The organism is Streptococcus sp. FSL E2-3488 (assembly GCF_038003585.1).
GTDB lineage: Bacteria > Bacillota > Bacilli > Lactobacillales > Streptococcaceae > Streptococcus > Streptococcus thermophilus.
Map to the genome: position 1 here is coordinate 1 of NZ_JBBOPL010000001.1, position 57,671 is coordinate 57,671.

Annotated in this window: 55 protein-coding genes, 12 tRNA genes and 10 pseudogenes (1 of these 77 running past the window's edge); 67 read left to right on the forward strand and 10 right to left on the reverse strand. The window is 35.1% G+C overall.

The features are described 5' to 3' along the window. Window positions 1-5 precede the first annotated feature (5 nt). The 17 genes and pseudogenes from MHH90_RS00005 (at window position 6) to MHH90_RS00085 (ending at window position 8,322) form a co-directional block, all read left to right on the forward strand. Window positions 6-78: transfer RNA gene (locus tag MHH90_RS00005), tRNA-Val, on the forward strand. Window positions 79-82: 4 nt separating this feature from the next. Then, a tRNA-Gly gene (locus MHH90_RS00010) sits at window positions 83-153 on the forward strand. A 33-nt stretch (window positions 154-186) separates the two neighbouring features. Beyond that, window positions 187-260: transfer RNA gene (locus MHH90_RS00015), tRNA-Ile, on the forward strand. A 6-nt stretch (window positions 261-266) separates the two neighbouring features. After that, window positions 267-338: transfer RNA gene (locus MHH90_RS00020), tRNA-Glu, on the forward strand. 8 nt (window positions 339-346) lie between these two features. Further along, a tRNA-Ser gene (locus tag MHH90_RS00025) sits at window positions 347-436 on the forward strand. A 9-nt stretch (window positions 437-445) separates the two neighbouring features. Further along, a tRNA-Met gene (locus MHH90_RS00030) sits at window positions 446-519 on the forward strand. Window positions 520-522: 3 nt separating this feature from the next. Then, window positions 523-595, forward strand: a tRNA-Phe gene (locus MHH90_RS00035). 14 nt (window positions 596-609) lie between these two features. After that, window positions 610-690 (forward strand) — tRNA-Tyr (locus MHH90_RS00040). 5 nt (window positions 691-695) lie between these two features. Continuing rightward, window positions 696-766: transfer RNA gene (locus tag MHH90_RS00045), tRNA-Trp, on the forward strand. Window positions 767-777: 11 nt separating this feature from the next. Next, window positions 778-850, forward strand: a tRNA-His gene (locus MHH90_RS00050). A gap of 6 nt (window positions 851-856) precedes the next feature. Beyond that, window positions 857-928, forward strand: a tRNA-Gln gene (locus MHH90_RS00055). 9 nt (window positions 929-937) lie between these two features. After that, a tRNA-Leu gene (locus MHH90_RS00060) sits at window positions 938-1,021 on the forward strand. 50 nt (window positions 1,022-1,071) lie between these two features. Then, window positions 1,072-5,466, forward strand: coding sequence for a PolC-type DNA polymerase III (locus MHH90_RS00065; protein ID WP_340725719.1), 4,395 nt, complete (start codon window positions 1,072-1,074; stop codon window positions 5,464-5,466). Between the two features lie 163 nt (window positions 5,467-5,629). Further along, a complete protein-coding gene (locus MHH90_RS00070) occupies window positions 5,630-6,871 on the forward strand; it encodes an aminopeptidase (RefSeq protein WP_014727288.1) in 1,242 nt (413 codons plus the stop codon). Window positions 6,872-6,890: 19 nt separating this feature from the next. Further along, complete coding sequence (locus MHH90_RS00075; protein ID WP_002886331.1) at window positions 6,891-7,121, forward strand: GlsB/YeaQ/YmgE family stress response membrane protein; 231 nt, start codon at window positions 6,891-6,893, stop codon at window positions 7,119-7,121. 132 nt (window positions 7,122-7,253) lie between these two features. Further along, window positions 7,254-7,682: pseudogene (locus MHH90_RS00080) on the forward strand (MarR family winged helix-turn-helix transcriptional regulator). An 88-nt stretch (window positions 7,683-7,770) separates the two neighbouring features. Continuing rightward, window positions 7,771-8,322, forward strand: coding sequence for an NAD(P)H-dependent oxidoreductase (locus MHH90_RS00085; RefSeq protein ID WP_011225289.1), 552 nt, complete (start codon window positions 7,771-7,773; stop codon window positions 8,320-8,322). A 49-nt stretch (window positions 8,323-8,371) separates the two neighbouring features. Here MHH90_RS00085 and MHH90_RS00090 read toward each other — a convergent pair. The 3 genes and pseudogenes from MHH90_RS00090 to MHH90_RS00100 form a co-directional block, all read right to left on the reverse strand. After that, a pseudogene (locus MHH90_RS00090) lies at window positions 8,372-9,164 on the reverse strand (IS3 family transposase); the annotation flags it as partial. A gap of 99 nt (window positions 9,165-9,263) precedes the next feature. Next, window positions 9,264-9,536, reverse strand: a complete 273-nt coding sequence (locus MHH90_RS00095) for a hypothetical protein (protein ID WP_100273665.1) — start codon at window positions 9,534-9,536, stop codon at window positions 9,264-9,266. A gap of 214 nt (window positions 9,537-9,750) precedes the next feature. After that, window positions 9,751-10,706 (reverse strand): annotated as a pseudogene (locus tag MHH90_RS00100) (S66 family peptidase). Window positions 10,707-10,896: 190 nt separating this feature from the next. Here MHH90_RS00100 and MHH90_RS00105 point away from each other — a divergent pair. The 41 genes and pseudogenes from MHH90_RS00105 to MHH90_RS00305 form a co-directional block, all read left to right on the forward strand. After that, a complete protein-coding gene (locus MHH90_RS00105) occupies window positions 10,897-11,058 on the forward strand; it encodes a hypothetical protein (protein ID WP_006531779.1) in 162 nt (53 codons plus the stop codon). 4 nt (window positions 11,059-11,062) lie between these two features. Further along, window positions 11,063-11,995: a replication initiator protein A gene (locus MHH90_RS00110; protein ID WP_340725720.1), complete on the forward strand. Its 933-nt coding sequence runs from the start codon at window positions 11,063-11,065 to the stop codon at window positions 11,993-11,995. 5 nt (window positions 11,996-12,000) lie between these two features. Then, window positions 12,001-12,159: a hypothetical protein gene (locus tag MHH90_RS00115; RefSeq protein ID WP_194283564.1), complete on the forward strand. Its 159-nt coding sequence runs from the start codon at window positions 12,001-12,003 to the stop codon at window positions 12,157-12,159. Window positions 12,160-12,396: 237 nt separating this feature from the next. After that, a complete protein-coding gene (locus MHH90_RS00120; RefSeq protein WP_017649342.1) occupies window positions 12,397-12,723 on the forward strand; it encodes a hypothetical protein in 327 nt (108 codons plus the stop codon). A gap of 10 nt (window positions 12,724-12,733) precedes the next feature. Further along, window positions 12,734-13,528, forward strand: a complete 795-nt coding sequence (locus MHH90_RS00125) for an LPXTG cell wall anchor domain-containing protein (RefSeq protein ID WP_340725721.1) — start codon at window positions 12,734-12,736, stop codon at window positions 13,526-13,528. Between the two features lie 23 nt (window positions 13,529-13,551). Then, the gene (locus tag MHH90_RS00130; protein ID WP_340725722.1) at window positions 13,552-16,947 is read left to right on the forward strand and encodes an SspB-related isopeptide-forming adhesin; all 3,396 of its coding nucleotides are present in this window, start codon (window positions 13,552-13,554) and stop codon (window positions 16,945-16,947) included. Window positions 16,948-17,134: 187 nt separating this feature from the next. Continuing rightward, on the forward strand, window positions 17,135-17,362 hold the full coding sequence (locus MHH90_RS00135; RefSeq protein WP_000379152.1) for a hypothetical protein: 228 nt from the start codon (window positions 17,135-17,137) through the stop codon (window positions 17,360-17,362). Window positions 17,363-17,442: 80 nt separating this feature from the next. Beyond that, the gene (locus MHH90_RS00140; RefSeq protein WP_017649339.1) at window positions 17,443-18,000 is read left to right on the forward strand and encodes a hypothetical protein; all 558 of its coding nucleotides are present in this window, start codon (window positions 17,443-17,445) and stop codon (window positions 17,998-18,000) included. Window positions 18,001-18,052: 52 nt separating this feature from the next. Continuing rightward, window positions 18,053-18,802, forward strand: coding sequence for a hypothetical protein (locus MHH90_RS00145; RefSeq protein WP_340725723.1), 750 nt, complete (start codon window positions 18,053-18,055; stop codon window positions 18,800-18,802). 56 nt (window positions 18,803-18,858) lie between these two features. Continuing rightward, entirely contained in the window at window positions 18,859-19,215 is a 357-nt protein-coding gene (locus MHH90_RS00150; RefSeq protein ID WP_014295375.1) for a PrgI family mobile element protein, read from the forward strand. After that, window positions 19,190-21,556: a VirB4-like conjugal transfer ATPase, CD1110 family gene (locus MHH90_RS00155; protein ID WP_014295374.1), complete on the forward strand. Its 2,367-nt coding sequence runs from the start codon at window positions 19,190-19,192 to the stop codon at window positions 21,554-21,556. The genes MHH90_RS00150 and MHH90_RS00155 overlap by 26 nt, the downstream gene beginning before the upstream one ends. A gap of 2 nt (window positions 21,557-21,558) precedes the next feature. Beyond that, window positions 21,559-21,732 (forward strand): hypothetical protein, encoded by a 174-nt coding sequence (locus tag MHH90_RS00160; RefSeq protein ID WP_158309482.1) that lies wholly within the window; start codon window positions 21,559-21,561, stop codon window positions 21,730-21,732. A 13-nt stretch (window positions 21,733-21,745) separates the two neighbouring features. Next, the gene (locus MHH90_RS00165; protein ID WP_014295373.1) at window positions 21,746-22,000 is read left to right on the forward strand and encodes a hypothetical protein; all 255 of its coding nucleotides are present in this window, start codon (window positions 21,746-21,748) and stop codon (window positions 21,998-22,000) included. A gap of 85 nt (window positions 22,001-22,085) precedes the next feature. Beyond that, window positions 22,086-24,749: a phage tail tip lysozyme gene (locus tag MHH90_RS00170; RefSeq protein WP_014295372.1), complete on the forward strand. Its 2,664-nt coding sequence runs from the start codon at window positions 22,086-22,088 to the stop codon at window positions 24,747-24,749. Between the two features lie 21 nt (window positions 24,750-24,770). Further along, window positions 24,771-25,376 (forward strand): hypothetical protein, encoded by a 606-nt coding sequence (locus MHH90_RS00175; protein WP_014295371.1) that lies wholly within the window; start codon window positions 24,771-24,773, stop codon window positions 25,374-25,376. Between the two features lie 12 nt (window positions 25,377-25,388). Beyond that, the gene (locus MHH90_RS00180) at window positions 25,389-25,775 is read left to right on the forward strand and encodes a single-stranded DNA-binding protein (RefSeq protein WP_014295370.1); all 387 of its coding nucleotides are present in this window, start codon (window positions 25,389-25,391) and stop codon (window positions 25,773-25,775) included. A gap of 15 nt (window positions 25,776-25,790) precedes the next feature. Further along, window positions 25,791-26,066: a hypothetical protein gene (locus tag MHH90_RS00185; RefSeq protein WP_014295369.1), complete on the forward strand. Its 276-nt coding sequence runs from the start codon at window positions 25,791-25,793 to the stop codon at window positions 26,064-26,066. Further along, the gene (locus MHH90_RS00190) at window positions 26,066-26,869 is read left to right on the forward strand and encodes a hypothetical protein (RefSeq protein WP_014295368.1); all 804 of its coding nucleotides are present in this window, start codon (window positions 26,066-26,068) and stop codon (window positions 26,867-26,869) included. Before MHH90_RS00185 ends, MHH90_RS00190 begins: the two co-directional genes overlap by 1 nt. Window positions 26,870-26,886: 17 nt before the next feature. Further along, window positions 26,887-27,378: a DUF3801 domain-containing protein gene (locus MHH90_RS00195; RefSeq protein WP_014295367.1), complete on the forward strand. Its 492-nt coding sequence runs from the start codon at window positions 26,887-26,889 to the stop codon at window positions 27,376-27,378. Then, window positions 27,378-29,444: a VirD4-like conjugal transfer protein, CD1115 family gene (locus MHH90_RS00200; RefSeq protein WP_014295366.1), complete on the forward strand. Its 2,067-nt coding sequence runs from the start codon at window positions 27,378-27,380 to the stop codon at window positions 29,442-29,444. Before MHH90_RS00195 ends, MHH90_RS00200 begins: the two co-directional genes overlap by 1 nt. Window positions 29,445-29,479: 35 nt before the next feature. After that, entirely contained in the window at window positions 29,480-29,617 is a 138-nt protein-coding gene (locus MHH90_RS00205; RefSeq protein WP_014295365.1) for a hypothetical protein, read from the forward strand. A gap of 81 nt (window positions 29,618-29,698) precedes the next feature. Further along, window positions 29,699-30,019: a hypothetical protein gene (locus tag MHH90_RS00210; RefSeq protein WP_157795596.1), complete on the forward strand. Its 321-nt coding sequence runs from the start codon at window positions 29,699-29,701 to the stop codon at window positions 30,017-30,019. Between the two features lie 591 nt (window positions 30,020-30,610). After that, the gene (locus tag MHH90_RS00215) at window positions 30,611-32,347 is read left to right on the forward strand and encodes a DNA topoisomerase (RefSeq protein ID WP_340725724.1); all 1,737 of its coding nucleotides are present in this window, start codon (window positions 30,611-30,613) and stop codon (window positions 32,345-32,347) included. A 48-nt stretch (window positions 32,348-32,395) separates the two neighbouring features. Further along, entirely contained in the window at window positions 32,396-32,752 is a 357-nt protein-coding gene (locus MHH90_RS00220) for a hypothetical protein (protein WP_228475785.1), read from the forward strand. Window positions 32,753-32,765: 13 nt separating this feature from the next. Beyond that, a complete protein-coding gene (locus tag MHH90_RS00225) occupies window positions 32,766-37,085 on the forward strand; it encodes a PBECR4 domain-containing protein (protein WP_340725725.1) in 4,320 nt (1,439 codons plus the stop codon). Window positions 37,086-37,142: 57 nt separating this feature from the next. After that, a complete protein-coding gene (locus MHH90_RS00230) occupies window positions 37,143-37,442 on the forward strand; it encodes a hypothetical protein (RefSeq protein WP_099390508.1) in 300 nt (99 codons plus the stop codon). 307 nt (window positions 37,443-37,749) lie between these two features. Continuing rightward, a complete protein-coding gene (locus MHH90_RS00235; RefSeq protein ID WP_340725726.1) occupies window positions 37,750-38,124 on the forward strand; it encodes a plasmid mobilization protein in 375 nt (124 codons plus the stop codon). Next, window positions 38,096-39,724, forward strand: a complete 1,629-nt coding sequence (locus tag MHH90_RS00240) for a helical hairpin domain-containing protein (protein WP_340725727.1) — start codon at window positions 38,096-38,098, stop codon at window positions 39,722-39,724. Before MHH90_RS00235 ends, MHH90_RS00240 begins: the two co-directional genes overlap by 29 nt. Before the next feature lie 35 nt (window positions 39,725-39,759). Beyond that, window positions 39,760-40,557 carry a hypothetical protein gene (locus MHH90_RS00245; RefSeq protein ID WP_000791270.1) on the forward strand — a complete coding sequence of 266 codons (798 nt, stop codon included), beginning with the start codon at window positions 39,760-39,762 and terminating at the stop codon, window positions 40,555-40,557. A 104-nt stretch (window positions 40,558-40,661) separates the two neighbouring features. Continuing rightward, window positions 40,662-41,327, forward strand: coding sequence for a recombinase family protein (locus MHH90_RS00250; RefSeq protein ID WP_340725728.1), 666 nt, complete (start codon window positions 40,662-40,664; stop codon window positions 41,325-41,327). A gap of 9 nt (window positions 41,328-41,336) precedes the next feature. Continuing rightward, window positions 41,337-41,585 carry a hypothetical protein gene (locus MHH90_RS00255; RefSeq protein WP_003045903.1) on the forward strand — a complete coding sequence of 83 codons (249 nt, stop codon included), beginning with the start codon at window positions 41,337-41,339 and terminating at the stop codon, window positions 41,583-41,585. 194 nt (window positions 41,586-41,779) lie between these two features. Then, entirely contained in the window at window positions 41,780-42,145 is a 366-nt protein-coding gene (locus MHH90_RS00260) for a hypothetical protein (RefSeq protein ID WP_017649322.1), read from the forward strand. Between the two features lie 3 nt (window positions 42,146-42,148). Then, window positions 42,149-42,460: a hypothetical protein gene (locus tag MHH90_RS00265; protein ID WP_205399807.1), complete on the forward strand. Its 312-nt coding sequence runs from the start codon at window positions 42,149-42,151 to the stop codon at window positions 42,458-42,460. Between the two features lie 35 nt (window positions 42,461-42,495). After that, a complete protein-coding gene (locus MHH90_RS00270) occupies window positions 42,496-42,945 on the forward strand; it encodes a hypothetical protein (protein ID WP_340725729.1) in 450 nt (149 codons plus the stop codon). A gap of 65 nt (window positions 42,946-43,010) precedes the next feature. Next, entirely contained in the window at window positions 43,011-43,808 is a 798-nt protein-coding gene (locus MHH90_RS00275) for a ParA family protein (RefSeq protein ID WP_340725730.1), read from the forward strand. 68 nt (window positions 43,809-43,876) lie between these two features. Beyond that, window positions 43,877-44,101, forward strand: coding sequence for a hypothetical protein (locus MHH90_RS00280; protein WP_017649316.1), 225 nt, complete (start codon window positions 43,877-43,879; stop codon window positions 44,099-44,101). Between the two features lie 118 nt (window positions 44,102-44,219). After that, window positions 44,220-45,044, forward strand: a complete 825-nt coding sequence (locus tag MHH90_RS00285; RefSeq protein WP_340725731.1) for a Fic family protein — start codon at window positions 44,220-44,222, stop codon at window positions 45,042-45,044. A 317-nt stretch (window positions 45,045-45,361) separates the two neighbouring features. Then, entirely contained in the window at window positions 45,362-46,537 is a 1,176-nt protein-coding gene (locus MHH90_RS00290; RefSeq protein WP_340725732.1) for an IS256-like element IS1191 family transposase, read from the forward strand. Between the two features lie 57 nt (window positions 46,538-46,594). Then, window positions 46,595-46,720 (forward strand): annotated as a pseudogene (locus MHH90_RS00295) (DNA-binding protein); the annotation flags it as partial. Further along, window positions 46,713-47,012, forward strand: a pseudogene (locus MHH90_RS00300) (DUF5960 family protein). The pseudogenes MHH90_RS00295 and MHH90_RS00300, both read left to right, overlap by 8 nt. Window positions 47,013-47,226: 214 nt before the next feature. Continuing rightward, window positions 47,227-47,493 (forward strand): annotated as a pseudogene (locus tag MHH90_RS00305) (IS5/IS1182 family transposase); the annotation flags it as partial. A 296-nt stretch (window positions 47,494-47,789) separates the two neighbouring features. On the opposite strand, the gene MHH90_RS00310 reads toward MHH90_RS00305, so the two are convergent. From MHH90_RS00310 to MHH90_RS00330, 5 genes are all read right to left on the reverse strand, one after another. Continuing rightward, a complete protein-coding gene (locus MHH90_RS00310; protein ID WP_002948045.1) occupies window positions 47,790-47,993 on the reverse strand; it encodes a CsbD family protein in 204 nt (67 codons plus the stop codon). Between the two features lie 72 nt (window positions 47,994-48,065). Continuing rightward, on the reverse strand, window positions 48,066-48,623 hold the full coding sequence (locus MHH90_RS00315) for an Asp23/Gls24 family envelope stress response protein (protein WP_014727756.1): 558 nt from the start codon (window positions 48,621-48,623) through the stop codon (window positions 48,066-48,068). A gap of 14 nt (window positions 48,624-48,637) precedes the next feature. Further along, window positions 48,638-48,808, reverse strand: coding sequence for a DUF2273 domain-containing protein (locus tag MHH90_RS00320; protein WP_002952225.1), 171 nt, complete (start codon window positions 48,806-48,808; stop codon window positions 48,638-48,640). Window positions 48,809-48,820: 12 nt separating this feature from the next. Then, window positions 48,821-49,387 carry an alkaline shock response membrane anchor protein AmaP gene (amaP, locus tag MHH90_RS00325; RefSeq protein WP_011681745.1) on the reverse strand — a complete coding sequence of 189 codons (567 nt, stop codon included), beginning with the start codon at window positions 49,385-49,387 and terminating at the stop codon, window positions 48,821-48,823. A 62-nt stretch (window positions 49,388-49,449) separates the two neighbouring features. Next, window positions 49,450-49,689, reverse strand: a complete 240-nt coding sequence (locus tag MHH90_RS00330; protein ID WP_002952222.1) for a GlsB/YeaQ/YmgE family stress response membrane protein — start codon at window positions 49,687-49,689, stop codon at window positions 49,450-49,452. A 589-nt stretch (window positions 49,690-50,278) separates the two neighbouring features. On the opposite strand from MHH90_RS00330, the pseudogene MHH90_RS00335 reads away from it, so the two are divergent. The 7 genes and pseudogenes from MHH90_RS00335 to MHH90_RS00365 all read left to right on the forward strand — a co-directional run. After that, window positions 50,279-50,554, forward strand: a pseudogene (locus MHH90_RS00335) (hypothetical protein); the annotation flags it as partial. Window positions 50,555-50,872: 318 nt separating this feature from the next. After that, entirely contained in the window at window positions 50,873-51,394 is a 522-nt protein-coding gene (locus MHH90_RS00340) for an HXXEE domain-containing protein (protein WP_084826197.1), read from the forward strand. Between the two features lie 71 nt (window positions 51,395-51,465). Next, window positions 51,466-51,624, forward strand: a pseudogene (locus MHH90_RS00345) (replication initiation factor domain-containing protein); the annotation flags it as partial. Between the two features lie 171 nt (window positions 51,625-51,795). Continuing rightward, a pseudogene (locus tag MHH90_RS00350) lies at window positions 51,796-52,481 on the forward strand (DUF389 domain-containing protein); the annotation flags it as partial. A gap of 261 nt (window positions 52,482-52,742) precedes the next feature. Next, a complete protein-coding gene (locus tag MHH90_RS00355) occupies window positions 52,743-53,624 on the forward strand; it encodes a diacylglycerol/lipid kinase family protein (RefSeq protein ID WP_084826195.1) in 882 nt (293 codons plus the stop codon). Window positions 53,625-53,991: 367 nt separating this feature from the next. Further along, the gene (locus MHH90_RS00360; protein ID WP_011681261.1) at window positions 53,992-54,996 is read left to right on the forward strand and encodes an IS5-like element ISSth7 family transposase; all 1,005 of its coding nucleotides are present in this window, start codon (window positions 53,992-53,994) and stop codon (window positions 54,994-54,996) included. A 160-nt stretch (window positions 54,997-55,156) separates the two neighbouring features. Further along, a complete protein-coding gene (locus tag MHH90_RS00365; protein ID WP_167401607.1) occupies window positions 55,157-55,426 on the forward strand; it encodes a hypothetical protein in 270 nt (89 codons plus the stop codon). A 186-nt stretch (window positions 55,427-55,612) separates the two neighbouring features. On the opposite strand, the gene rpmG is transcribed toward MHH90_RS00365, so the two are convergent. After that, entirely contained in the window at window positions 55,613-55,762 is a 150-nt protein-coding gene (gene rpmG, locus MHH90_RS00370) for a 50S ribosomal protein L33 (protein WP_002262412.1), read from the reverse strand. A gap of 15 nt (window positions 55,763-55,777) precedes the next feature. Continuing rightward, window positions 55,778-55,960 (reverse strand): 50S ribosomal protein L32, encoded by a 183-nt coding sequence (gene rpmF / locus MHH90_RS00375; protein ID WP_002952208.1) that lies wholly within the window; start codon window positions 55,958-55,960, stop codon window positions 55,778-55,780. A 229-nt stretch (window positions 55,961-56,189) separates the two neighbouring features. Between rpmF and MHH90_RS00380 the strand changes: the two are divergent. After that, a pseudogene (locus MHH90_RS00380) lies at window positions 56,190-57,302 on the forward strand (vitamin B12 independent methionine synthase). Window positions 57,303-57,611: 309 nt separating this feature from the next. After that, window positions 57,612-57,671, forward strand: partial view of a histidine--tRNA ligase gene (gene hisS / locus MHH90_RS00385; protein WP_011681741.1) — the 5' end (the start) only. It continues 1,221 nt past the right edge of the window; the window shows 60 of its 1,281 coding nt (coding positions 1-60); it begins with the start codon at window positions 57,612-57,614; the stop codon falls past the right edge of the window.

Sequence of the window (57,671 nt, forward strand, 5' to 3'; positions counted from 1 at the left end):
AAATAGGGAGTTTAGCTCAGCTGGGAGAGCATCTGCCTTACAAGCAGAGGGTCAGCGGTTCGATCCCGTTAACTCCCATTTAGCGGGTGTAGTTTAGTGGTAAAACTACAGCCTTCCAAGCTGTTGTCGCGAGTTCGATTCTCGTCACCCGCTTTATTTGGAAACAAATATCCAAGCATTTAGCTTGGGCGCGTAGCTCAGATGGTTAGAGCGCACGCCTGATAAGCGTGAGGTCGGTGGTTCGATTCCACTCGTGCCCATTATATGGTCCGTTGGTCAAGGGGTTAAGACACCGCCTTTTCACGGCGGTAACACGGGTTCGAATCCCGTACGGACTATATTTTATGGAGGATTACCCAAGTCCGGCTGAAGGGAACGGTCTTGAAAACCGTCAGGCGTGTAAAAGCGTGCGTGGGTTCGAATCCCACATCCTCCTTATAATTAACGCGGGATGGAGCAGCTAGGTAGCTCGTCGGGCTCATAACCCGAAGGTCGTAGGTTCAAATCCTGCTCCCGCAATATGGCTCGGTAGCTCAGTTGGTAGAGCAATGGATTGAAGCTCCATGTGTCGGCGGTTCGATTCCGTCTCGCGCCATTTATTTATATTTTGGAAGGGTAGCGAAGAGGCTAAACGCGGCGGACTGTAAATCCGCTCCTTCGGGTTCGGGGGTTCGAATCCCTCCCCTTCCATAGTTACGGGCATAGTTTAAAGGTAGAACTAAGGTCTCCAAAACCTTCAGTGTGGGTTCAATTCCTACTGCCCGTGTTAATAAGGTGGCGAATGTGGTGAAGTGGTTAACACATCAGATTGTGGCTCTGACATTCGGGGGTTCGATTCCCCTCATTCGCCTATTTTTGGGGTATAGCCAAGCGGTAAGGCAAGGGACTTTGACTCCCTCATGCGTTGGTTCGAATCCAGCTACCCCAGTAAAACTTTGCCGGCGTGGCGGAATTGGCAGACGCGCTGGACTCAAAATCCAGTGTCCGCAAGGACGTGCCGGTTCGACCCCGGCCGCCGGTATAAGTTGCACTCCATAAGGAGTGTTTTTTTGTATATAGGAGTTATTTTTTATGTCTGATAAATTTAAGCTTCTTTTAAAACAAATTCATTTTCCACAGCATGAGGAAGCTTATAATGAAATTAAAAGTGGTTCTATTGAATCAGTAAAGCTATTTAAATCAAAACGTCAGTGGTTTTTTGTTTTTTCTTTCAGAAATCTACTGTCATATGAGACTTTCACTCTTTTTGATAATCTGCTTCATTCTTCTTTTGATTCTTTAGGGGCTAAAGTTTCATATATGATTAATGTAGAAGATATTTCTTGTGATCAATCTTTACTTGAAGCTTATTTTTCATATGCTTTAGATATTTTAAAATCATCACACTTTTCAATCTATTCCCTATTCTCCAATTTGGGGATTGAGATTTCTAATAATAGTATTTCTGTTAAGGCTCCTGCGCATATCCTTAGAGAGAATTTACATGAGAGATTTATAGCCCTGATTGCTGATGTTCTTTCGAATGTTGGTTTATCTAATGTTTCTATTTCGGTTCTTGAGGATAAAGAAGCTTCATCCTCTCTTGAAGAGGCTTACGAGACAAATAAGATCTCCTTACAAGAAGAGGCAGAATCTCAAGCTAGACAAGCACTTCAATCAATTGTTCAAAGTTCGCCGGTACCACCACCTCAGAAGCATCAGGCCCAAAATTTTGCTGAGAAACAAAGTCAACGAGTTGCAAGCTTTGATAAGGCTGAGATTACTCCAATGATTGAAGTCAATTCTGAAGAAAATAGGATTGTTTTTGAAGGATATATTTTTGATGTAGAGCAACGTGAAACGAAAACAGGTAGGATTATAATAAATTTTAAGGTAACTGATTATACCTCTAGTTTTGCTATGCAACGTTGGGTGAAGGATAGCGAAGAACTTGTTAAGTTCGGTATGATTAAAAAAGGAAACTGGGTAAGAGTTCGAGGTCGTATTGAGAATAATCCTTTTACACATAGTTTGACTATGAACGTACAAGATATTAAGGAAATTTCTCATACTCCTCGTAAGGATTTGATGCCCGAGGGACAGAAGCGAGTTGAATTTCATGCTCATACTAACATGTCAACTATGGATGCTATACCAACAGTTGAAGAGCTCATCGATACAGCGGCTTTTTGGGGACATCCAGCAGTTGCGATAACAGATCATGCAAATGTTCAAAGTTTTCCTCATGGCTACCATAAAGCTAAGAAAGCTGGAATTAAGGCGATTTTTGGTCTTGAAGCCAATCTTGTTGAGGACAAAGTTCCTATTGTTTATAATTCCGAAAATTTGGAATTAAAAGAAGCAACTTATGTTGTATTCGACGTAGAAACAACAGGTTTGTCTGCTGTTCATAATGATTTGATCCAGATTGCGGCATCAAAAATGCATAAAGGTAATATTGTTGAGCAATTTGATGAATTCATTGATCCTGGGTATCCGCTTTCTGCGTTTACGACTGAATTGACTGGTATTACTGATAATCATGTTAAAGGTGCCAAACCTTTAGTGCAAGTTTTACAGGAGTTTCAAGAATTCTGTAAAGGAGCTGTGCTAGTCGCCCACAATGCGACCTTTGACGTTGGGTTTATGAATGCCAATTATGAAAGACATCAGTTACCGACAATCTCACAACCGGTTATTGATACTTTAGAATTTGCACGGAATCTTTATCCTGAGTATAAACGTCATGGTTTGGGTCCTTTGACAAAGCGTTTTGGCGTTGCCTTGGACCACCACCACATGGCCAACTATGATGCGGAAGCAACAGGTCGTTTGTTGTTTATTTTCATTAAAGATGTATTCGAAAAGCATGGATTGACTAATCTGGAACAGTTGAACACAGAATTGGTCTCTGATGATTCGTATAAGAAGTCTCGTGTCAAACATGCGACACTATATGTTCAGAATCAAACGGGTTTGAAGAATCTCTTTAAATTGGTAAGCCTATCAAATGTATCATATTTTGAGGGAGTAGCCCGTATTCCTCGTAAGGTTTTAGATGAGTATCGTGAGGGAATCATAGTCGGTTCCGCATGTGCAGATGGTGAAGTTTTTGATACTCTCTTGTCTCATGGTATTGATAAGGCAGTTGAAGTTGCTAAATACTATGATTTTATTGAAGTTATGCCACCAGCGATTTATGCGCCATTGATTGCAAAGGATTTAATCAAGGATGAGGGAGCTATAGAACAACTTATTAAAGATTTGATTGAAGTTGCTAATCGTCTTGACAAGCCTGTGCTTGCTACGGGAAATGTACATTATATCAATCCTGAAGATGCCATTTATCGTGAAATCATTGTTCGTGCTTTGGGACAAGGAGCTATGATCAATAGACCAATTGGTAAGGGGGAAAACGCTCAACCTGCTCCTCTACCGGAAGCTCATTTTAGAACAACCAATGAGATGCTAGATGAATTTGCCTTTTTGGGGAAAGACTTAGCCTATGAGATTGTTGTAGCTAATACACAAGCTATGGCAAATCAAATCGAAGAGGTTGAAGTCGTCAAAAAAGACTTGTATACACCTTATATTGATCGTGCAGAAGAACAGGTTGCAGAGATGACTTATGCTAAAGCATTTGAGCTTTATGGTAATCCTTTGCCTGATATTATTGACTTGCGGATTGAGAAAGAGTTGTCCTCAATTCTTGGTAATGGATTTGCCGTAATATATCTAGCATCGCAGATGCTGGTGAACCGTTCAAATGAACGTGGCTACCTGGTTGGCTCTCGGGGGTCTGTTGGCTCTAGTTTTGTTGCAACAATGATTGGAATTACTGAGGTAAATCCTATGCCACCTCATTATTTATGTCCTAAATGCCAACACTCAGAGTTTATCACGGATGGTTCTTATGGCTCTGGCTTTGATTTGCCTGATAAGGAGTGCTCAGAATGTGGAACTGAGTATAAAAAAGATGGTCAGGATATTCCTTTCGAGACCTTCCTCGGTTTTGATGGGGATAAGGTTCCTGATATTGATTTGAACTTCTCAGGAGATGATCAGCCGTCGGCTCACTTGGATGTACGTGATATTTTTGGAGAGCAATATGCCTTCCGTGCTGGAACGGTAGGTACTGTTGCAGATCGGACAGCTTATGGTTTTGTCAAGGGTTACGAACGTGATTACAATAAGTTCTATCGTGATGCTGAGGTTGATCGTTTGGCTATGGGTGTTGCTGGGGTTAAGCGAAATACAGGTCAGCACCCAGGTGGTATCGTTGTTATTCCAAATTATATGGATGTCTATGATTTTACACCTGTTCAATATCCGGCTGATGATGTAACTGCTGCTTGGCAGACAACTCACTTTAACTTCCACGATATCGATGAGAACGTGTTGAAGCTAGATATTCTGGGACATGATGATCCGACTATGATTCGTAAGTTACAGGACCTATCAGGAATTGATCCAAAGGATATTCGAGCAGATGATCCGGATGTGATGAAACTTTTTTCAGGGACTGAGGTTTTAGGGGTAACGCCTGAACAAATTGGGACCTCAACGGGCGTGTTGGGAATCCCTGAGTTTGGGACTAACTTTGTTCGTGGTATGGTCGAAGAGACGCATCCGACGACCTTTGCGGAACTCTTACAGTTATCTGGTTTATCCCATGGTACAGATGTTTGGTTGGGTAATGCACAAAATTTGATTAAGGAAGGTATTGCCACCCTGAAAACAGTTATCGGTTGTCGTGACGATATCATGGTATACCTAATGCATGCAGGGTTAGATCCTAAGATGGCCTTTACCATTATGGAACGTGTGCGTAAGGGAATGTGGTTGAAAATTTCTGAAGAAGAGCGAAATGGTTATATTCAAGCCATGCGTGAAAATAATGTTCCGGACTGGTATATTGAATCTTGTGGTAAAATCAAGTACATGTTCCCTAAAGCCCATGCGGCTGCCTACGTTATGATGGCCCTTCGCGTAGCTTATTTCAAGGTGCACCATCCTATTTATTACTATTGTGCTTACTTCTCGATTCGAGCCAAAGCATTTGAGCTTAAGACGATGTCTGCAGGGCTCGATGCTGTTAAAGCTCGAATGGAAGATATTAAGGAGAAGCGCCAACGAAATGAAGCTACTAATCTTGAAAATGACTTGTTTACAACGCTTGAAATTGTCAATGAAATGTTAGAACGTGGCTTTACTTTTGGCCAGTTAGATCTTTATAAGAGTCAGGCGACTGAATTTTTGATTGAAGGAGATACCTTGATTCCTCCGTTTATCGCACTTGAAGGTTTGGGTGAAAACGTTGCGAAGCAATTGGTTGCTGCGCGTGAAGAAGGGGAATTCCTCTCCAAAACAGAATTGCGTAAACGAGGAGGCCTATCATCAACCTTGGTTGAAAGATTAGATGAAATGGGCATTCTAGGAAATATGCCAGAAGATAATCAGTTAAGTCTTTTTGATGATTTCTTTTAATAGCTAAAGTGAATTGTCATCAACGTTGAGAGAATGGAGTCAGTCTCCGTTCTCTTTTTGTTTGGATATCTGTATGTGATGATAAAAAGCCAAAGCTGATAGAAAACTTTTTTCTTCGTCTTATGGTATACTGATAGAAAATTACAGTTTCAAGGAGTTAATCATGGTTTTACCAAATTTTAAAGAAAATCTTGAGAAATATGCTAAATTATTGGTTACTAATGGGATTAATGTGCAGCCTGGTCACACAGTGGCCTTGAGCATTGATGTAGAACAAGCAGAGCTGGCTCACCTCTTAGTAAAAGAAGCTTATGCTTTAGGAGCAGCTGAGGTAATTGTTCAATGGTCGGATGATACTATTAATCGCGAGCGTTTCTTGCATGCAGAGATGAATCGAATCGAAGAGGTTCCAGCTTATAAAAAAGCGGAGATGGAATATTTGTTAGAAAAGAAAGCAAGTCGTTTAGGAGTCCGTTCTTCTGATCCAGATGCCTTTAATGGTGTAGCTCCTGAACGTCTATCTGCTCATGCTAAGGCTATTGGAGCGGCCTTTAAACCTATGCAGGTAGCAACTCAGTCTAATAAGGTTAGTTGGACAGTAGCTGCAGCAGCAGGTAAAGAATGGGCTAAGAAGGTCTTTCCTAATGCTTCGAGTGATGAGGAAGCCGTAGATTTACTTTGGAACCAAATTTTCAAGACCTGTCGTGTTTACGAAAAGGATCCTGTACGTGCCTGGAAGGAACATGCTGATCGTTTAGATGCTAAAGCACGTATACTCAATGAAGCACAATTCTCAGCCCTTCATTACACAGCACCAGGAACAGATTTGACCCTTGGTTTGCCGAAAAACCACGTTTGGGAGTCTGCAGGTGCAATCAATGCCCAGGGGGAGAGCTTCCTTCCTAATATGCCAACAGAAGAGGTCTTTACGGCACCAGATTTCCGTCGTGCATATGGTTATGTCTCAAGTACAAAACCACTAAGCTATAATGGTAATATTATTGAGGGAATCAAAGTAACATTCAAAGATGGTGAAATTGTAGATATTACAGCAGACCAAGGTGAGAAAGTGATGAAGAATCTCGTCTTCAACAATAATGGGGCGCGTGCTCTAGGTGAATGTGCCTTGGTACCAGATTCAAGCCCTATTTCACAATCTGGGATTACCTTCTTCAATACCCTCTTTGATGAGAATGCATCCAACCACCTAGCTATTGGAGCAGCCTATGCGACCAGTGTTGAGGGAGGAGCAGATATGACAGAAGAGGAACTTAAAGCAGCTGGTCTTAACCGTTCTGATGTACATGTAGATTTTATAATTGGCTCAAATCAAATGAATATTGATGGCATCCACCATGATGGTAGCCGTGTACCAATCTTCCGAAATGGTGATTGGGTGATTTAAGTATTGTGGAGGATTTCTCATGATTGGAAGTATGATAGTTGGTTTTCTAATTGGCCTTATTGCCTCTGCTATTTCGAATAGAGGAGAACATATGGGTTGCATTGGTAAGACCTTTGTAGGATGGCTTGGTGCATTTGTTGGTCAGCTTCTTTTTGGAAATTGGGGACCAATGCTAGCAGATACAGCTATAGTTCCTTCGGTATTAGGTGCTGTTATCTTATTAGCCCTTTTTTGGAATCGTAATAGTTAGAAATGAAAGAGTTCTGAGATATTGGTTAGATATCTCAGAATTCTCTTTTTCTTATTTTTTCATTTTTATATACCACTTTTAGAAAAACTGTGGTAGATTATTAAAAATAGCATCTATTTGGAAAGGGCTAGAATGAGTGATCTAGATAAAAACATGGCTGTAAAAAGTATGGTTGTTATGCGTAAGGCTTTTCGGACCATCGATGCCAAAGGTTTCTGAGACCTTTAAAGAATTTAATTTGACACCAACTCAATTTGGAGTCATGGATATGCTTAATGCCAAGGGGCGTATGAAGATTAGCGAATTAATTGATTGCATGCTTGCCACTTCGGGTAATATGACTGTCGTCATTAAAAACATGGATAAAAAGGGTTGGTTGATACGAAAAGCCTGTCAAACAGATAAGCGTGCTTTTGAGATTGATTTGACGGATGAGGGACGCCGTATTATCCAAGCAGCAATCCCCCACATCAGCGAGCAATTGATGAGACTTTTTCCGTTTTGTCTCCTGACGAACAGTCCCAATTGGTAGAGCTTCTGAAAAAATTTAAGAATGTCTGAGCAGAGATTTCTTTATATTTATACTAAAATCAATTATATTACTACGTAGTAGTAAAAATGATTATTAGAAATACAAAGGAAATTTATCATGAAAAACATTCTATTTATCGTTGGTTCTCTTCGTAAGGGATCATTTAACCACCAATTAGCAGAAGAAGCTGAGAAAATGCTAGCTGGTAAAGCTAATGTTTCTTATCTTGAATATAGTCAAGTACCTGTTTTTAATCAGGATTTAGAAAGTCCAATTCTTCCTGTTTTGACAGAAGTTCGAGAGCAGATCTTGGCTGCTGATGCTATCTGGATTTTCTCACCGGTTTATAATTTTTCAATTCCTGGGCCAGTGAAAAATTTGCTTGACTGGTTGAGTCGTGCCCTTGATCTATCAGATCCTTCAGGACCATCAGCTCTTCAAGATAAGATTGTAACTGTATCATCAGTTGCTAATGGTGGTCACAATCAACTTTTTGATGCCTACAAAGAATTGTTACCATTTATCCGTACCCAAGTAGTTGGTGATTTTACAGCGACACGTGTAAATGATACAGCCTGGGTAGATGGAAAATTCGTAGTAACAGAAGAAGTTCTTGAAAGCCTTCAGAATCAAGCTGAGGCTTTGATTGAAGCGATTAAATCAGAATAATTAATACCCCGAGCCTTCTGTACTGACCCCAAAAAGTTAGACAATTAATTTACACAAAGGATTTAGTTCTGTATTGCACAGGACTGAGTCCTTTTAATTTTACCTTGATTAGTTTGTTATTGTAATAATCAATATAGTCTACAATAGCTTGTTCCAATTGCTCAAGTGAGTGAAACGTCTTCTCGTAACCATAAAATATCTCAGACTTAAGAATGCCAAAGAAGGACTCCATCATACCATTGTCTGGACTATCTCCCTTACGTGACATGGACGGTTGGATCCCTTTATCCTCTAAAAATTGATGATAATACTGATGTTGGTATTGCCATCCCTGGTCACTATGGAGAATTGTATTTTCATAATGCTCCTCTGTGAAGGACTGGTCTAACATAGATTTCACTTGTTCTAAGTTTGGTGAAGTTGAGAGATTATAAGCGATAATTTCGCTGTTGAAACCATCTAAAACAGGCGATAAATACAATTTATGTGTGCTATTTGGAATGGCAAACTCTGTCACATCTGTGTAGCACTTTTCCATTGGGTTGGCTGCTTCAAACTGCCGTTGGATAAGGGTTATCTGCTTTCTTGCCAACTTCTCCTTGGTATGAAGAATATTTGTGTTTACGACGAATTTGGGAACTTAAACCAAGGAGCTTCATCAGACGTTGGACCTTCTTCTGGTTCACTACAAAACCACGATTCCTCAATTCCAGAGTTATTCGGCGATAGCCATAATTTCCTTTATGCTCATAATAAATTTCTTGAATTTCGCCTTTAGTCTCTTTATCTTTGTCGTGCCCATCTAGTTGTTTCAACTGATAATAGTAAGTCGAGCGAGATAAATTGTATTTATCTTTGCCAAATCATAAGAAAAGTGCAAAGCTTGTTTTTCTGAACTTGATTTTGACCCTGATTAGTTATCGTAAAATTTATCAAGCGACTTATTTATTGAATATTTGGAGAAAATCATAACTTATCAAGATATATTTGCGACGATTTGCTTGAATTTCTCGAAAAAAATTATTGCCCATATCGCGAAAGTGGGTTAGATGACCATTCTGATTTGGAGCATTATATTGCTTGCGTCGAAGAAGTTGGCAATCCGACCATTGTTGCTTTTTTAAAGGCAAATCTATCAAGTCTTTTTGACCAAAACTGAACAAATAAAAACCGCCCTTACAGAGATTAGATAAGAGTGGTTCTTTTTGTGTCATGAAAAGAGTTTTGTTTAAAGTTTATTATTAAGGGTTGCTTATTAAATAAGTGGCAAAAGCAAAAAAATAAGAATAGGTAATAAAATAATTAAGCGGTTCAACATAGTAGATTTCCTACTTAGATTATAACCCCATTTTAGCAGAGGAATTGATGAAATCGGTTTATTTGCAAATCTGCAAATGAAAATACTTTAATTATTCTTTTTTAGGTTATTTATTCCTCGATATGAATACTCAAAGTATTAGTGTCAATGCTTGCTTGTGCGCCGATAATGATTGTAAAGAGTGGCTGAGTGTGGGCAAAATCAAGGTCATACATGACAGGAATACTTTTAAGAAGTGGGTGCTTGTCTAGGATATAGGTTAATATTTCGGGTGTCATTTGGCATTCCTTTGGGAAGCGTCCGATAAGCACCGCTTTTGGATTGGGGTAAGCTTGTAAAATGGCTGCTAAATTGCGGTCAAAATCATGATAGTCATCTTCTTCTGCCTCTTCTAAGAAAAGGATATAATCGTTGACTTGAGGGGCGTAAGGTGGTTCCGCGAAGGAGTCCAAAAGTAGATAAATTTCCACCAATAATGGTGCCAGAAGCTTTCCCTGCGTTGTAAATTTTCCATTCTGTTGGCATAAAATGGCGTGGTTGTGTTGGGTCATACCAAGGGTCGCTTGAACCACTCTTGACTTGGAACAAGGTCATAAGCTGATTTTGTCATGGCATTTAACCAAGCCTTGATCTGGTAATCTTGACCTTCTTTCATTTTTAAACTAGAATATGACGGTCCCATGTAAGTGAGGTTTCCAGTTTTAGCAAAAATAGCATTCAAAAAGGCTGTCGAATCCGAATACCCACAAATGATTTTAGGGTGTTTGGCAATTAAGTCGTAGTCAATATAGGGCAACAGTTCGTTAGAATTAAAACCACCAATCGTAGCCAGAATAGCATCAACAGAGTCATCAGCAAAAGCAGCATGCAAATCAGCAACACGGCTCTTGATTGAAGAAGAAGAGAGCATATCAGATTCTAAATAATGTTCTGAAAATGACACACGAAATCCTAGATTTTCTAACGTTTCTTTGGCAGAAAGGTTGGCTTCAAATCCACCCAAGCGAGCAATTGAATCTGACGGACTGAGTACGCGAATGTGACTGTTAGGACTTAGTTTTTTCATAAAACACCTCCAAAGATTTTTAGTATTGTAGCATAAATCCCGTATTTTATAAGGAAATAGAATCGGTAAGATAAGTTCAGAATTTAAGAGTAAGTGTCTAGAGTTTTGAGAATTAATAAAATAAATCTATAAGTCAAGAGAGCAATGAAAATTGTTCTCTTTTTCTGTACTAAAAAGAAAGGATACAAACATGACTTCTAATGAACTACATTCGCGTGAAATACTCATTGAATTTTTGATGTTTGAGTTAAAAATTTCACGTAAAGAAAGTCAAAGTCAACTTGCTGAATTAGAAAAATTTGGTCTTATTGAAATAAAACCAAATGGTCAGCTTTATTTTAAAATGGTATAGATTTATGGTTTTTAATGCAATAACTGTAGAACAGTATGAAACGTCTGAACGATATTTTAAACTTCCAAAACTTTTATTTGAAAGTCCTCGTTATGAAGATATGCGATTAGATTCAAAAGTATCTTATTCAATCTTAAAAGATAGACTAAGCCTTTCCCTAAGAAATAATTGGGTTGATGAAGAGGGGCGAATTTATCTAGTTTATTCAAATACAAGTTTGATGAAAATTCTTAAAGTATCAAAGTCAACTTTGTTAAGGATAAAAAAACAATTAGCTGAATACGATTTAATTAAGGAAGTTCAACAGTCAACTAGTAGTAAAGGAAACCTTGCTAATCGTATTTATCTTGGAAACTTGATTGTTGATGATTTTGACGCTAACGATGATGAATTACCCGGGGTGTCAAATTTAGACCAGGGGGGTGTCAAATTTAGACCAGGGGGGTGTCAAAATAATACGGGGGTGGTGTCAAATTCAGCCCCTAATGAGACTGAATATAACGAGACTAATTATAGTGATCATATTAGTTCTAGAAAGACTGAGAAAAATTCTAATGAATTTTCACAGTCAACTGAAACTAATCAGTCATTATCACAAAATCAATCAACTCCATTCGTTGAACCAAAGTATTATTCTCTCTTGCAAATAATTGCTGATAAATACAATGAGCAAATGTTTGGGTTTCCTGATGTTTTAACAATGACTCATAACCAGAAAATGAAAATCGGACAATATTTAGCAAGTGGCTATGTAACAAGTTCTGAAGTATTAAACATGATTGAACGTATTCCGAAAGATAGCACTTCTCCATTAGCGTATTTGTTGAAATCACTAGAAAACTTAAAACAAGAACGACTGTATGAGCAAAAAAGTATAGCACATTTAAATGCTGAAAATTACTACAGCATGAAACTACAGCATGAAAAAAGAAGATGATGAAAATGATTAATTTGATCTTAGCTTTAATTCCATCAGTTATTGTATTTATCTTTATTTTCTTAGCAGTTGAAATTCATGATGAACCGCTGATGGCTGATGATGAAATGACAGTAATATCATCTCCAAAGCATGATAATCACAAATTACATCACGAAGCCTAATAAAAGTAGTTGACCCGAGCAAGTCACAAAACTACTTGTGACCTTTGATAATTAAATACCAGCACCGACCTGATCAGCGAAGCCTAGGGAATAACAATGTATAAGGAAGGCGGTGTAACAGTCTTTTACGAAAGGCACATCCTGGCTTCAGCTTCAATGAAGAAGTTATGAGTTTAGCTCATGCGTTAAATGCGGATAGGAATTTCCTACACAAGCGAAAAAGAAAAGGAGTTTGTTATGACAAACTTATTAAAAAACTTTGATAGACCAGAAGTGACTCTATCAGATTTACGTCTTCTTGGTTGTCAAGGAGAAGCAATTGCTTACCTTGACGACGGAAGACAAGCACTTATTAAACCTAAATTTGCTATTGTTCAGCATAAAAGAATGGTCAATGGCAACTTGATAGTTATCGGTGAAGATATTCTTCGTTTTCATGAGATATATTCAGCTATCGTATCCATTAAGCGAAAACACTTTAGCGTAGCTGAAAGAACTAAACGAGATGGAGAATATTGCCTCGTTTTAACAGGAAGAGGCTATCACCGACAAAGAAAAGAGTAGAGGAGTAAACATGAAAAAAGTAAAAGCGTTAGCTTTATTTTCAACAGCTATTTTAGCAACAGCATCAACTGGAGTTTATGCGGATGAATTGATTTCAGATGGCACCACTTCTCCCTCAACAGAGCAAGTGACACCATCAACAGCTCCCTCATCAGAGGTTGTTATCCCTGATGAGGGGTCAACCACCCCGTCAACAGACACAGGTTCTACAACGGAACCAACCGTCCCTGTTGATCCAACAAATCCTTCTTCAGACGTTACAGAGGTAACCGATGATAATGGTGTGACAACAGATCACACAGGTGATAGCGATACCCAAACGGAAAGTAATACAGATCCGAGTGAAGCGGTTCCTAATGTGGATGATGCAGGCGGTGTGGCAACAAATCATACCGTTCCAACAACGGATGGTGGGACAGCGACAGTCACTCCAGACACATCTGTACCTACCAACAATCCAAATATCTCAGCTGAAACAGCAGCTAATGCTGGTACAACCTCAACGGTTACAGGCCAAATCGTCCAAGACGTAACGACAGACTCACCAGTCTACACCAACACAGGCGCTACGATTGTGAGCACCCAAAATGGCTCAGTTGTATTGGCTGATGGCACGATTACCAGTCCTGAATCAATCGGAGCAACGACAAACAGTGATGGGACTATCTCAGTCACAACCGCAACTGGTGAAAGCACCACATTACCAATGACAGGTGATGAAAATACAACACTTTTAAGTATCTTAGGAAGCGCCTTAGCCGCTATTGGTGGTTTATTCTTTAAGAAACGCCAATACTTTAATTAAAAAATAGGATAGGATAAAAACAAATGAATCAGAAAGAACAATTACAAGGACATGGTTATTTTCGGAAGAAAAAATGGGCAAAAGGGTTAGCTTCAGGTATTGCCCTAGGAGCTGCTGTCATTACCTTTGCAGGTGCAACAGGTGTTTCTGCCGATGAAACAACAGCGGCTACAGATAACACGACAGAAGTTGTGACGAGTCAACCCGAAAGCATCAATGATAACAATGTTTATGCAGAAAATGCTAATACTTCTGAAGGGACACTAGCAGTAGATATTGATAACAGTAATGTGGAAGCTGCTGCGACAGAAGCTAGCAACGTTGGTGTTGACGTGACAAAAGAAGCTGCTAAAGACTATGGAACAGATACAACAACTGATGGATTAAATGATACAAAATCAGAAATTGCTAACGACCAAGAAAAACAAGTCGACTCACTAGAACAAGCAACAGCAACACAAAACGCTAATAATACAGCGTATGCAGATGCGCAAGCTGCTATTGATGCCAATAACGATTATGTTAATAATGCTAAAGATACTTACGGTTCAGAAACAACTGTAACAGTGACAAATGATCCATCAACAGCTACTGACGGTACAGCTAGTGCCAATAACGAAGCTAAAACAAAAGCTGAACAAACCTTAGCTGATAACAAAGAAGCAGTTGCTGAATATGTAGAAGCTAAAGCTAACTATGATGCCACTGTTTCAAAAGCAGAAGAGCTAAATGCAGCGGTTGAAGCAGCAGCTAACGAATTGAAGAATAAAGGTGTTACGGTAACAACATCAAGTCAAGTTGTCAACTCTGTAGCTGATGTTGAAGCCTTGCAAGCGCAAAATGATGCCACTATTGCCCAAGCCAATAGCGAAAAAGCTGCTGTTGATGCGCTTTTGGCACAATATGCAGCTGATTTAGCTGCATTTAACAATGGGACAAACGTTTCTGTCTCTGCAGGTGTTAAGACACAAGATGTTGATAATTTGACGTATGGTAATTCGTTCATGAATGGTACAATCAACGCTGATGGTACCTTTACTTTCACTCATGATATGAACGATGGCTTGAATGATACTTATGGCACACTTGGTACAGGTACGCTAACAGGAAAACTTAATTACCATGTAGAATCTCAAGGTAATGGTAATATTACCGTCTATTTGGATAGCGTTGAGCTCTATACTTACTCTTATACAGCTTATCGACCAAACTATGCGGTTAATCAAAATCTAAACTTCCATGTTTATACGCTTGGCGGTACTGAAATTTACAGTACTTATCATACTGGTAATGATTCCTTTACAGATACCATTAATCGCTCAACAACTTTAACTTATGAACACGGTGTTTCTGTCGGTGATACCTTGGCTAATGTTGGTTTCTTGAATATTGATGATAACTGGATCTACAACACACATGGTCAAGCCGTTATTAGCTTTACGAATACCAATAAAGCTCCAGATCCTGTAAATCCACCTGAGGTCAAAGCGAATTTGGTAACGGCTGTCAATCCAAAAAAACCAAGTTTGGCATTGACAAGTTTGTCAGACACAACAAATCAAACTATTAAAGCAAGTTACCATGACTACAAGCTTAACTACAGCCCAATGGTTGAAAAAGATCGCGCCAATAGTGATGGTGTTGATATGGATGGTAAGACTGCTGTTAAAGGTGATGTCTTAACAGATACACTTGATATTTCAAATCTCTATGCTAACCTTAACGTTGGTGATACCGTTACGATTATCGATCCACTCGAAGCAGGGGAATACTACAACGTTGATGACAATATTGCTGCAGCAGTTGCGAATGGTTGGGAAGTCAGCTACGATGCTGCAACAGAAACGTTCACTTATAAAACAACTTATACAGGTGAAAAATTAGTTGTGCCAACGGTTGATTGGGCGCCTGCCTATGATGCCGCTTATTACGATAACACTTATAAAATGCTTGTTAATGACAACCTTTATCAAGTTTATTCAAATACAGTAAAAACACCAACGCCAGAAGCACCTCAACCAACGAAGGAAATCACAGATACTTATGGTAACGACATTGATGGGTCAACAACTTTCGATAAAAACGTTGTTTTCCACCTTAATACTGATTACACACCTTATACAGAAGTAACAGCTTCAACAGATGCTATTTCTAAAGGGTTTGCTATCTTAGATGACGTTGAAGATGGCATGTTTACTGTTAACGAAGATGGTATTGTGATTCGTTTGACTGATAATGGCGAAACAACAACGCTTTCTACTGACATTGCAGATGTTACAGAAGCAGGCGGCGTATCAACTAATCATACAGGTGATAACGATAGCGAAGAAACAACTGCTGTTAATAAGTTGAATGACCTCTTTACGATGTATCATGTTCTTGCAGGTGAAACAATTTCAGACGAAGTTCAAGCTATTTTGGATCAATCAGGTTTATCACCAGTTGGTGAGTTCTATCTTTGGGTAGATAAAGACCCTGCAAGTTTCTATACAAACTATGTTAAGGCAGGTAAGAACGTTACCATTGACCTTCCTGCCTATCTCACAGCAGATGCAGGCACTGTTGTTCCTAATGATTTCTATCAAATTGACTTCGGAAATGCTTATCAATCAAATCTAGTCTTTGTTAAAGTTCCAGACGTATCACCAGAAAAACATGCCATTAGTAAAAACGGTACAGTCCTTGACGGTCAAGAAGTTGGGCTTAATCAAGTCTTTAACTATAAACTAGATGGTGTGACTGTTCCAAAAGATCATGATACACTTTGGCAATACGATGGTAAAGATAAGTTAGATATTGAACATGACCGATTCACAGGAAACTGGAAAGCTGTCATTACTGGTACAGAGTATACTGCCAAAGAAGATATGACATTAACATACGATGTTATTACTGATGATGGTACAGTTATTAAAGCAGGCGATACTATCGCAGCTGGAACAAATTATCATTTTATCTTTGAGTTCAATCAAGATACTAATGATGACTTTATTAATAAAATTGTTAAAGTGACTTGGAATGCTCAAGCGGGTGAATGGGCTTACAGCATTAATGAAGACTTCCTTCGCTCACTAGGTATTGAAGGTACTTTTGATGCAGACTTCTGGATTGAAGTAGAACGTATTAAAGATGGTGAAGTTGAAAATACTTTCATCAATACTATCAATGGTCGTGAGTTGGTTGCTAAGGTAACAACTCATACGCCAACACCTGAAACACCAGCAAAACCAGAAGAACCAGTTAAACCAATCAAAGAAGTTCCAGTTAAACCAATCAAAGAAGTTCCAGTTGTTAAAGCTGCAGCGCTTCCGATGACTGGTGAGAAAACAACACCAATGAATGTTTTTGCAACATTCATTGGTCTAATTCTGACTACTGGTGCAGCTTTTGGTCTTCGCAAAAAAGAAAAACATAACTAATTTATATTAAGGACAGGCGGTGCCTGTTCCTAGAAGGATTCTATCTTGCCTAAATAATTGTTACGTCTAAATCTCCTGATAGTATCCTTCTAGGAGCAGGTAACTGCCTTCTTATTTCAGGCTGTAAAAATAATTGATAAGACAATTTACAGTCTTTTTTTATTACACTTAAAAGGAGAAATTTATTATGGATACAGCAGTTCGTGTAGTTACAGCTTTAGGAGCAATTCTTTCAATCGTAGGTCTTGGGTGGGTATTAACAGGAGCCTTTGACTATTTTTCAGGACGTAAAAATGGTAATCCAGCTATGATGGACCAAGGCATGACTTCAATGGTTTCAGGTGGAGCTATTGCAGTTATTTCAGCAGGTGTTGCTGCAGCAATTGTTGCGGCTATGCGCTCAATCTCATTCTAATAACTTACATACATGTAAGATAATCAGTTGAAAAAGTGGTATAATAAAGGTAAGTAAAAGGGTTACAAGGAGAAAAGAAAATGAACAAGGAATTTGATTATGTAGCTTTTGCAAAAAACTTTGAAGCCACTAACGGACGTCCACCAACAGCGGATGAACTTGATAATGCTAAATGGGAACATTTCGGTATTAGATGGCATACACCAGAAGAGTCACAGGCTGAATTAGAACGTATTAATGCATCTTATAAGCCAACTTGGAGCGAACACTTGAAAGATGCTTTAAGTTTTCTAGGACGTGGATTTTTCAAAGCTCTGTTCTTTGTTCTCGTATCTCCAATCTATTTAACAATGTTATTCTTTAATTTAATCAAATCAGCTATTGGTGTGTTCATGGTTTGGTTTGTGTCAAAATTTATGCTTCTTTTTGTTATTGGAATTATTTCTGATATTAAAGGAGAAAGTGAGATCACAGGAATTTCAAAGAGTATATTAAATAGTTTATTTGGTTCAGATTTTATTTCTACTGGCAATCCGAACTTTTTCCCTCATCCTGTATTAGATGCTTGGATTATAGGGGGAGTAATTATTTTACTAGCCCTCGTTGCTACTTTTTCAAAAGTTGAAGAAAACAAATAGTTGTTAAAAGAACCTTTTTAGGTTCTTTTTTATTTTATTAGAAAGGAGAGTTATGGATAAAATTGTTTCAGAATTAACGGAGTCCTTGGGAAACTACAATAAAACAGTTAATTCATCAATTGGAGCTATCAATAAGTCATTGATGGCTATTGGATATATTTTAGTATCGATCTTATTCTTAATTGAAATGCTCTCTTGGTATCGCTTTATTAGAAATCAGGGCGGTGAGATGACATGGAAGCTCTTTCTCGAAGCAGCTGTCAAATATTTTATTGCTTATTTCTTAGTATCTCAATCTGGTGCAGTGTTAAATGCTATTATGTGGTTTGCAAATGGGGTTGCAAAACTAATTGGTGTTGATTTCAAAGGTGCTGGTTTTCAGTATGTTCCAATCAAACACGGAAAATATGGGATTAGATTAATGATTGATGGTATCGGTTTTATTGTTGGTGCCGCTGCAACTCTATCTTTAAGAGTAATTGTTTTGCTACGATTTATTGAACTTTATTTCTTTAAAGCAATAGCGCCAATCATTGTTGCATTTTGGATAGGTGATAATACTCGTCATATTGCTATTAATTTTTTAAAAACGTTTGGTGCCGTTGCCCTTCAAGGTGCAGTAATTATTTTATTACTTGCTATTTGGCAAGGATTTAGAGTTGATACCTTGGTTCAATTAGATAAAGATAGCTGGTTAGGAGCATATGCTTCAGGTTTTAGCTATATAGGTAAATGTGTAGTGTTCTTGATTTTGCTGATTGATTCACAACGTAAAGCCAAACAATTACTTAATGTATCTTAATAAAAAGCATCTCTGATTAAGAGGTGCTTTTTGGGTATTGGGTAGAAAGGAGAAAAATGAACAAACTAGGTTCTGAATTTTTTAAAGCAATTGACCAGTTTGAACGAAGTGTCGTTGGTGGTTTTACTTGGCGTCAGCTTGTCATGCTATTTGGGATTATCTTTGGTGTTGCTTTAGCAACATTGATTTCTTTTTTGAAATTGCCTGACATTTTGTTCTATCTAGCACTAGCTTTAACTGTTCCGCCATCATTTGTTTATGGCATAAAGAAAGATGAACATATTAAAGAAGTTCTAATGTTTAAATTTACAGTACAAGAACGTGCTTATCAAACAGATTTTGAAAGTGAGGATATGAATGGTACGTTTATTCAAGAAAAGGGCGTCCATGAATGGAACGACAACTTTGACTAAAGAAGATAAAGAGCGAGCAAAGCAACTTAAGAAAGCTTTGAAAGCTAGCACTCAAAACACAATTAAATACACGTCTTTATTTGAAGATGGATTAATGCACATTGTTGATGAAGAATACTCTAAGACTTGGGAGTTGGGCGATACTAACTATATCACAGCAGATGAAGATGAAAAGCTTGATATTATTGATTATTATGTTGAAGCTCTGAATGGATTAGACAGTGACAATACTTACCAATTACTTATTATTAATCGGCCAGTTCCATCAACGCTTTTAAATCAAATTACCTATGAACTTGAAAGTGATGATCGTGATGTCTATCGTCAAGAATATAATGATATGATTACGTCACGTTTTGCGACTGACCAAAATAATTTTAAGGTTGAAAAATTTATCACTGTTTCAACGTCTGCACGAGATCGTAAACAAGCTTATCGAAAATTAAATGATGTTGAAAATAACTTTTCAAAACAATTCCAAGTGATTGATATTCCCTTCACACCTTTAACAGGAACAGAACGATTAAATATTTTCGCTGATTTGTTGAGAGGTAACCCATATCTTAACGTTGATTACAAAGATGTTCGGATTAGCGGTTTAACAACAAAATCTTTTGTTGCTCCTGGACGGATTTGGTTCCAACAAGACCAATTTATGATGGATAAAAAGTACTGCAAAGTTCTTTTTGCTAGAAGCTTCCCAGCTTTTCTAAATGACCGTCTTATCAAGTCAATCACAGATATTGGGATTGAATTAGCTATTACTATTCATGCTAAACCGTATGATCCAGCAGACGCTGTTCAGAAAATCAATACAGCTGAAGCAGGGGTAAAAATGGATATGATTAAGTCTCAAAAGGTTGCTGCAGATAAAGGTATCTCAGGAAATTTAGCAGTATCAGGTGTAGCTCAAGCTACTGCAGAAGAAGCCGCTAAATGGAGTACTGAAATTAATGATAATGACCAAAAAATGTTTTCAGGTATTTTTGCAGTCATGCTAAAAGCAGATACACCTGAAGAACTTGCTGATTATACAAACCGTGTCAAACAAGCTGGACGTAAGCATGTGGTTGATTTTGAGGAAACTTACTATCACCAAGAAGAAGCGCTTAATACCATGTTGCCAATCGGAAAAACTTATTTGGATGTTAAACGCCGTTTCATGCGTGATATGACAACAACCAACATTGCCACACAAATTCCGTTTACAAATACTGACTTGCAAAGTAGTAGTCCGATGGCGATTTATTACGGACAAAATCAAATTTCAAACAATATTATTACGCTTGATCGTCAACGTGATTTGAACACGTCTTCTGGTGTTATCCTAGGTTCTTCTGGTTCTGGAAAGTCTGTATTTGTTAAAACGAGTGAAGTTATTCCAACGATTTTAAGGTATCCTGATGACCGTATTATTATTGTTGACCCTGAGGATGAATATTCTGATATTGGACGTGCATTTGATGCCCAACTAATCGATATTTTCCCAGGTTCACAAACCCACTTGAATTTGATGGATTTACCAGATGAAGAAAATCTATCGGCTGAAGATGCTGACCCAATTGGTGAAAAATCATCGCTTATTATGGGACTTTTTGAAAATATTCTTCAAGAAGTTACTGATGAAGATTTTTCGATTATTGACCGTGTCACACGTCTATGTTATGAACGTATCACTGATAGAACACCGACTTTAAAAGATTGGTACAACATTCTGTTGGAACAACCTGAAGATGTAGCTCAAGATTTGGCTTTGAAGTCAGAATCGTATACGAATGGTTCTCAAGATATTTTTGCACATGAGACTAATGTTAACTTGAATAATCAAGTGGTTATTTTCAACTTGAAAAAACTTGATGGTAAATTGAAACCATTTGCCTTAATGGTTGTACAAGATTATATCTGGAACCAAGTCGTTAACAATCAAGGTAAACTAACAACTCGCATTTATTTTGATGAAATGCAAAATCAATTCTTGACAGATAATCAAGCAGAGTTCTTTACAAACCTTTACGCTCGTGTTCGTAAGTATGGTGCTATCCCAACTGGAATTACTCAAAACGTTGAAACACTATTAGCTCGTACTGAAGGACGTAAATTGATTTCAAATAGTGAGTTTATTGTTTTGCTGAAGCAGAAGAAAACAGATTTACAATACTTAACTCAAACTATCAATTTGACAGATGCACTTATTCGTTATGTTGAAAAGCCTAAAGCGAAAGGCACAGGGCTAATCATTGCAGGTCAAACAGCAGTACCATTTGAAAATCCAATTCCTAAGAATACTGAGTTGTTCAGGTTGGTTGCTACTGATGCTTACCGTAAACTTGAGGGAGAATAAAAATGGAAACCATACTTGACTTGCTAGTTGTTATTAGTCCGTTAATCTTTGTTGTTGGACTAATCATGATGTTCAAACAGATTGAATTAGAAATAAAAAACGAAGAAAAGTTTTTTAAAGGAGTGTTAGTTTTAGGGATTGCAATAATGACTATATTTTTCAGTACTATGTTTTAAAAGGAAGCTTGCTATGACTTTAAAAGATTTGGATACTAAACTTCAACAAGAAGCAAAAGCTAGTGAAAAAAGAATTCTGATAGCTTTAGGTGTTATTTTTAGCGTCATAACTATTAAGTTTGTATTTGGCTTAGTTGCTGCTGGTCTTTTGCTGTTGTCGTTTTTAGCAGTACTTGCTTATATTCATCATCGAAAGCATAAGAAATGGCTAGAAGCTGATATAAAAGCGATAGCTGCACAGCGGAAAGCTGAGCAACATAATAACTAGTGGCTGTTGTCATTATCTTTAAAAGTTATCTACTTTTAAAAAATTATTTTTATTAATTTCAACCATTTTTGAGAGGAGGTGAACCATGTCTGACAAAAAAGATTTAAGAAAGCGTGTGGTGAGAAATCGTCACATTAAAGAAAGTGTGCAACGTCATAATCAGTTATCAGCTAAGAAAGCTCAAAACGCTGCTAAAAAGGAGCATCATGAAGCTAAGATTAAGGTGAAACATGCTAGAGCATCTTTAAGGAGAGCTGAGAAAGGCATTGATAAAGATGTTGACGGTGAAAAGATTGTTGACGACCTAGAGAAAGCATTAGCTGAAAAGAAAGCTACCAAGAAAATCAAAAAGAAAGTCAGAAAGACTAATCCAACCATTGGTCAGAAAGCTAGACGAACTGGTAAGAATATAGCTTTAAATGCTAGTCATCAGATTAAAACTACTGCAATGGACCAGGATGATACCTTGTCCGATTTACAAAATTTACAATATCGAACAAGACAGTCAAAAGCAGTTGCTAAACAAGCTGGTAAAGTGACTTGGCGAGGTGCTAAACTAGCCTATCGAAAAAGTAAAGGCATGGTTAAAGTTAGTCGAGGAGCTTATAAAAGCACCAAAGCAGGAACTAAGTTTGCAACTAAAACAACAGCAAAAGCTGCTACAAAAGTAGCACAAGCAACTGCTTCAGCTGTAAAAACGGCAGCAAGTGCAGCAGCAACGTTATTAGCTAACCCCATTACATGGATTGTCAGTGCTGTTCTTGCTTTTATCTTGTTTTTGGTAATCATTGTATCCTCAATTTTTTCAAGTAATGTTATTCAACAAAATGATTTTACACTTAATCAATCCTGGCTTCATATTTCACAAGTTGACCGCCAAAAATCATCTGACCAAGTTGAATATTACACGGATATTGATTCTATCTTGCTTTACATGAACTTTCGCTATGGTGGTGAATGGGAACCAGATGCTAACTGGGATGATGGGACAGGTGGTAAATTAACAGGTGCCCTTGGTTTTAATCATTTTTCAGATGCGCTGGATGATATTTGGAAAGAAGAAAATAGCGATATTGATAACCTAAAAACTATGGCTGAGCTTTATACTAACGGTAAAGCCTGGATGAAACTAGATAAAGCTGATTTAGCTGATTATAAAGAAATTCTTGAGAGTCAATCCGAAACAGGAAAATACTTAGCTACTCAAGAATTGATTAATCCTTTTTATTCTGCGGATGATGCCAAAAGCGATACAGATTATCTAACTGTTTCAAAGCGATATGGATATACGTCTAAAGATAAAATTGATCCAACGACAACGCTTCAGGCTCAATCAGGTCAAAAGCTTTATGCAGTCATGGATGGTAAGGTTACGGTTACAACAAAAGATTTAAAAGGTAACGAAACGAAAACAACTAACTTAATTATTTCAGATAGTGATGCACGTTTCATTTATTATGGTGTTTCAGCTATTCGAGTTAAGACAGGTGATAAAGTTGAAGCAGGAGCCGAGCTTGGGACCGTTTCTGGTGGTTCACAAAAGATTGCCTATGCCAAAAACTATGGTGAAGTCGATGCTAAAGATTCTCAGTGGTTGCAAGACATAAAAAATAAAGATGTTTCATATGGTTATACGGAGCAGACAAAGAAAAATAAGACAAACGTTTGGGTGTTAGTTAATCCTGGTTTTTATTTCCCGTTTGTTAAGTACGCTCAAACAACTGTCATTATGCGAACATCATCTGAATTGAGTGGACGTGCTAAACAATTTTATGACTTAATGAAGAAGTTTTATCCAAGTGCTACTGATAATGGAATTGCTGCTGTTGTTGGTAATTTTGCCGTTGAGTCATCCATTACCCCAAAACGAGCCGAAGGTGATTATCTTAGCCCACCCATCGGAGCATCTGATGGGTGCTGGGATGATGCAAATTGGTTAAACATGGGTGGTACAGCAATCTACGGTGGTGGTTATCCTAATATCCTTCATCGTGGGATCGGACTTGGTCAATGGACGGATACCACCGATGGCGGTACTCGTCATACTATGCTAATCAATTATGCAAATTCTATTGGTAAAAAATGGTATGAGCTAGAAACACAAATTCGCTTTATGTTAGAAGGTGATTCACCTTATTATCAAAACATTTTAAAAAGTGTGTTAAGTTCTAATTCTGATACAGATAGTCTAACCAGAACCTTCTTAACAAAGTGGGAAGGTATCAACAATGGTACACTTTCTCAACGTCAAAGCTATGCTAAACAAACATTGTCTTGGTTCCACCAATCAATCGCAGGTGGTGGAACAATGGCTTCCTCTTGGAATTTCCCTGAGGAGTATCGGGACAAAATTAAGAGCATGCCAACAGGTGTCAGCATGACAACACAACCTGGTAATGGTTATCCTGCAGGTCAATGTACTTGGTATGCTTATAATCGTCTGGTTGAACTAGGTGAAATTACGGATTTATCAGGAAGTTATGGTCACCTTGGTGATGGTAAAAGCTGGGTAGGAAATCTTGTCGCCAAAGGTTGGAAATTTAGTACAATGCCAACGGCAGGAGCTGTTTGTTCAACGGCTGGTGGCTTTGATAGCACCTATCCTCAGTATGGACACGTTATGATTGTTGAAGCGGTCAATGCTGATGGTAGCTTTTTGGTATCTGAATGTAATTATGCAGGTAATCAAAGTCAAATTCACTGGCGTGTTTGTCGTAACGCTCCATACTACACGTTTGCAACACCTTAATAGTAACAGAAAGGAAAGATAATGATAGATGAATTTAAAGTGACCTTTTTTAAACGTGTCATGATGATTGTAGGTATTATCGTTATCTTTCTCATTGGTTTAGGATTTGGATCAATGGGAAAGAAAACAGATAATCAATCTTCAAGTCACACAACTTCAGTGAAGAAAACTAAAGAAGGTCAGCAGTTAACCGAAAGCTGGGTTAAGCAATTTTTAATCGCTTATTACACTAAAAAAGATTTAGAAGAAAATCGTAATCGCTACAAAGAATATATGACTGATGGCATGTTTAATGCTGCTGTATCTGAGGAAGAAACAGCACAAAATCAAGCTTATAAAGGCTTTGTTGTCAATTTTGAATTTAAAGATGCTCAAATTTATATTGATAAAACCAATGATAAAGTTATTTGTTATGTTAATTATACAAACGATTTGCTTCAGAAAAAGAATTCAACAGAAGGTGCCCAACTGAGTGTAGATAATAATACTATTATCCAGTTAACTTACAATGAAATTAATGGGAAATACTTAGTAAATAACATGAGTACACTTTTGATTACAGATTCTCAAAATCCGACAGCTTCACAAGATTCTTATGGAGATGTTGTTGCAAGTAATGATGAATAGGAGAATAAAACGATGTTGAACCAAAGTATTATTACAGGACATCTAACAAAAGATACCGAGCTAAGAAAAGTGACTGACCGTTCTGTGGTCTCTTTTACGCTTGCTTCAAGTAGAGATTATAAAACAGAAGAGGGGGCTTACCCAGCAGACTTTATTGATTGTGTTTTGTGGGGAGCACCAGCTGAGAGTTTCCATACGTTAACAGCTAAAGGCGATACTCTTCAGGTTACAGGGCGTTTGCAGACTAGAACTTATAAAGATAAAAAAGAGGTAACTCATAAAGTTACCGAAGTCCAAGTTGATAAATGGTATATTGTTGCCGTTAATCAAAATCAAGGTGACTATCCTGTTAAAGAAAAAACTATTGTTAACGATAGTTTAGATAATTTATCACTATAGAAGGAGAACTAGACAATGAATGAAACGACTTTTGAAACAAATAATCACACTGCTAAATCAGCACGCCGTCAAAAATCAACAAGTGATCGCTTAAAAGACAAATTGAAACAACTCAATAAAGCAAAAGCATCTCTTGAAGCGGCTCAAAAGAAAATTAAACAACTGGAAGCCGATATTAAAGAACTTGAAGCCAAACGTCAACAAGAAATTCTTAAAGAATATGGCATGAGTTTATCGGACTTAGAAGCCTTTTTAGCTGATAACAAGGACAAACTTGGGGGTGATGCGTAATGTTTCGCATTACAAGATTAAGTACAGGTCAACAGCGCGATTTTCAAAATCGAGAAGAGTTAGAATTTTTCTTGGAAGGTGAAGAAAATCGTTGCTTGCAGCTAAATACAACAGCCACTTTTCAACTTTTTCATCTTGATAAAAATGAAGAGCTGCTAGAGTCAATGGAACTCACTATTCCATCTTCTGGGGAACAAGACGTTAAAGAGCTTTTAGGTGACTTTGGACTAAAAAAGGATAAGAAATTCTTCTTCAGACGTGGGACTAAGCAAGAAAAAACTCAAAGAGTTCAAAAGAAAAAACATGAATTATCAACCGCAAACGAAAATATGAGCAAATCAAAGCCATCTGTTAAAGCAACTCCCAAGTCTTCTAATCGTTTTTGGGTAATGATAGCTTTGTTACTCTCAATTTTTAGTTTAGCGACTTCTCTTACTAATCATTACAGTAGGTATCAAAAAGAGGAGAATAAAACACAACAGACTACCATTAATCAAGGAGCTGATGTTTTTTGTCGCTATTTCATCAGTAATTATTTTGCAAACTCATCAGCTCGTGAGGATTTTATTTCTAATTCGCTTGATTTAAAACAGTTTGATACTGACAAAGCAACAACAGTTAGTGTTTTGTTAGAAAAAGAAGTGATGACTAAAAAAGTAACGACTTTAACTTATGTTATTAATTGTCGCTATGACGATAATTCAACCGCTAACAAACGTTTGACACTAACCGTAAAACAAAACAAAGAAGCTAAATATGGCTATTTAGTCTCAAAAGCTCCTAAACTAACTGCTTATCCATAACATAAAGGGGGAGAAAGATGGATCAAGAACAAATTTTTGATAGAGGTGCACGTGTCACTCTTGAGACAGGTAAACAGTTATTTCAATTTTTAGCTTATGCGGCACAACAGCTGTACAAAACTTATGATGAACACAAACAGATTGGAGAACAGTCTTTTAAAAACTTCAATCTGTCATCTTTGACGAAAGATCATATTGTTTTTTTAGAAGCGGATGTTAACCTTAGAAAGTTTACGGATGAGCTTAAAAAATCAGGTGTTCGCTTTGCTTTTAAAGATTTGGGTGACGGTACGAAACAAGTTTGGTTTGAAGCACCTAACAGGGAAGTTATTGCGGATGCTTTGAGACATACTCTTAATGAAATCGTTAATGACCCTAAAAAAGCTAAAGAAAAGTACATGAAATCAGAACAAGAGTTAACTCCAAAAGAACAGATTAACAAAATCAAGAAAGCAACTAAGGAAAAACTTGATACTGTCAAAACTAAGAAGAAAGGAAAGAGTATCTGATGAAACTTCAAAAGAAACCTCTTATTCCTTATCTGATTATTAGTCTATTTTTAGCTTTTTTGACTCACAGGGCTTATGTGTTATATAGCATTGCTCCTAAACCTGATATGAGCAATTTATTTAGTCAATATACCTATGTCCTGGAAAAATATGTTGAACAACCATACTTTTATCCTAACTTCAGTCCAATTGCTATTTTAGCTGCAATGGTTGGTTTCTTTATTGGGATGATGTTTTATTTAAAAATAAAACCTGATGAAACTCTTCGTCATGGTGAAGAAGCAGGTTCAGCAAAGTTTGCGTTTGCTCAAGAGATTGCTGGCTTTAAAGATCCAGAGCCAACAAACAATATGATTTTCACAAAGAATGCCCAAATGGGATTGTTTAATAAGAATCTTCCGTTTCAATGGCAATTGAATAAAAATGTTCTTGTTGTTGGGCTTCCTGGTGATGGTAAAACATTTACTTATGTTAAACCTAACCTTATGCAAATGAATTCAAGCTTTATTGTTACCGACCCCAAAGGACTTTTAGTTCGTGAAACTGGTAAGATGCTTGAGGAACATGGTTACCAGGTTAAAGTATTTGACCTGGTTAACCTCACTAAATCAGATATGTTCAATCCTTTTCACTACATGAAATCAGAACTAGATATTGACCGTATCACAGAAGCAATCGTTGAAGGAAGTAAAAAAGGTGATCGTGAAGGTGAAGATTTCTGGAATCAAGCAAAACTTCTTCTTAATCGTGCATTGATTGGTTATCTCTATTTTGATAGTCAGGTTCAAAATTACACCCCTAACCTATCAATGGTCTCTGAATTACTTCGTAACATGAAACGTCCAAATGAAAAAGAACCAAGTCCAGTTGAAAAGATGTTTGCAAATCTTGAAAAAGCCATGCCTGGAAATTATGCTTGTCGACAATGGGACTTATTTAACAGTAACTTTGAAGCTGACACAAGAACCAGTGTTCTTGCGATTGTTGCTACACAATATTCTATCTTCGATCACCAAGCTGTCACTAATTTGATTATGGCTGACACTATGGAGATGGATACTTGGAACACTGAAAAAACAGCCGTTTTTGTTGCCATTTCAGAAACTAATACAGCTTACAGTTTCCTAGCATCTACTTTGTTTACAGTCATGTTTGACCAATTAACACACAACGCTGATGCTATTATTCAAGGAAAGAAAGATGGTTACACAGCTGATGATTTGGTGCATGTTCAATTTATTTTTGATGAATTTGCGAACATTGGTAAAATACCTCATTTTAACGAAGTTTTAGCATCTATTCGCAGTCGTGAAATGTCCGTAAAAATCATCATTCAAGCCATTAGTCAGCTTGATACGATTTATGGTGATAAAGCACGAAAATCAATGGTTAATAACTGTGCAACCTTGCTATTCTTAGGGACTAATGACGAAGATACTATGCGTTACTTCTCAATGCGTGCTGGTAAACAAACCATTACACAAAAAAGCTATTCTGAACAACGTGGTCAACGTGTATCAGGATCTACAAGTACACAAGCTCATCAGCGTGACTTGATGACACCTGATGAAATTGCACGTATAGGTGTTGATGAAGCATTAGTATTTATCTCAAAACAAAATGTTTTCCGAGATAAAAAGGCTATGGTGACAGACCACCCTATGAAAGATGAATTATCTGACAATCCGAATGATGGGAAATGGTATAACTACATTCGTTTCATGGTTGAAGATCCAGAACTTTTTAATAATGCACGTGATGGAAAAATTGACCCTAAAAATATCTGGTATCCAGATATGAAAGGTTATGATCAGTTTGTTAAAGATAATGATATTGATACTTCAAAACTAACTGAAGTTGAAGTAGCACAAGCTGATGAAGTAAACATGCAAGGCACAGAAGAGCCTGTTTATGAACAAGTACCCATTCAATTGCCTGAAATGAGCGTAGAAAGCCAATCTCAGACACAAGAAAGTGAAATCAAAGCAGTGGATTTTGAGACTGGTGAAATCTTTGAACTCCCACCAGAAGATGAAGAAGATGGTGAGTATTATGGTGAAGTTTAGCCTGTAATAAAGTATAATAGTTTCAGGAGGTTTATATGGCTACATCAAAACAAAGTCCATTCTTTAAAACACTTGGAATTTCAGAGGATGAATTGTTACATTATCTAAAGGAACATCCAGATGATCCTTTGGTTACTAAACTTGAACAGTTACTATTAAATTTATCAGACTAAAAATAAGCTACATCGTTAAACGGTGTAGCTTTTGTTTTTGTAAAATCGTGTGACTTATTTAAAATATATAAGGAGATTATAATGAAATTATTTAAAAATAAAGCTCATGGTGACTATAAGACAGAGGAATATAATGATTTTCAAAACCTCATTGGTAGTGGTTATGTAAGACAAGCTAACTTTGATGACATGTATCTTCAATATACTCCTGAACAACTGGAAGAATTGATTGTTTCTTTAAAAGAGACGATTCAGTTCTTAGAATACCAAAAAGCCCTGTCTTCTGCTTTTGGTGAAGAGCAAATGCAAGAAGTGCAACATCTTCTAAAAAACAAAAAAGAAGGTAACTTATCCTATCTTCGAAAAGATGAGGGGTGGTTGCTAAGAATTTTGAAGAGATAACTTGAGAGCTGATAGTATCAATTCTTTTCTTTTTAGCATAGTCAATTCTATGATTGCCATCTAGAACAAAGTTGAAAAAGAAATCAGAGTTACAAACTATTACTGGATTTGAGCTAACAGTTTTTAAAGATTTATCAATAGCATATCCAATTAGTTGAGAATTAGTCATTAGAGATAGTCTATTCTGAGAATTGTTTTCAATAAACTGTTGGGTAGATATTGATATAGTTGGAATATTAACCTTATCTATTTCTTCTAATAGATTACCTATGTTAAATTGAATATTTATGGTAGTATTTTCCGAAATATTGATAGGAAGTGTGAAGCATTCATTAAAACGTATATTTAATTCTTCTGGTAAAGGATTTGAAATTACTTTAGAAAATAATTTTATCCAACGTTGTTGGTAATCAATCAGTATTTTATTGCTTTTAAAAGAAAGATAGGACTTCGTGTACATATTAATAAATAAAATAAGATCAGAAAGCATTGATTACCTCTAAATAATTTTTAGTCTATTTTATCATTTATTTTCTTAATAAAAAATATTTTATAACTATGATAGAAATAATAGAAAGGAGAGTGATTTTATTGGAATATCTACTTTTAGCAGAAAAGCCTGACCAGGCTAAAAAGTATGCGAACGCTTTAGGAAACCCTAAAAACGATAAAGGTGTTTGGCGTGTTCAATCATCTGTATTGAATGCTGAGGTGATTGTTGCTCCTGCCGTTGGTCATTTAGTTGAACGTATTAATCCATATACTAACTTTGAAAATTGGGATATGGCTAATCTTCCAGCTTTACCAGATGGATTTGCTTATGAGCCTAAAAAAGATACTGTTAAACGATTTAAGGCTATCAAACAATCTGTTAAAGAAGTTGATGCCATTATTATTGGAACAGACCCCGACCGTGAAGGAGAAGCGATTGCTTACCGAATTTTAGAATTAATTCCAGGTGCATTAAGAAAAATTAAGTATCGTTTATGGGCAAATTCTTTAACAAAAAAGGGATTAGAACAAGCGTTCTCAAGCCTTAAAAATCCAAAAGACTCCATCAACTATTTTCATGAAGCAGATGCAAGAGGTGATGCCGACTGGCTGGTTGGCTTCAATTTAAGTCCTTTTGTAACTATTAAGATGAAAGAAGAAGGTTACCTGGATAAAAAAGAACATTCTATGTCGGTCGGACGTGTTCAAACACCTATCGTTAGTCTAATCGTTAGAAATGATGAAGCTATTGAAAGCTTTAAACCGAGTCCTTATTGGCAGCTAAAACTGATTGATCCTGAAGCCAAAGTTATATTTAGCAACGATATTAAATATCAATCAAAAGCTGAAGCAGAACAGATGCTACAACAGTTAGCTAATATAGCAGTTGTCAAAACGGTTACGAGTGAAGAAAAAGTGCAAGAAGCACCTAAGCTTTATAATTTAACTAATTTTCAATCAGAAATGAGTAAGTTATATCACTTTGATGCAACTAAAACCAAAGAATTGGTTCAAAGCCTTTATCAAAAAGGCTATCTTTCTTACCCACGTACTGATTCAACCTTGATTACAACCAATGAATTTGCTTATCTTGTTGAACATATTGAAGATTATCAAAAGGCAATTAATAAGCAATTAGAAACACCTAATCGCTCGCCAAGAAAAAATTATGTGAATGATAAGAAAGTGTTAGAACACTATGCCATTATTCCAACCGAAAACATTCCTAATTTGAGTGAGTTAAGCAATGATGAAAAACTTATTTATCAAAAAGTAGTTTTTAGGACTTTGCTGATGTTTACACCTGATTATCGTTACCAATCAACCAGTGTTATTCTTGATAATCAAGGACTTGAATTTAAAGCAACTGGAGCTGTAACAAAGGATAAGGGGTGGCATAACTATTTAGCCGTAAAAAAAGAAGATAAAGAGTTACCCAATTACCAGGAAGGGCAAACTATTACCATTGAATGCAAACTTTTAGAGGAAATGACAAAGCCACCAACACGTATTACGGAACAAATTTTATTGAAGAAATTGTTACCTAAGTACAATTTAGGTACATCTGCAACTCGTGATGGGATGATTGATTTAATTCAGGACAAAGGTTATGTCACTAAGAATAAGAAAACAGGACAGTTTTTCCCGACAGAACGAGGAAAACTGCTTATTCATTATTTAGATCAATTAGAGATTGCATATACTAATCCTGAAACAACAGGAAAATGGGAAGAAGTATTAGCTCAAATCGGACAAGGAAAAATTCAAAAAGAAGCCTTCGTCAACAAAATCAAATGGGCTATCACTAAACAAATTGAAAAAGGAAAACAATTATAAATGCTACTATTTTATGTAAATAGTAGCATTTATATTGAGGTAAAAAATATGGAAGAAGAAAAATTATCTAGAGCTGATACAAAACGCTTATTTATTCAAGAATTAGAGCGCTATTTGTTGAGAATCAGTCAAAAAGGCGATCGTTTACGAAAATCATCTACAAAATTTTCAGTTGCACGCTATTCTGGCTTAGGAAGTAAAATCAAGCTTTACTTGTCTAATGAACAGATTTATGTTCGAGTATTTACCAGTGGTGAAATAAATATTAGTTATTACGATACTTTTTACGGTACTGAAACACGTAAAGAAATTAGTCCTAAATTCACTGATGGAACATATACCGAAAATGAAGTGAAGTTGATGATTAAAGAAACTAAAAAATTTATTCGTGAATCTTTAAGATAGTGAGGTTTTATTTATGGCAAACATGCAGGAATTACTTTCTCAACGCTTTGAAGTACGAAAACAAAAACTAGTTAGTATGGATATTGTAGCAGTTGCTGAATCCTTAGGAATGAAGCTAAAACCAGGTTCAAGCGGAACTTATTATTGGGAAGAACATGATAGCTTCCATATTTATCCTAATACTAATACATTTCGTTGGTGGTCAAGAAGTATTGGATCAAATACTATTGACTTGGTTCAAGTGGTAAGAGAAGAATTAACAGGTCAAAAACCAAGCTTTAAGGAAGCTGCAGCTTTTCTTGAAACTGGTCAATTTGAGAATGTAACGGTACAACCACCTGTTAAAGAGCCATTTGAGTATTATCTAGAACGCTATGAACATTCTGATTTTAATATTGGAAGACAATATTTGAAAGAAGAACGTGGTTTGTCTGATGAAACGATTGATACATTTTTAGCATCAGGAAATTTAGCGACAGCTACTCATAAAAAAGGTGATTATTTTGAACCTGTTATTGTTTTTAAAAGCCGTAATAACGATGGCAAAATGATTGGTGCAAGTCTTCAAGGAATTGTTGAAAATCGTGTTCAGCACCCCGAACGTGGACGTCTTAAACAAATGATGAAGAACTCAGATGGGACTGCAGGCTTTAGCTTAGATATTGGAAATCCAAAACGTTTAGTCTTTGCTGAAGCTCCAATTGATCTAATGTCTTATTATGAATTACATAAAGATGATCTTCAGGATGTCAAATTAGTAGCTATGGATGGGATGAAAAAGAGCGTTATTAGTCGTTATGTCGCTGATATGTTGACTGATGGTAAATACTCTCAAACCATGTCTAATGAGCAAATTAGAGGTGCTTTAGATGCTTTAAATAAGACTACAAATATTTTGCAAGAGCATCCAGATATGATTACTTTAGCAGTTGATAATGATGAAGCAGGACAAAATTTTGTTAAAGGTTTACAAGAGGATGGTATTCCAGTAGTGTCAGATTTACCACCACGCAAAGAAAGTCAAACAAAAATGGACTGGAATGATTATCTCAAACAGGAAGCTAAGCCTAAAAAAAGTACTGCTGATGAGACTTGGAATATTGATGATATTCAGGAACAATTGTCTCAAGAAAGTGATTTAGTTGGCACTCAAGCAGTTGATGTTATCTATATGAACGAGGTCTATTTGAACCAGGGCTATAGTCTTTCTTTAGCTGTTCATAGTAATGAAGAAGTAGAAAATCTAACAGACGTTGCAGCACCTTGGACGCTTGAAGTCATGAGGAATGGTCAATCACTTGGTTATTTGGCTTATGGTGAAGATTGGGGCAATGACTTTGATATTGAAGATGAGCTCGTTAATCTTGAAAATTGGGTTAAAGATAATCAAGTCACTAATCATTTATATAGTCAAAAAGATATTAATGCGTTTTTAGCTACTACGCAAGCAGTTGAACCAAAAAGAGGGGAGTTCGTTCTTAAAGGTGGTGGTATCTATGATTTTGGAAAAAGTCAAAAAGAAGGGGAAGAATTACGTCAACGTGCACTTGATTGGATGATTTCAGATATAACGGATGCTGAAACATATTATCTTTGGCATGATGAAGAGTTAGAAAAACTAAATGCACCTGATGAAGCATTTATCAATTTTCATTATCATCTAAAAGATATTGAGTATAATCAAAATGATATTCATCTTTATGTGGCAGAATCATCAACTGATGGTGCTACAGGTTATCTTTCACTAGACGGAAATTCCCTTGATAGCGATAGTGTTGAAGAGTATTTAGCTGATCAAGATTGGACGTTTGATCAAAAGGTACAGTTTCTTAAGAATTTAAAAACTGCCGTTGATGAAACTTGGGACAAGGTCATTGATCACTATGATGAACAATTTAATGCAATTGTAGCTCAATATGGCTTATCTTCAGCAAAAGAAAAAGCTCCTGAAATACTTCAAGAGACAGAAAAAGCTAATTTTGAGCACCAAAAAAAGGCTGAGAACCCAATCGAGGATTTACCTGAGCAAAGTCAGGAGGCAGCACCTCTACCTAGTACTCATGAAGAGTACTCTTTGAATGAGTCGTCACCGACTCAAACTCAGTCTCAACCTTTACTTCATTTTACCATCTCTGACCCTGAGAGGTCAATTTATAAGCTTGGCTATCACCCAGTCAATAAGAAGGAATTAAATAAATTAAATCGCTATGCAGCACAAATCCAAGAAAATGCAACCTGGTATAAAAACGAATTGGCTAATAGTAATGTCACTTATTTTTATAAAAATAATGATAATTTAGAAGCTTTAAAAGTTACCTTTAAGGCAGAGCAGTATCCGCACTTGGTTGGTATTTTTGCCATTGATGATGATCAAAGTGCAACTAAAACTTTGGATGATTTAGCATCTGGTAAAGGTGACTATCAAAACATTATGGTTGCCAATCGAGGTGCAACCTTCAGTAAAATCCAAGTATTACCTGACTTCAAAGCAGTTGTTGACTCAAATAGTTTTATTTTTGATGATTTATCAGAAGTTGAACGCATGAAGCGACTTGATTTAGCAAAAGCTATCCGAACAGAGGATAAGGATGTTTTGATTGCTTTTAGAAATGTTGATGGTGAGTATCTTCCTGCATCTCTTATGAAAGTTACTAATAAGCTTGAGTCAGAGTTGTCAATTGCAAATAATAAAGACGTTTTAGGTATTGTTGGTGAGAAAGATGGAGAGTTTAAAGTTCTTTCAGTCAATGAAGAAATTATCAAAGATGGTGGTGAAAAAATGTTATCAATTGTAAAAAATAACCAATTTGAAAATCTTTCTAAAGCAGAAGTGACAGCTAAAGATTTTTCAAAAGTCTTAGATGCTGTCTACAATGTTGGTGCAAGAGTCGGAAAAGACAACAGAAAAAATATTTCAGAAAACCTATATCCTGCCTGGGACAAATACTTTGAATACGCTGAAAGATATGACAATAATTTTGATGTTATTGTTAAGGCTGCAAGAGCAGATAACCTGCTTGATGAAAATTCCGATTTTTATAAAGAAGTATGGCTCAAGAAAATTCAAGAAGAAAATCAGAAAGTAAAAGATTCTGATGGTGATGGTCTAACAGATGATGAAGAAATTGCTTTAGGTACTAATCCTTATAGTCCAGATTCTGATGGTGACGGTATTTTAGATAGCGTTGAAAAAGCCAGTGGTACAGATGCAACAAATCCGTCAGATACACCTGATAGTCGAAAAGAAAAAATGGCAAAACGTGATTTAACGTTGTCAGAAATGATTAAACCTAAAAATACAGCAGCGCTTAATCAGCATTTACAAGAAGGAATTAAAGATTATTTTGATAGTGACAACTATAAGAACTTTCTTGAAGGAATGTCACACTTTAATAACTATTCTGTAAGAAACATTCAATTAATCAAAGCTCAATTACCTGAAGCAAGTATGGTTGCTTCATTCAACGAGTGGAAGAAGCGGAACGGTCATGTTAATAAAGGTGAAAAAGCACTTTATGTTCAAGCTCCAGTCACTGTTATTAAAAAAGATGCTGATGGTAAACCTATCATTAATTCAGAAACCGGTGAAAAAGAAACCTTTACTTACTTTAAACCTGTACCTGTTTTTGATATTAGCCAAGTCTCACCTGTAGAAGGCAAAAAATTGAATTTGCCCAAAATGGGTGAAGTCATTCCTAGCCAAATTACTAAAGAGTATTATCAAAATGTTTATCGCTCACTAAGAGATATTTCTCAAAAAGAAAATGGTATTCCTATTCGTTTTAGAGAACTTGAAAAATCAGATGGTTCTTACAGTCCTAAAACAAATGAAATCACAATTAAAAAAGGGATGACTTACGAACAAACTCTTTCAACCCTAATTCATGAAATGGCACATTCTGAATTACACAATAAGAAGAGTTTAACGGAACGTTTTGAAGGTAAATTGACACGTTCTTCAAAAGAATTACAAGCTGAGTCAATTGCTTATGTTGTATCTAATCATTTAGGTTTTGATACAAGTAATGACTCATTTGCTTATCTTGCTTCCTGGTCAAAAGAGCAAGATGGTTTAGAAAATCTAAAGGCTCAACTTGAAATTGTTCAAGAAGAAGCAAGTTCTCTTATGAAACGTATTGATAAGCATTTAGCAAAATATCAAAACTTAACAGTTTCAAAAAATGAAAAACTAACCGAGAGTCAAAAACGAGAATTATCCAAAGCAGCAAACCCATTTTATCAAAGTTTGCAAAAAGCTAAAGAGGAAAGCAAACAGGTAACGCCTGCCAATGAAGAACAATCAAAAAAAGTCAATCGACCTACCAAGCAATAACGCAGCGTAGGTCGCATAAAAAAGGACTAACTTTAAAAGTAGAAGGAGAGACAAGTTATGGTAACAGAAGAAATGATGATGACAACTGAAACATTATTGATGAGTTATTATTTTGACATGAGCGAGTGGCTCAAAGGAAACAAAATTGTTAACATTGATATTATCCAAAAATCAAAAGACGAGTTATTGGATATGTTAAAAACAGATTTTGAAGAAATGTCAGTCAAAGATAATAATGAGTATCTTGATGATCTTTCTGTTAGTATTGCTACACTGGAAGAATTATCGGAAGACAATTATCAAAAGATAAAAACAGAAGTTTTTTCTTGGGAACCAAGCCAAAAAAACGAAAAATGACATAAGAGGGAATGCTGACAATTTTCAAATTGTCAGTTTTTCTGTTGTTGCATTTTATCAAAATGCACTTATCAAAAATTGTCAAATTTGAAAAATGCACGAAGTGCCAAATAGGGGATTGGGGATTTCCCCAAAGTGTAAAAAGTTAAAAGTCTGTTTGTGGGGGTGCCCTACAAATAGGCTTTTTTGCTTTTTATTTTCGTAAGTGGCTATCCACTTGCTAATCTTGCCAGAGTAAAGGTAGCCCTCTCTCAGAGGCGGGGCAAAAAGCTCCATTTTATCAGTTTTTTTAGAAAGGAACATTGTAATGGAAACAAAAAAACGAGTTCGCTCAACACAATTTATTATTAGAGCCAAACCTGATGAAGCTAACATAATTAGAAAGAGAGTTAAGCTTTCAAAAAAAGAAACATTCCAAGCATATGCTTTAGAGATGTTACAAAATGGAAAAATAGCAACTTATGATTATTCAGAATTGCAAAAGTTACGAATCGAAGTTAATCGTATTGGTCAAAACGTCAATCAGCTAGTTCGTTATGTTAACACTTTTGATGAGATTGATAATGAACTTTTTAAAGCTTTACAAGCTGAAATTGATGACATGAAGAAATTGCTTTTTGATGAATTTAAAACGAAAGGACATGCTAAATTAAATGGTAGTGACGAAGGTTCTTCAGATTAAAACAAGCCGTAATTTAAAACGTGCAATTGATTATATTACACGTGATAATGCAACCTTAAAATTAGATACAGAACATTTAGAGGGTGATGAAAATTATTCTTTTGAAATTGTCAATGGTCAAGTGATGAAACGATTAGTATCTGGTCATGATTTAACAGATGTATCTGATCCACAGACGATTTATGAAGATTTTGTTTTACTAAAACAATCTGTTGATGTTTTGTACAATAATGATGAATTGTCTGATTTAAAAAATGATAAACGTGTTTTAGCGCACCATATCATCCAATCGTTTTCACCAGAAGATGGCTTAACTCCAGAAGAAGTTAACGAGATTGGACGAAAAACCGCTTTAGAGTTAACTGGTGGTGATTATCAATTTGTTGTTGCAACGCACATGGATAAAGGACACTTACATAACCATATCATTTTTAATACAACTAACGAAGTGACTTTGAAAAAGTTTCGTTGGCAAAAAAATACAGCTCGCAACTTATTTCAAATTTCAAATAAGTATGCTGAGCTATATGGCGCAAAAGTTTTAGAACCAAGGCTTAGAAACTCTCACACTGAATATGCTGCATGGAGACGAAAAAATAATTATCGCTTTGAGATTAAAGAACGGTTGAACTTTTTGTTAAAGCACTCGTTAGATATGAATGACTTTTTACAAAAAGCAAAAGCTTTAAACTTGCAAATTGATACGAGTGGTAAGTACGTTAAATATATGTTACTGGATCAACCACAAGAGCGTTTTGTTCGTGATTGTACATTATCTAAAAAAGGTAAGTTCTCACTTGAAAAAATCAAAGAACAAATTGCGACAAATGAAGTTGTTTATAATTTAAACGTCATAAAGGAAAAATATGATGAAGAACAGGAAAGTAAACAAGATGATTTTGAGTTACAAATCACAATTGAACCTTGGCAAGTGCAGCAACTTACCAGTCAATCTATTTATGTTCCAATTACTTTTGGATTAGATAGAAAAGGTACAGTCTCTATTTCTGCAAGAATGCTTGACCAAAATGAAGATGGAACATTTACAGCTTTTGTTAAAAAGAATGATTTCTTTTACTTTTTGAATGCTGACCATTCTGAACAAAATCGTTTTATTAACGGAACAACTTTAATCAAGCAACTATCTGCTCAAAATGGTGAAATGATTTTGACTAAAAACAAAAATATTACAAATTTAGATAGATTAGTTGATGAATTTAACTTTTTGGCAATTAACAAAGTTACCAATTCAAAACAATTTGAAGAATTACAAAATCAATTTTTGGAACAATTGGATGAAACCGATAAGACTTTAGAGTTCTTGGATGAAAAGATGACTTATCTTAATAAACTTATGGGTGCTTTATCAGATTATCAAAATAATATAGTTCCTTCAGAAGTAAGTCTTGAACTTCTTGAAAAAGGTAAAATTGATAAGAATACAAAACTAGAAGAATTACAAAAAGAAATTAAAGAGCTTCAGATTGAACGTGACATACTCAAAAAGCACAGAGATAAAATTGTAAAAGATTATGACTTTGCAAAAGAGATGAAAGAAGAGCGTGAGGAAATGGCACATAAAAATAGTAAGAAATTATGATGCTTACTTCAGGAAAAAGGTTATAATATATAAATATGAAAAACAAAAAAATTATTATACTTGTAAGTGTTATCTTAGTTGTTATTGTTCCTATCTTTATCAATCTTTCCTTTAAAGTGTATTTAGCTCCATTATTTATTGCTGAGTGGGGAGCAGGTGACTTACTTTCTTATTATGGTTCATTGTTAGGTGGTATTATTACCTTGGTTGGTGTTGTTATGACTCTGAATTATCAGACTAAACAATCAGAAGCGGATGACGCAATTAAATATAAACCAATCATAAAACTTGCTTCAGTAGAGAATGAATATTCCGATTTTATTGTAAATCGAGAATTAAGTGTTCGTTTTCCAGTATGGTATTTTAATGATGATCCTTTAAGAGGGCAAAAAGAAAGAATTTTTGAAGAACAAATGAAATGTATGACTTCTTTTCATGTACTTTTTAAAAATAAGGGAAGAGGAGAAGCAGTTGATGTCTCACTGGATAGTGTAAAAATCGAAGAAGTAAGCTGGGATGATGATAGCAAACTTTATATTGCTTCAAATCTGCCATTGTCTATGGGAGATATTTTGGTTGATGAAAAAGCAGATGTCATCATCAATTTTCCTAATTATTTGTTTTTAAAAGATGAAAATACTAGTCAAAATCTTATTCGGATAGAATTAAAGCTATCTTATAATGATATGTTTCGAAGAAATAAAAAAGAGCTTGGTGTGCTTCTAGATTTTCAAGTTCTTGGAGAAACATTAGCGCCAGCTCCATATCCGTACAAGGATGGATTTTCATATTATTTTGTAAGAATTGGTTTTGTGAGTGCATTGCATTTGTAAAACAAAAAGGACATTTAAGTATACCTTATTGTCCTTTTTGTTTTACCTTGATTTTAAAGGATTTTTGAATAGGACAATAGAGTTAGGCAAAATAGGGGGGGAAAATGGCAAAAATCGGTTATGCTAGGGTCAGTTCTGCTGATCAAAATTTAGATAGACAGTTAAAACAATTAGATAACGTTGAAAAAATTTTTCAAGAGTCAATTAGTGGAGCAAGTAGAGAGCGCCCACAATTGATTGCAATGCTTGATTATATTCGTGATGCTGATATAGTCGTTGTAACCGAATTAGAGCGACTAGGAAGAAATAATAAGGAATTAACTGAAGTTATGGATGAGATAAAATCAAAAGGAGCAACTTTAGAAGTTCTCAATCTTCCCACTCTTCGAGGTATTGAAGATGCTAATTTAAGACGTCTATTGAATAATCTGATATTAGAACTATACAAGTATCAAGCACAAGCTGAAAGAGAGCGTATTAAAGAACGTCAAGCACAAGGGATTGCTATTGCAAAAGTTCAGGGAAAATATAAAGGACGAAAGCCATTATTTTCAGCTAATGATAGCAGATTACAGCATGCTTTTCAATTTGATGATGAATTGTGGCGTGCGAAAACAACCGAAGGAATGGTTATCTTAGGCAAACTTTCTGATGATATTTTTACCTTGTTGCGTTTCAATGATGAAGGGGGAAAGCTGACACATATTTCAGAAAGTGAAGCCTTGTGGCTAACGCTGGAGCTGGCTCCAGAAAAGATGGATTGTATTTAGGAGGACAAAATGGAACAAAAATATTATTTGGTTTTGGCGGAAGTCAGTATTTTTCAAACTGTTTGGCTTATTCCTAGGGAAGATGGAAGTATTGGGTGGACAGATGAAATAAAACAAGCTAAACCCTTTTTATCCTATGAGGAAGCCAAAAATAAGACTGAAGCACATATGCAATCAGTCTTTGAATTTATAGCTTCATATAAAATAATAGAGTTTTCTATAGAGGAGTTAGATGATTTTCTTATTGCAACTAGCTAAAGACAAGATAATCTAAAATATCAATTGGGCTAACGTTTAGACGTTATCGAAAAAAATATGGTATTCATAGATAGTATAGCAATAATATATGCAATGATGTTGACAAATATATTTATAATTATATATATAAATATACTTACAATTATATATAAAAGTGCTATAATATATTTAGAAAATGAAACGAGGTGTAATAAATGACAAGAACACAAATAAAGTTTGAGGTAGTAGGTTCAATGAGTTTAGAGGATTTACAAAGCTTGCTAAAATCTATTTCAAGACGATATCAATTAATTCATTTGGATTTAGCTGATTTTAATCAAAGAACTAACGATTGTGAAATAACACTTGTCATTTCCTCGCAAGATCATAACGTTAAAAAGTTTAGTAACTTACAAGACTTATTAAGACAATGTCTAAAAGGTACAAGCGAATTAGATCAAATTGAAGATGATTTTGATAATCAAAATATTAAAACACTTCAAGAAGCATGGAAAATAATTATCAATGATTTAGCAGAAAATATCATTGAATGGATTGAAGAAGAATTTGAAGGAGAATAAAAAATGAAAATTGAAATTTACTGCACTAAGGCAACATTCAAATTGGTTGATAGCTATGAATTATCTTCAAATAAATTTGAGAGTTTTAAAGAACTTATTTTTCGTTTAACATGGGGAGATTATGCTAAAGGTGGTCTTCATACTGCTTACGTCATTGATAAAGAAAAAAATATTGATTATAAACTTGATGCTGTCATGTTGAGTCGTGTGGTCGATGATGGAGATGAGCAAAAATTATTTGATATGCTTTTAGAAGCTAAAAGTAATCAATCTATTCAAGAATTTTCAACATATTATCTAGAATTAGAACGTTAACGGAATTTTAGGAGTTTATGATATGGAAGCAATAATTGACCTACATGGTTGCTATGTTAATCCAAAAGAAACAGTTATTACAGCTCTTAATAGGATTGATTATCAATGAGCTTGAAGAAGAATTATCGATTTTAGAAGATAATTATGAAGATGCTAGATATGAAGAGATACAGGCAATTTCTGATTCTGAAAAGGAAGAATTAATCGAAACTGAATTAGAACTAATTAGTCAAATTGATGGTGTTAAAGATGAATTGAGAGATTTTTTTACTACTGTAGAACTTTTACAAAATTTACCGTATACCATTAAAAATTATACTCATGAAGAGGATTATCAAAAAGATAAGGGATTGCATGAAATTAATCTTTTTAGCGAAGAAAAATCAGTTTTCTACGGTGAGAAAATTATTTTTGAGACGGAGCTAAGCGATTATATTATCAATCAAATAGAGAAAAAAATAGTTCTTGATAAAACATCAATATAAATATATTTATAACAATATATATAATCATATTTATAAAAAGGTACGAATTTTAAAGGAGAAATCACATGAAAATTATTACATTTGCTGCTATCAAAGGCGGTGTGGGAAAAACAACTTTAGCATATAATTATGCTGAATGGTTAGCTGAGCAAAACTATCAAGTACTTTTAATTGATTTAGATCATCAATGTAATCTAACTCAAACGTATGATGTTTTTGAAAGTGAGGGGACTGTTGCTAATATCTTTAAACAAAAAGGTGACGTTGCTATTCATCATCTTAAAGATAATATTGATTTAATCCCAGGGTATATCCGCTTAGATAGTCTTGAGAAAGAACTTGAAACTAAAAATTACAAAGATATGTTGCTTTACATGTGGTTAGAAGACAATTATGAGCCTAAAAATCTTGGTAAATATGACTTTATTTTAATTGATTGTCATCCTGATTTTTCAACGGCAACACGTAATGCTGTCGTAGTAAGTCACGCTGTTTTAAGTCCTGTTGTTCCGTCAAAATTTGGCTATTCAGCAACATTTAATATTCAAGAACGTCTAGAAGAGTTTAAAGCTGAAACATTTGATTTTAAAACTCGTAAAAGTTATGTTACAGCCGATTTATATTTTTTAGGAAATATGATAAAGCACAACACTAATTCTTCAAGAGAACTTGTAAAACAACTTCAAGACAATGATAATGTTTTATCAACTATCCCTTACAAGGAATTGTTCAATCGCTCAACACTAGACAAAGTGTCTCTTTCAGAGATGAAAGAAGATAAAGTACTATATCAAAAACATAAAAAATTCTTTGATAACATGGACTGTACATTCAGAACAATTACTGATAAAATATCAATATAAATATATTTACATTGGTATTTATAATTATATTTATAAATATAATTATATTGAGTATAAAGGAGAGAAATATGGCATTTGATAATAACCAAGACAAAATTAGCAATCTTTTAAAATCAACTGACAACACAACTAAACATAACACTAATTCAAATTTTGAGTTTGAAAGAACTAAACAATTTATGTTTTCGTTACAACCATCTGTACGAGAAAAAATTACACAAATTGCTCATAATCATGGTTATCGATCTGCATCATCATTTCTAAATGATTATTTTAAAAACTTCGAGTTATAAATATCGTTATATTTATAATTGTATATAAAACGATATATATAGTTATAGATATATTTACACATATATTTATATTGAATGTTATAAATATGAATATACTGCCCATTAAAGGAGAATAATCATGGATTTAATTACAAGACTTAAAGTTGAACGAGATGGCAGAGTTCATGGTGGCATTTATGATATTACTCAGAAGCGTTTTGCTTATAATTCAAATAAAATCGAAGGCAGTCGTTTAACTGAAGAGCAAACGAGTTTCATTTATGAAACAAAAACAATCGCAAATATTGGTGGAACAGGTATCAAAATTGATGATCTTGTTGAAACTACTAATCATTTTAAATGTTTTGATTATATTATTAATACAGTTGATGAGCAGCTAACAGAAGACTACGTTAAAAAACTACATAGCATTTTAAAAGCTGGAACAAGCTCAGAATATAATGAATATGCCCCAGTTGGACGTTATAAGGTGTTTGAAAACGAAGTAGGGCAGATTGCTACAGCAGCCGTTGACCAAGTTGAAGAAGCAATGTATTCACTTCTTTTAGGGTATAATTTCAAAAAAGAAAAAGACTTACCTTACTTGGCATCATTTCATGCACGTTTTGAACAAATTCATCCGTTCGCTGATGGTAATGGTCGTGTTGGACGTTTGATCCTCTACAAGGAATGTCTAAAAGAAGGAATAACTCCATTCATTGTAGATGATACAAGAAAAGCAGATTATTACAATGCACTAGAACAATTTCAAGTTTATGAGAACCATCAACCTTTGATTGATTATTTTGCGATTGAACAAAAATTTTATGCAAATTACCTTAAAAACAAAGGATTTGCAGGGAAAATAAACGATAGCAAAGACAGAGATGTTATCAATAAAAAAAGTAAAAGTGCTGATGATAGCCATAAAAAGCCAAACAAAACAAAAGGTTTTTCGTTATAATTATATATAACTGTGTTTATAAAAATATTTATAATTATATATAACTATAATTATAAACACAAATATAAATATAGTTATATTTAAAAACTCTTCATTTCCATGAGGAGTTTTTTTGTGATAGTTTATCCAAAATTAGGTAAAATATCTGTATGACAGGTATGAGATTTGATGAAAAGAGTTTTGTTATTGAATTAGAAGATAAACGTAAATATGACTTTTTAAAAAGAGGGTAGTGTAAAATAAGTTGTGTAAACACAAAAAGGAATAAATCCGTTATAGTAGAGTTGCAAAACATTACTAGAAAGAGATTTATTCCTATGACTCAGTTTACCACAGAACTACTTAACTTCCTAGCCCAAAAGCAAGATATTGATGAATTTTTCCGTACTTCTCTTGAAACAGCAATGAATGATCTGCTTCAAGCAGAGTTATCAGCCTTTTTAGGGTATGAACCTTACGATAAATTAGGCTATAATTCTGGGAATAGTCGTAACGGAAGCTATGCACGGAAATTCGAAACCAAATATGGGACTGTTCAGTTGAGTATTCCTAGAGATCGTAATGGGAACTTTAGTCCAGCTTTGCTTCCCGCTTATGGACGTCGAGATGACCACTTGGAAGAGATGGTTATCAAACTCTATCAAACCGGTGTAACGACTCGAGAAATTAGTGATATCATCGAGCGAATGTATGGTCATCACTATAGTCCTGCCACAATTTCTAATATCTCAAAAGCAACTCAGGAGAATGTCGCTACTTTTCATGAGCGAAGCTTAGAAGCCAATTACTCTGTTTTATTTCTTGACGGAACCTATCTCCCCTTAAGACGTGGAACCGTTAGTAAAGAATGTATTCATATCGCACTTGGCATTACACCAGAAGGACAGAAGGCTGTTCTTGGATATGAAATCGCCCCAAATGAAAACAATGCTTCTTGGTCCACCCTGTTAGACAAGCTTCAAAACCAAGGAATCCAACAGGTTTCTCTTGTAGTGACCGATGGCTTCAAGGGGCTTGAACAGATTATCAATCAGGCTTACCCATTAGCTAAACAACAACGTTGCTTAATTCATATTAGTCGAAATCTAGCTAGTAAAGTGAAACGAGCAGATAGAGCGGTTATTCTGGAGCAATTTAAAACGATTTATCGTGCTGAAAATTTAGAAATGGCAGTGCAAATTTTAGAGAACTTTATCGCCGAATGGAAACCAAAGTATAGGAAAGTCATGGAAAGTCTGGAGAATACGGATAATCTTTTAACTTTTTATCAGTTTCCCTACCAGATTTGGCATAGCATTTATTCGACAAACCTCATTGAGTCTCTTAACAAAGAAATCAAACGTCAAACGAAAAAGAAGGTTCTTTTTCCTAACGAGGAGGCTCTGGAACGTTATTTAGTTACCCTGTTTGAAGATTATAATTTCAAGCAAAATCAACGCATCCATAAAGGGTTTGGCCAATGTGCTGACACACTTGAAAGCTTATTTGATTAACATTCTTCAACTCTACTTGAGTGTTTACACATAATTATTGACAGTATCGAAGAATAAGGTTTACGTTTAGTTTCGATTAATTCAAAATATGAGGATATCTTTATCTCCTATGATGAAGATCCACTAGTAGTAGGTGTCATTGTTGGAAATTTTATACCATTGAAAGAAGGAAGAAATGGATAGAAGAAATCTATACGCAGGTGATGTACAAATAGATTACTTTTCTGAAAGCTACTCACATTTTGATGAGGATTTCTAAAGGTACTCTAATATGAGCGTTCCACTAACATTTTTGACTGATGATATTCTTCGAACGATGGCATTATGTCACACTAACTACCTCAGATTAAATCAAGAAAATGCTAAAGATGGAAGAAATCATTATTTTGTTTTTAGAGTAAAGCAAATAAAAGAAATGAAAAACATAAGGATATTTGAGTATAGCTACCACTTGTTACCCTTAGAAGGAAAATAAAAAGTACGGACTCTTCCGTACTTTCAGAATGAAGACAAAGTCCTCAGAAGTTATACTTCTGCGGACTTTTCTTGCTTCGAAGGAGTATAATAAAAGAAAAGGTATTTGATGAGGTCCTATGTTTTACAAAGATAATCCTGAATATAATCGTCGTCAAGTAGGTTTTTATACGCTTGAAGAGCTTCTGCATGAAGACCATTTTCTAAGAAAAGTTAAAGAAACGATAGAGCGGTTATTCGGAACAGCTAAAGGATACCATAATTTGCGTTATACCAGAGAAAAAGGAAAGTCCAAAATGGAAGATAAGGTTGGGCTTACTTTAGCGTACCTAAATATCAAAAATTTGGTAAAAATGATGGTAGGAAAGACCTGTTATTTTATCCCAATACCTCAATATTATTGGATTATGGGAGAATTAAGTGTGGATATAAAAAAGACAAACATCAAAAACGATGTTTGTCTTCATTCTGAGGTACAGTAAAATCTGTGCTTTTGTTTTTTTAAAAATAATATAAAAAACACTCTAGCTTCTATAGTTTAAACAAAACTATAGAAGCTAGAGCGCTAATGCTACCAGAAGGAATATACATATGAGGTTAGAAAGAATCTCAAAGTAATCTAAAGAAAGCTGATTTTTCACCTGATTAATATTATAATGTTAAGGATTTGTCATAGTTTTTGGTGTTGTTTTAAAAGTGAGTAGTTAGGAGTACAACAACCTTAAATTTCTTGTAGAGTAATCCCATGTTTTAAGTAAAAAATCAACCGATTTTAGAATTATTTATCGTCCTTTTTAACCATATTTTTAACACCTTCAATTGCTCCTTTAACAGCATCTTTGGCATCTTCGGCAACTTCTTTAACTTTTGAAACTCCTTTTTCAGCAGCTCCTTCTTTTTCGGTTTTTTTATCATCAGTTACTTTTCCGACACCTTCTTTAATAGCACCATTTGCTTGATTAAGTTTTTCTTCTACTGACATAGTGTTACCCTCCATTGGGAAATTAGATTATTGATAATGAACGTTTTTAAACTTTTTTAGGCATAAAAGAATTTAGTGAACTCTTGGTTTTGCTTTAGCAGTCTCTTTGGTATCTTCGGCAACTCCTTTAACTTTTTCCTTTGCAGCTGAGAGGCCATCACTCAATCCCTCTTTTGCGCTTTCAAACTTATCGGAAGTAAATTTACTTGTTGATTCAACAACTCCAGTTGCTCGATCTTGCAGGCTTACTGAGTCTGCTTCATGTTGCTCTTTAGTCTTGATATCAACAACATCTACATTAACTTCAACCACTTCCAAATTAGTCATATTAGAAATTTCTGAAACAACAATTTCTTTGATTTTCTTGTATAATTCAGGAATATTCCTTTGATATTCGACAACTACTTTCAAATCCACAGCAACTTGCTTTTTACCAACTTCAACATTGACTCCGCTTGCAACGTTATCAGTATTGATAAGTTTTCCAGTTAGGTTTGAGAAAAAGCCTCCATCAATAGCCAGCAAACCTGGAACATTTTCTAAAGAAAGACCAATAATTTTTTGAATGACTTTATCTTCATAGGTCAATTCGCCTTTTACTTCTTCTACTTTTTTTTCTACATTTGACATATAAATCACCTTTACTATTTAAATAATTGTTTTTGTTGAATATAATATCCAATTCCAACTCCTAGAGTGGCACAAATCAAGACAAATAAAGTCTTAAAAAAACCATAGGATAGGATGAAGCACGCTAAGATAGCACCCGCCAATCCGGAAAGAAGTAGATATTGGTATTTTTTAAACCATTCCATTTTTTTACTTCCTTACTTTACACGACTAACAGTTTTTTTACGTGGTGGTTTTGGCTTGTATTCTTTTACAGAAATATACAGTTTTACACGATGATTCATTCCAAAAAACTGTTTCAATCCATCAGCTATCTCATCTTTAATTATTTGAGTTCGTTTAATAATGTTGTCTGATGGAAGCATTTGTCCTTCTACGTGAACTAAACATTTATTCTTACGACAGTTTACCTTAATAGTAGGATCCTTTATAAAATTGTGATTAGCAACCACACAACGTACAAATCCTTCAATAGCTGAATTTTTTAATTTTAGGTTCCCATCGACATCAGGTAACTGAATCTCTAAATATTGTTTAGGATAAAAGAGTGTAACAAGCATTAGAAACCACACTACAGCTGAAAGTACTAGAGCACCCCAGAAAATATATCTTGAAAGATAAAATTCTAAAAAGGAATTTTGATTCCAATCAACTAAATGAAGTCCTAAGCCACTGAATTTAAGATAATCTAGCAAAATAGGAATCAAAATTGTCAAGATTAAAATACATAAAATAAGGTAAAATATTTTTTTGTTTTTTGACATATTGAATCCTTTCATCAATAGAATTTGAATTTTAATCTATTCCTGTCAAGAAAGGTTCAAGTTCAATCATTTTTCCCTAGGAAAAATGATACTACTGAAACAACAATAACCGCTCCTAAGATTGATGGAATTAATGCCATTCCAGCTAGACTAGGTCCCCATGCACCGAAAAGTGATTGTCCAACAGATGAACCGACTAAACCTGCAATGATATTAGCGATTATTCCCATGGAATCTCCCTTTTTAGTGATTCCACCTGCAATAAGACCGATAAGCCCTCCTACGATAATAGCCCAAATCATAATGTCTTCCCCTTTCTAAATTGTGGCAAGTTAGATTGTTTGGAAAATCAAACAATCTAAAGAGTTATATTTTAGCTAAAATATTTTTTATATTAATCTTAACAATTATAAGATTAATATATAGTATATACCTTTGCGAATAGTATAGGTTAATAAAAATGATAAGTCAAAGAAAATGATCTCGCTTATAAAAAAATAGGATGAAATCTGTTAATCGTTTTGCAATCGATTGCATATATTTGCAAGTATATTTCTGATATGATTCTTGTTATTTTTTGAACAGTTTTGTAAATACTCTTCATTATGGTTATTATTATCAGACCATTCTGACAATTGAATAATTCATCAATAAAACCTTTGATTATGGTGGTATGACCATAAGATTTTTAGCCAATTAAAGAAGTCTAAATGATACACAGGATACTGTGTTATTTTCAGTAGGAGTTTAAAATTCAAAAAAGGAGATAATTATGGATTTTAGAGAAACATTGAATTGTCAGGATTACACTAAATTAGACAAATTTAGTAAACAGCTGAGGGCTTTGAACGACTATTTAGAGACATGGATTTGCTTGAAATGCGTTAGGAATTGGCCAAAATTAATAAGGATGAGGTCGTTGGTTTATGCTCAGAAATTAATGGATATAAAACAGGTTTTATGGATGCACTAACCCTATTGAATTCTGAACCAGATTTGCAATCTTTCAAAGAATTGCTTGAGGAGTGGTGGATTGATTATGAATTTGATCAACGTATCAATGTGCTACTTGGTCAATATCCTTATACCAATTTTGAGGAGAGAATTGATTATGGATTGAAAGAAGAATATGGAACTAGCTCTCGTAAAGAAGTTGCAAAAATAATTTCTTTTTTTGGATGATTTTGACCTTTGGTTTTAAATTTTTGAAAAAAATAGGCGAAGCCTATATTACATTTATCTTATATATTTTATTCTTTTGTTTCTTTTGCGTGGAGAAAAAGTCAGTCAAAATAAGGCTTTCCAGATTTTTATAGCTACTAAAAACTGTGTATATAGCTACTAAAACATTGAGAACGTAGCTATAAAATAATATAATAAAAGCATAGAGAAAATTCACGGCAAAATGACTTTCTCTATGCCTATTTCAAACACGCAAAGGAGCGTATTTTACAGTTTTTACTGTCTTAGCTATGGAGATTTTTTATGACAAATTATATCTGGCTTTTCCCACTGCTTTTCATCTTTCATGACTTAGAAGAGATAATTGGTCTCATTCCTTGGACAACTGCTCACCAAGAGTTATTAAAGGAAAAAGCACCACTCTTTTTAAAGCTCCACCAAAACCTATCTATTGAGGGTTTTGCTTTTGCTGTTTTGGAAGAATTTATAGTGGTATCCGTTGTGTCTTTGTTAGCAGTAACAACTTCTTTACGGTTCTTTTCACTTCTTTGGTTAGGTGGGGTTATTGCCTATACGGTACACTTGCTTTTTCACATCTTACAATCTCTTAGTTTAAAAACTTATATTCCATCACTTATCACTTCCATTATCTGTTTTCCTATTAGCGTTTGGCTTATTAGAAAGTGCACTATTCTTCTACAAGCTACCCCAATAGAGTTGGTAGTTTACAGTATATTAGGGCTATTGATTGTGGTGGTCAATCTTTTCTTCGCTCTTAGACTAGGAAAAATATTTTCCGTTTGGTTAAGTAGAAAAATCAATTAAAGTTACAAAGCAATAATAGTAACAGTCACTGTCAGTTGGCTGTTTTTTGTTTGCTGAAAGGAGGAGGAAACTTGCTGACAAATGTTGAACTAAAGCGTATCTGGCTTGAGTTAGGATTTACTCAACGCAAAATGGCAACTATGATTGGTTATAGTTACTACAACTACCGAAACATTGAAAAAGGTCAACGAAAGATGACCAAAGAGTTTGAAGAAGCACTCTTTGGGTTCTCTTTCTAACACTGTCCGATGTAACAGGATTGATTGACGATTTAGAAACGTCATCAGAGGACGAAGCTAAAAAGTTATTTCTTCAAGAAATCCTTTCATTAGAAAAGAGATCAAACGATATCGATTAACTTCTTCAAAAGTTGACCATACTAACAAAGAGGGAGTATTGTTATGGAAAAAGTTTTGAAGGATGGTAAACTTTATTCTCTAATTGAATTTAGGGATAGAATCTATGAGGATTTAGATTTATCAAAAAGTGACTTAACCACTTTATTATGTGCGATGTTGATTGCATCTATTGGTTTGAAGATGAATTCTATTCCAGCAATCATAGGGGCAATGTTAATTTCTCCATTAATGACACCTATCCTTGGAGTCGGCTTTGCGTTAGAAATTTTAGATACAAAACTTCTCAAAAAGTCTTTTAAAATTCTTTTTATTCAAGTTGCAGTAAGCCTTTTAGCCTCTACACTTTATTTTTTACTTTCACCAATTTCTTATGCAAGTACGGAAATTATTACTAGAACCTCACCAACAATTTGGGACGTTGTAATAGCATTTGTCGGTGGTTTAGCAGGAATAATTGGAGCACGAAAGAAAGAAGCTAATAACATTGTTCCTGGTGTTGCTATTGCAACAGCTCTTATGCCACCCGTTTGTACTGTAGGTTATTCTATTGCCACAGGAAATCTAGAGTATATGGTAGGGGCGTCATACTTGTTCTCCATTAACTGCAGTTTTATTATGATTGCTCATATATTGGCACTAATGTGATAATGGTGAAGAATCCATATGTTAAACATAATCGAGGAGCCTCTAAAATTCGAAAAATTTTAATTCTAGTCTCTGTTCTGGTATAGTAAATTTGTAACACTCCTACCTAATAAGTTAAAATATTCATTAGAATAGGAGACATAACATGAAACACTATCCAGACGAAACACGACAAAAAATTGTTCGACTACATCATTCAATATAAAAAACTATGATGATCTTCAACAAATAGATAAGGAAAAGGAATCCCCAATTAAAAACAAGTAATGTGAAATACTAATTCGATAATCACAAGCAAGCGCTGAAAAAGTAAAGTGACTAGTTGTCCTTAGGAGAAAATATCGATGAAAAAAGTAATAATAATTATTAATCCAACTTCTGGAGGAGAAATAGCATTAGATTATAAAGAGAGCTTGGAGAGTAAGGCAAAAGAGTACTTTGACTATGTTGAGACTAAGATTAATCAAAAAGCCAAAGATGCGACTCATTTTGCCCAAAATGCCTCTGAAGAAAAATATGATGCAGTGATTGTTTTTGGTGGAGACGGTACTGTAAACGAGGTTATTTCAGGGATTTCTGAAAAGAATCACATTCCAAAACTAGGGATTATTCCTGGTGGAACTGGAAATCTAATTACAAAGCTTTTAGAAATCAACCAAGATATTGCTCAAGCCATTAAGGAACTTGATTTCAAGTTTACGAGTACTATTGATGTTGGAAAGGTTAATCACAATTATTTTGGCTATATCTTTAGTGTTGGATCTTTACCAGAAGCTATTCATAATGTTGATATTGAAGATAAAACAAAGTATGGTATCTTTCCATATGCAATCAAAACGATGAAGTCCGTTATGACAGACAGTGTATTTAATATTCATATTGAAACCGAAAATGGCAATTATGAAGGAGGAGCTAGTCAGGTATTAGTTCTCTTATCAAATTACTATTCAAATAAAAAACTATTCGACGAAAATAGAGATGGGTATGGAAATATTTTAATTTTAAAAGATGCCTCCATCATTTCTAAATCATCTATTATTCCAGATTTGTTAAAAGGGGATATAGTAGAAAATAATAATATCGAATATATCAAAGTATGGAATATTAAGATTTCTTCAGATGTTGAGTTAGAATCAGATGTTGATGGAGATAAGTCAGATAAACTGCCAGTAGATATAAAAATACTAGGAAATCATATCGAAGTGTTCTCAGGCATGAAAGAATAGAGTGTTAATATTGATAATTAGACATTAGTTCTATTAATTAATCCAAGGAAGGGTATTTATGACAAAGGGAATACTAATTAAAGCTCCAGATCTTTTTACAGTTGACGAACAGTTAGAAATTCAAGAACGATTAAAAAGTAATGATATTGAAGTTGCTTTCCTTAGGGATGATTAGATTCAAGCTTCGTTCTATTCTTTTATTGAGATATTGGTTAATAATGACTTTTTAAATGAACTTGAAATAGCTCTATGTGTAGATATTTTGAAAGATATTATTATTAGGGCACCTCTAAAAACTCCTCAAAAAACCTATAAAATGAGATAATAGAAATACAAGTATAAAACTCGATAAACGAGGTTAAACACGATGCATTTATTTACTGATGATGAAAAAATCTTGTCAAAACTCACTGAAAAAGGTAATCCATTGGAACGTCTAGACGCTGTCATGGATTGGCAACTCTTTCTCCCCTTGTTATCAGAATTGTTTTCTCGCAAGAATAAAGTTATTGGTCGTGGAGGTCGTCCTCACCTTGATTACCTCATGATGTTCAAAGTCCTTTTACTTCAACGATTACATAACTTGTCTGACGATGCTATGGAATATCAATTGCTTGATCGCTTATCCTTTCGTCGTTTCGTTGGTTGCCACGAAGATAATGTCCCAGATTCAAAAACTATCTGGCTTTATCGAGATCGCTTGACTCAATCAGGTCGCGAAAAGGAATTATTCGACTTGTTCTATACTCAACTCTCGGACGAAGGTTTGATTGCCCACACAGGTCAAATAGTTGATGCTTCATTTGTGGAATGTCCTAAGCAACGCAATTCCCGTGAGGAAAACGAGAAAATCAAAGCGCATGAAACTGTAGAAGGTTGGAACAAAGCCAAACGATGCCAAAAAGATATCGATGGGAGCTGGACTCAAAAAGGGGGTGTTCGTTACTTTGGCTATAAAAATCACGTCTGTGTTGATAGAAAATCAAAGCTAATCAAAGATTATGGCGTCACAACAGCTAGTATACATGACTCCAATGTTCTAGCTTCTCTTTGTGATGCCAACGAACCTGTATTTGATGATAGTGCCTATGTGGGGAAAAGTGTTCCTGACAACTGCCAACACCATACCGTCCGTCGTGCTTTCCGAAATAAACCATTGACCGATACTGACAAGAACATTAACCGTCATATTGCCAAAGTCCGTTGTCGAGTTGAGCATGTTTTTGGTTTTATTGAAAATAGCATGAAGGGAAGTACCTTTAGAGGGATTGGAATGGATAGGGCAAAGACAAATGTGACCTTAACCAACCTCCTCTATAACATCTTTCGATTTGAACAGATTAAACGACTAGGGTTGAAATCATGGGCTTAGTGCGCCCAAAAATTGGGAAATAGCCTTGAGTAAGACTCACAAACAAAAATTTACAAGAAATAAACTGTAGATTAAAGATAAATTTGACGCTCTAGATGCTCTACTGGTGTTTTTAGAGGTTCCCTATTAAGATTATTTCTAAAATAAAAAAAAGAACGTAGTGATACTTGATGCTAAACAAAATGAAAAACCTGCTAAACTGACCATTAAATCTAATACCGATAAAGGAACAATATATCTAGAAGTGCCATGCGATATTCCTGACTATGGACTACAGGAGTCCATAGAAAAAATTATCGAAGCAAAATGTATTTTCGATAACAATAGCAATGAAGGTCTAAATGATTTGTATATCGTTGAAGATAAAACTGGAAATTTGTCAATTATGACATTAACCGAGTATAGTAATTACAGGAAAAGTATTAGATAAGATGTATTGCTATCATTTAAACAAGGTTAAGTTGACTTGGCTTATTATGAACAGAAATCAATTAAGAAAAAGGTAGAGAAAAAGGTAGAGATTGAATTGAAATACAGTTCAATATATAGAGTTTGACAAAAAGAAAAAAACGCTTGAAATCAGCGTTTTTCTTTTCTATTGATTCGTATTGAATCTTTATTTCACCTCAGTAAAGATTACATGTTTACGCAATTTTGGTGAGTATTTTTTTAATTGAAGACGGTCTGGAGTGTTACGTTTGTTTTTTGAAGTAAGGTACAAGCGTTCACCAGATTCTTTGTGTTCAAGTGTAATATTTACGCGCATGGTATCTCCCTTCTATTATTCAGCTGATGCAGCTTTAGCGATTTTACGTCCTTTGTAGTATCCTTTAAGTGATACACGGTGTGAACGTGAGTAATCTCCAGTTGTTTCGTCAAATTGTACTGATGGAGCAGTCAATTTGTAGTGTGTACGACGTTTGTTTTTCTTCGCTTTTGAAGTGTGACGTGCAGGTACTGCCATTTCTTTATTTCCTCCGAATTAATAGTTATGTTCTTGATTTTAAATCAACTATAACAGAATAACATATCTTTATTGTAAAGTAAAGTTACTTGACAAAAACTTTTTATCAATATATATAGTTAAAAGTTATATATAATGATAGTAAATACATATTTCACAGCTATAACGGAAAGTGCTAGAATAGGCTTATTGTAACATTAAGTGAAAGAATAAAAAGGAGTAAATAACTATGAGTAAAGTACATTATCATTTTGATCATGTTGGTTCTTACCTTCGTCCACAAGCTCTAAAAGAAGCACATGAAAAATTTGCCAATGGTGAGATTTCGCAAGAAGAATTACTGAAAGTACAAGATGAATTGGTTAAGGAATTGGTTCACCATGAGGTAGAAAATGGTCTTCAAGTCGTTTCTGATGGTGAATTTGGTCGTTCTTGGTGGCACCTTGATTTCCTATAGAACCTAACTGATTTTGAAGCTTACCAACAAGAAGATTCATATAAATTCCATGGTGCTAAGACACTTACAACCAACGTCCGTATCAACGGTAAAATTGCCGAAAATCCCAACCATCCTTTCTATCGCGACTTTGAATATCTTAAATCAGTGACTCCTGAAGGAATCACTCCAAAAGTAACTATTCCAAGTCCATCACTCATCATTAAACGTGACCACCGTAGTGATCTTTATGCAGATTACTATGATTCATGGACTGATTTCCTTGATGCTTTGGCTAAAGCTTACCATGATACCATCCAACATTTCTACGATTTGGGTGCACGTTATGTGCAATTGGATGATACAACTTGGGGGTATTTGATTCAACAGTTTGAGAATGAAAAAAATAATCCTGAGAAAACAGCTGAGTTGGCAAAAATCGCTGAGGATGATGTATACACTATTAATAAAGCTTTGGAAGGTCTTCCAGAAGATTTGACTTTGGCTACTCATATTTGTCGTGTGAACTTTAAATAAACTTATCTTTTTGAAGGTGGCTATGATTCAGTAGCTAAATATCTTGGTCAATTGAACTATGATATCTTCTTCTTGGAATATGATGATGCGCGTTCGGGTAGCTTCGCACCACTTCCAATGATTTGGAATAACCGTGATCATGTTGAATTGGTACTTGGTGTGATTACTTCTAAGGATCCAGTTTTGGAAGATGTAGATGCTGTCATTGCTCGTATCCATGAAGCGGCTGAACTTGTACCACTTAAGAATCTTGGAATCTCAACTCAATGTGGTTTTGCCTCAATTGAAGAAGGTAATATCTTGATTGAGCAAGACGAGTGGAATAAATTGCAATTGATTAAAACTATTACTGATAAGGTTTGGTCATAATAGGAAGAGTGTATAGGATGGGGTAAGCCTGTCCTATTTTTAATAGCAAGAAAAAGTTTCGTGGAAGATAAAGAGACAAAACAAAGAATTCTACAGTTTTTTGGGAAAAGGAGAGCTCCTAATAATTTCACTACTTGTTTGTTGATGAGTAAGCTTGACCATTATATATACCCAGAGGTCTATTTCTTTCTTACGTTGAAAAAACCTGCACCATTTCCCAAAAGCTATGTAAATTATGATAGAATAGAGTGATTATATCTGTAATAACGGAAAAGGAGGGCAGGTCTATTTGAGACCTGTATCATCATTATGAAACTTCAAAAACCTAAGGGAACGCAGGATATTTTACCTGGGGATAGTGCCAAATGG

Excerpts from the sequence above, each read along its gene's own strand:
- MHH90_RS00075 (WP_002886331.1), top strand. The coding sequence starts at position 6,891 with ATGATTGGAAGTATGATAGTTGGTTTTCTAATTGGCCTTATTGCCTCT.
- MHH90_RS00355 (WP_084826195.1), top strand. The coding sequence starts at position 52,743 with ATGAAAAAAGTAATAATAATTATTAATCCAACTTCTGGAGGAGAAATA.
- MHH90_RS00265 (WP_205399807.1), top strand. The coding sequence starts at position 42,149 with ATGAAAATTGAAATTTACTGCACTAAGGCAACATTCAAATTGGTTGAT.
- MHH90_RS00065 (WP_340725719.1), top strand. The coding sequence starts at position 1,072 with ATGTCTGATAAATTTAAGCTTCTTTTAAAACAAATTCATTTTCCACAG.
- MHH90_RS00235 (WP_340725726.1), top strand. The coding sequence starts at position 37,750 with ATGGAAACAAAAAAACGAGTTCGCTCAACACAATTTATTATTAGAGCC.
- MHH90_RS00140 (WP_017649339.1), top strand. The coding sequence starts at position 17,443 with ATGAACAAGGAATTTGATTATGTAGCTTTTGCAAAAAACTTTGAAGCC.
- MHH90_RS00220 (WP_228475785.1), top strand. The coding sequence starts at position 32,396 with ATGGAAGAAGAAAAATTATCTAGAGCTGATACAAAACGCTTATTTATT.
- MHH90_RS00360 (WP_011681261.1), top strand. The coding sequence starts at position 53,992 with ATGCATTTATTTACTGATGATGAAAAAATCTTGTCAAAACTCACTGAA.
- MHH90_RS00225 (WP_340725725.1), top strand. The coding sequence starts at position 32,766 with ATGGCAAACATGCAGGAATTACTTTCTCAACGCTTTGAAGTACGAAAA.
- MHH90_RS00085 (WP_011225289.1), top strand. The coding sequence starts at position 7,771 with ATGAAAAACATTCTATTTATCGTTGGTTCTCTTCGTAAGGGATCATTT.
- MHH90_RS00280 (WP_017649316.1), top strand. The coding sequence starts at position 43,877 with ATGGCATTTGATAATAACCAAGACAAAATTAGCAATCTTTTAAAATCA.
- MHH90_RS00105 (WP_006531779.1), top strand. The coding sequence starts at position 10,897 with ATGACTTCTAATGAACTACATTCGCGTGAAATACTCATTGAATTTTTG.
- MHH90_RS00310 (WP_002948045.1), bottom strand. The coding sequence starts at position 47,993 with ATGTCAGTAGAAGAAAAACTTAATCAAGCAAATGGTGCTATTAAAGAA.
- MHH90_RS00200 (WP_014295366.1), top strand. The coding sequence starts at position 27,378 with ATGAAACTTCAAAAGAAACCTCTTATTCCTTATCTGATTATTAGTCTA.
- rpmF (WP_002952208.1), bottom strand. The coding sequence starts at position 55,960 with ATGGCAGTACCTGCACGTCACACTTCAAAAGCGAAGAAAAACAAACGT.
- MHH90_RS00340 (WP_084826197.1), top strand. The coding sequence starts at position 50,873 with ATGACAAATTATATCTGGCTTTTCCCACTGCTTTTCATCTTTCATGAC.
- MHH90_RS00195 (WP_014295367.1), top strand. The coding sequence starts at position 26,887 with ATGGATCAAGAACAAATTTTTGATAGAGGTGCACGTGTCACTCTTGAG.
- MHH90_RS00290 (WP_340725732.1), top strand. The coding sequence starts at position 45,362 with ATGACTCAGTTTACCACAGAACTACTTAACTTCCTAGCCCAAAAGCAA.
- MHH90_RS00070 (WP_014727288.1), top strand. The coding sequence starts at position 5,630 with ATGGTTTTACCAAATTTTAAAGAAAATCTTGAGAAATATGCTAAATTA.
- MHH90_RS00275 (WP_340725730.1), top strand. The coding sequence starts at position 43,011 with ATGAAAATTATTACATTTGCTGCTATCAAAGGCGGTGTGGGAAAAACA.
- MHH90_RS00205 (WP_014295365.1), top strand. The coding sequence starts at position 29,480 with ATGGCTACATCAAAACAAAGTCCATTCTTTAAAACACTTGGAATTTCA.
- MHH90_RS00240 (WP_340725727.1), top strand. The coding sequence starts at position 38,096 with ATGGTAGTGACGAAGGTTCTTCAGATTAAAACAAGCCGTAATTTAAAA.
- MHH90_RS00180 (WP_014295370.1), top strand. The coding sequence starts at position 25,389 with ATGTTGAACCAAAGTATTATTACAGGACATCTAACAAAAGATACCGAG.
- MHH90_RS00155 (WP_014295374.1), top strand. The coding sequence starts at position 19,190 with ATGAATGGAACGACAACTTTGACTAAAGAAGATAAAGAGCGAGCAAAG.
- MHH90_RS00135 (WP_000379152.1), top strand. The coding sequence starts at position 17,135 with ATGGATACAGCAGTTCGTGTAGTTACAGCTTTAGGAGCAATTCTTTCA.
- MHH90_RS00245 (WP_000791270.1), top strand. The coding sequence starts at position 39,760 with ATGAAAAACAAAAAAATTATTATACTTGTAAGTGTTATCTTAGTTGTT.
- MHH90_RS00110 (WP_340725720.1), top strand. The coding sequence starts at position 11,063 with ATGGTTTTTAATGCAATAACTGTAGAACAGTATGAAACGTCTGAACGA.
- rpmG (WP_002262412.1), bottom strand. The coding sequence starts at position 55,762 with ATGCGCGTAAATATTACACTTGAACACAAAGAATCTGGTGAACGCTTG.
- MHH90_RS00185 (WP_014295369.1), top strand. The coding sequence starts at position 25,791 with ATGAATGAAACGACTTTTGAAACAAATAATCACACTGCTAAATCAGCA.
- MHH90_RS00285 (WP_340725731.1), top strand. The coding sequence starts at position 44,220 with ATGGATTTAATTACAAGACTTAAAGTTGAACGAGATGGCAGAGTTCAT.
- MHH90_RS00230 (WP_099390508.1), top strand. The coding sequence starts at position 37,143 with ATGGTAACAGAAGAAATGATGATGACAACTGAAACATTATTGATGAGT.
- amaP (WP_011681745.1), bottom strand. The coding sequence starts at position 49,387 with ATGTCAAAAAACAAAAAAATATTTTACCTTATTTTATGTATTTTAATC.
- MHH90_RS00190 (WP_014295368.1), top strand. The coding sequence starts at position 26,066 with ATGTTTCGCATTACAAGATTAAGTACAGGTCAACAGCGCGATTTTCAA.
- MHH90_RS00095 (WP_100273665.1), bottom strand. The coding sequence starts at position 9,536 with ATGACACAAAAAGAACCACTCTTATCTAATCTCTGTAAGGGCGGTTTT.
- MHH90_RS00170 (WP_014295372.1), top strand. The coding sequence starts at position 22,086 with ATGTCTGACAAAAAAGATTTAAGAAAGCGTGTGGTGAGAAATCGTCAC.
- MHH90_RS00160 (WP_158309482.1), top strand. The coding sequence starts at position 21,559 with ATGGAAACCATACTTGACTTGCTAGTTGTTATTAGTCCGTTAATCTTT.
- MHH90_RS00150 (WP_014295375.1), top strand. The coding sequence starts at position 18,859 with ATGAACAAACTAGGTTCTGAATTTTTTAAAGCAATTGACCAGTTTGAA.
- MHH90_RS00145 (WP_340725723.1), top strand. The coding sequence starts at position 18,053 with ATGGATAAAATTGTTTCAGAATTAACGGAGTCCTTGGGAAACTACAAT.
- MHH90_RS00115 (WP_194283564.1), top strand. The coding sequence starts at position 12,001 with ATGATTAATTTGATCTTAGCTTTAATTCCATCAGTTATTGTATTTATC.
- MHH90_RS00120 (WP_017649342.1), top strand. The coding sequence starts at position 12,397 with ATGACAAACTTATTAAAAAACTTTGATAGACCAGAAGTGACTCTATCA.
- MHH90_RS00250 (WP_340725728.1), top strand. The coding sequence starts at position 40,662 with ATGGCAAAAATCGGTTATGCTAGGGTCAGTTCTGCTGATCAAAATTTA.
- MHH90_RS00165 (WP_014295373.1), top strand. The coding sequence starts at position 21,746 with ATGACTTTAAAAGATTTGGATACTAAACTTCAACAAGAAGCAAAAGCT.
- MHH90_RS00130 (WP_340725722.1), top strand. The coding sequence starts at position 13,552 with ATGAATCAGAAAGAACAATTACAAGGACATGGTTATTTTCGGAAGAAA.
- MHH90_RS00255 (WP_003045903.1), top strand. The coding sequence starts at position 41,337 with ATGGAACAAAAATATTATTTGGTTTTGGCGGAAGTCAGTATTTTTCAA.
- MHH90_RS00315 (WP_014727756.1), bottom strand. The coding sequence starts at position 48,623 with ATGTCAAATGTAGAAAAAAAAGTAGAAGAAGTAAAAGGCGAATTGACC.
- MHH90_RS00260 (WP_017649322.1), top strand. The coding sequence starts at position 41,780 with ATGACAAGAACACAAATAAAGTTTGAGGTAGTAGGTTCAATGAGTTTA.
- MHH90_RS00125 (WP_340725721.1), top strand. The coding sequence starts at position 12,734 with ATGAAAAAAGTAAAAGCGTTAGCTTTATTTTCAACAGCTATTTTAGCA.
- MHH90_RS00210 (WP_157795596.1), top strand. The coding sequence starts at position 29,699 with ATGAAATTATTTAAAAATAAAGCTCATGGTGACTATAAGACAGAGGAA.
- MHH90_RS00330 (WP_002952222.1), bottom strand. The coding sequence starts at position 49,689 with ATGATTTGGGCTATTATCGTAGGAGGGCTTATCGGTCTTATTGCAGGT.
- MHH90_RS00175 (WP_014295371.1), top strand. The coding sequence starts at position 24,771 with ATGATAGATGAATTTAAAGTGACCTTTTTTAAACGTGTCATGATGATT.
- MHH90_RS00320 (WP_002952225.1), bottom strand. The coding sequence starts at position 48,808 with ATGGAATGGTTTAAAAAATACCAATATCTACTTCTTTCCGGATTGGCG.